Source organism: Pseudooceanicola endophyticus, from assembly GCF_018760365.1.
GTDB lineage: Bacteria > Pseudomonadota > Alphaproteobacteria > Rhodobacterales > Rhodobacteraceae > Pseudooceanicola > Pseudooceanicola endophyticus.
Map to the genome: position 1 here is coordinate 115344 of NZ_JAHIAB010000002.1, position 57252 is coordinate 172595.

A 57252-nucleotide genomic window follows, 5' to 3' on the forward strand; every position below is an offset into this window, starting at 1 on the left:
AATGGCATAGGCCACGTCCTCATCCCCGCCGCGAGTGACGGAGTTGCAGGCCAGCACGGCGGAGGCGCCGCAGACCGAGGTGCCGGCGGCGATCAGCTCGGCCAGCTTCGGTTCGACCCCAAGGGCGCGGGCAGCCAGTTTCGTGACGGTGAAGGTGCCCAGCAGGCAGGCGAGGATCACGACGGCGCCGCGTGGCCCCACGGCGACCAGCTGGCCCAGGGTCATCTGGAAACCCAGCAGCACGATGGCGCCGCGCAGCACCGGGCGCACGGCGAAGCCGGTGCCGGGCAGCAGCGCCGGGCGCGGCCCGATCACGCTGCGCAGCGCAATCCCCATCACCAGCGCCAGGATCAGCGGGCTGAGCGCGCCCCAGCCGACCAGATGGCGCAGCCCGAGCGCCAGCAGCGCGATCCCGGACGACAGCGCCAGCCCCGGCAGCAGGCGGGGCAGGTCGGCGGGGCGGGGCAAAACGGGGGCATGGGACATGGCGGGATCTCCGGGCTGGGAACCCGGCCAGCATCGCGCCCCTCCATTCATCAATCCAACGGATTCATTTGCTCATATCGTTCGGTTTTATTAATGAATGGGTCATGACCCTCGATCAGATCCGCATCTTCCTGGCCGTGGCCGAGCGCCAGCATGTCACCCGCGCCGCCGAGGCGCTGAACATGACGCAATCCGCCGTCTCCTCCGCGCTGCGCGCGCTTGAGACCCGCCACGGGCTGCGGCTGTTCGACCGGGTCGGTCGCAGGATCGAGCTGACGGAGGCCGGGCGGCGTTTCCTTGACACCGCCCGGGCGCTGGAGGCGCAGGCCGAAACCGCCGAGCTGGTGCTGCGCGACCTCGCCGGAGAGGCCGGCGGGCGGTTGCGGCTGATGGCCAGCCAGACGGCGGGCTCTTACTGGCTGCCCTCCAGACTGGTGGCGCTGCATGCCCGCCACCCGGGGGTGGAGATCACGCTGCGGCTGGGCAATTCGGCGCAGGTCGCCGAGGCGGTGCAGGAGGGGCGCGCCGATCTGGGCATCGTCGAGGGCGCCGTGGCGCAGGGCGATCTGACCACAAGGGTCGTCGCCCGGGACGAGCTGGTGCTGGTCACCGCCCCCGATCATCCGCTGGCGACGGGACCGGTCAGCGCGCGGGATTACCTGGCGCAGGACTGGCTGCTGCGCGAGCCGGGTTCGGGCACCCGCGCGGTGCAGGAGGCGCATCTGGCGCAGCTGGGGCTGTCGGTGGCGGATCTGCCGGTGGCGATGATCCTGGAATCGAACGAGGCGATCCTCTCGGCGGTGGCGGCGGGGGGCTATGCCAGCCTGCTGTCCTCTCGCGTGCCGGTGCCGGGGCTGAAGGCGCGGCCCGTCACCTGGGCAGAGCCGCCGCGGCGGGATTTCTCGGTGCTGGTGCATCCGCAGCGCTACCGTTCGCGGGCGGTGGTGGCGCTGCTGGAGCTGCTGTCGGCCTCCTGAAGGCCCGGCCCGATGACCGGGCCGGGGGGATCAGGCCGGGTAAAGTCAGACCGGCGGCTGGGCCGGCGGGCGGCGCACGAAGAAGCCCGCCACGATCATCAGAAGGGAAATCACCGCGCCATAGGTCAGCGCCAGGTGCAGGCCGTCGGCGGTGGCCTCGGTCAGCGGGGCGCCCTCGGCCATGCTCTGGCCGATACGGATCGACATCACCGACACGAAGAGCGCGATCCCGGCGGCGCCGGCGACCTGCTGGATGGTGCCCAGAGTCGCGGAGCCGTGGGAATAAAGATCCTTCGGCAGCGACCCCAGCCCCGAGGTGAAGAGGGGGGTGAACAGGAAGGCCAGGCCGAAGCTGAAGATCACATGCGCCGCCAGCACCATCCACATGGACGAGGACGTGCCCAGCAGGGTCATCAGCCACAGCCCGATGCTGACGGCGATGGCGCCGGGGATCACCAGCTTGCGGGCGCCGAAGCGGTCGAAGAGGCGACCGACCAGCGGCGACATCACCCCCATCAGCAGCCCGCCCGGCAGCAGCAGCAGGCCGGCGTGCAGGGTCGACAGGCCCATCACGGTCTGCATGTAGATCGGCAGCAGGATGATCATGCCGAACAGCGCCATCATGGCGAGGCCCATCATGATCACAGCGACGGTGAAGACCTTTACCCTGAAGGTCCGCAGGTCCAGCAGGGCCCGGTCCTGCCGCGCCAGGATCAGCTGACGCGCCACGAAAAGCGCCAGCACCACGGCGGCCCCCGCCAGCGGCAGCCAGAGCGGCAGCGGACCGCCCTTGCCATGCCCCTCGCCGATGGCGGAAAGACCGTAGACCAGCCCGCCGAACCCGAGCGCCGCCATCGGCACCGAGAGCAGGTCCAGCCGGACCTTGCGCGGCGTGGTGACATTGACCATCTTCGCGGCACCCAGGCTCAGCGCCGCCAGGCCCACCGGCAGCATGACGATGAACAGCCAGCGCCAGCTCAGCACCTCCAGCACCAGCCCCGAGATCGTCGGCCCGATCGCCGGTGCGACCGAGATCACGATCGAGATGTTGCCCATGGTCTTGCCCCGGCTTTCCGGCGGCACCAGGGTCATCACCGTGGTCATCAGCAGCGGCATCATGATCGCCGTCCCCGAGGCCTGAACGATGCGCCCCAGGATCAGCATCCCCAGTCCCGGCGCCAGGGCACAAAGCAGGGTGCCGGTGGAAAACAGGCTCATCGCCAGGATGAAGACGAAGCGCGTGCTCTGGCCCTGGATCAGGAAACCGGTGATCGGGATCACCACGGCCATGGTCAGCAGGAAGGCGGTGGTCAGCCACTGGCCCTGGCTGGCGGTGATCCCGAGGTCATGCATCAGCCGGGGCAGGGCCACGCCCATCACCGTCTCGTTCAGGATGACCGCGAAGGTCGAGATCATCAGCAACCCGATCACCAGACGGTTGCGGGCGGCATCATCACCCGGGGCGGCGGCCGCGGGGGGCATGTCGGTCGATTGCATCGAAGGAATCCTCGGACAGGTCGCCCCGGGGCACGCGCTCTGGCGCGCCGCAGGGAAAAGGTTTGGCCCGGTGGTCGCCCGGGGCTGGCGCTGTGTCAAGAAAGCAGAAATGCGCGACGCGGGATCACCCTTGTGTGATCTTGCGTCAGCATTCGGGGCGCCGGCAAGCCGCCCCGGGGCGCGCAAGGGCATCAGCTGCCTGCCGGATGCGCAATCCCGAGTGACCGGGGCATCGCGGCGGCAACAGGGCTTTCCCATAAGGCCCTGTCACAATATCAAAGGGTTAATATGCGATACAGGGGCGCCCGCCGTCCCGCCATCCCGGAGCTGCCATGACCGCCGACCTCATCCAGATCGAAAGCGACGCGCTTGTCGTCACCGTTTCCGCCCTTGGCGCAGAGCTTCAGAGCCTTGAAGCCGATGGCGCGCAATGGCTCTGGCACGGGGATGCCACCTTCTGGGGAGGACGCGCCCCGGTGCTTTTCCCCATCGTCGGGCGCGGCCCCGATGACACGATCTCGGTGGATGGTCACGTCGCCGCCATGCGCCAGCACGGTTTTGCCCGCCGGTCTCTCTTCCTCCTTGAGGAGGTCGGCGCCGACTTCTGTCGCCACGTGCTGACCGACAGTGCGGAAACCCGGGCGCTTTATCCCCGGCCCTTCCGCCTTGAGGTCCGTCACGACGTCTCAGGCCGAACCCTGCGCGAGACCGCCATCGTCACGAATACGGGCGACCGACCGATGCCCTTCGGCCTGGGGTTCCACCCGGCCTTCGCCTGGCCGCTGCCTGGGGCAGAAGGTCTGCCTCACGAGATCTGCCTGGACAACGGCGCGGCGCCGGCGCTGGCTCGGCTTCGGGACGGCTATCTGACCGAAACCCGCGACCCTTCGCCCTTCGAGGCCGGGCGCCTGCGCGTCACGCCGGACCTTTTCGAGGCCGATGCGATGATTTTCCCCGAGGGGGCGGGATCGGGCTTGCGTTATGGCCCGGCGGAGGGTCCCGGCCTGAAATTCAGTTTCGAGAACACCCCCAACCTCGGGATCTGGACCAAGCCCGGCGCGCCCTTCCTCTGCATCGAGCCCTGGCATGGCATGGCGGCCAGGGCCGGCGCCGGCCCCGAAGTGGCAGAGCGTCCCGACAGTGTTCTGCTGCCGCCCGGAGAAACCCTGAAATTCGGCTGGTCCATCACGTTGGAGTGAGATCCGTCGTGTGGCCCCGGTCGTGGGGCCGCCTCCGGCGGGGATATTTATGGCCAGATGATAAAGAGCCACTGCTCCCTGTCATCTGGCCGCAAATATCCCGGGGGAGGCTCCGAAGGAGACGGGGGCGGAGCCCCAAATCAATGGCCGCTGAGGACAGACAGCGATAGTTCTGTAATGCTGAAGAGAAAGCGCAGTGGCAGCCCGTAGGGGAGTCGAACCCCTCTTTCCAGGTTGAAAACCTGGCGTCCTAACCGATAGACGAACGGGCCGCAGCGCTGTGTGATTTCTTCTGCGATGGCAGCCCGTAGGGGAGTCGAACCCCTCTTTCCAGGTTGAAAACCTGGCGTCCTAACCGATAGACGAACGGGCCATTCGCAGTGCGAAATCGACGCCATGGCAGCCCGTAGGGGAGTCGAACCCCTCTTTCCAGGTTGAAAACCTGGCGTCCTAACCGATAGACGAACGGGCCGCGCTTGGCGTGAGGCGGGTTCTATGGAAACCCGCGAGACTTCGCAAGAGGATTTTTCACGCCCGGCACATTTTTTTGCAACTTTCCTATTTTCGGGGCAAGTCCCTGAAAAACAGTCACTTCTCGGTTGCCGGTGCGGCATCCTCCAGGCGCAGCTGAACGGACTTGCGCCCATTCCATTCATTGATCTCCAGACGGCCCGCCAGGTGGAAGGGCTGGCCGTTGTGATTGTCGAGCGCCGGGCCCAGCGGGCCGTCGAAGGCGCCGAAGCAGATCGCCTCGATCCGTCCGCCCATGCCGTCGGAGAAGGCGATCTTGAGGTGGCTGTCGCCGATCCGGCGGGTGAAGCTCAGCCTTTGCGAGGGGAAGGCGAAGCGCGGCGCGGGGGCGGAAGCGCCATAGGGTCCGGCCTGGTCGAGCTGGTCGATCAACTCGGGCGTCGCAGCGCCCGGCATCAGCAGCGCGTCGACCTTGAGGTCCGCCGGACCCGCCGTTCCTGCGCCCTGTTTCGCCAGCAGCTCCGACAGCCGCGCCATGGCGGCGTCCAGCTTGTCCCGCTCGACCGTCAGACCTGCGGCCATCTTGTGGCCGCCGCCCTTCACCAGCAGCCCCTCGGCGGCCAGCTTGTGGACCGAGGCCCCCAGATCCACGCCCGAGACCGAGCGCCCCGAGCCCTTGCCCTCGGCCCCGTCGAAGCCGATCACCACGGCGGGGCGGTTGGTGGCCTCCTTCAGGCGCGAGGCGACGATGCCGACGACGCCGGGGTGCCAGCCTTCACCTGCCGCCCAGACCAGCGGTGCGTCCAGTCCGCGCTCCTCCGCCTGGGCCAGGGCTGCGGCGCGCACGGCGGCCTCGATCTCGCGGCGTTCGGTGTTCAGTTCGTCCAGCCGGTCGGCGAGGGCCTGGGCCTCGGCGGGATCGCGGGTCGCCAGCAGGCGCGCGCCCAGGTCCGCCTGGCCGATCCGGCCCCCGGCATTGACGCGTGGCCCCAGCAGGAAGCCCAGGTGGTAGGCGGCGGGGGCCGAGGTCAGCCGCGCCACGTCCGACAGGGCGACCAGCCCGGGGCGTTCGCGCCGTGCCATGATCTTAAGTCCCTGGCGCACCAGCGCCCGGTTGACGCCGATCAGCGGGGCCACGTCGGCGACGGTCGCCAGGGCCACCAGGTCCAGCAGCGAAATCAGGTCCGGGCCCTGCGCACCGGCCTCGCGCATCTGGCGGTTCGCCTCGACCAGCATCAGGAAGACCACCCCGGCGGCGCAGAGATGGCCAAGCGCGCCATCCTCGTCCTGGCGGTTCGGGTTCACCACGGCCACGCAGTCGGGCAGGGTCTCGCCGCCCAGGTGGTGATCCAGGATCATCACGTCGCAGCCCGCCGCCGCGACAGGTTCATGAGAGAGCGTGCCGCAATCGACGCAGATGATCAGGTCATGCTTGCGGCCAAGGGCCTGCATGGCGGGCACGTTCGGCCCGTAGCCCTCGTCGATCCTGTCGGGAATGTAGAGCGTGGCCTCGCGGCCCATCCGGCCCAGCCAGTCGATCAGCAGCGCGGCGGAAGAGCCGCCATCGACATCGTAATCGGCGAAGATCGCGATCCGCTGGCGTTCCCGCAGGGCGGTCAGGAAGCGCGCGGCGGCGGTCTCCATGTCGCGCAGGCTGCGCGGATCGGGCATCAGGTGGCGCAGTTGCGGCGAGAGGAACTCCTCCACCGCGCCTTCGGCCACGCCGCGCCGCGCCAGCACACGCGCCAGGGGCAGCGGGATGTGGTCGCTCTGGACAAGGGCTTCGGAAAGACGCTCGACCTCGGGGGCGGGGCCAAGCCAGCGCCGCCCGGTGAGGGAGCTTTCGACATCAAGAAAGGCCATCGGCCTGCCTCCCTGGTCGTGAGAATGCAGTCAGGCGACGCGGGCCAGGGGCGCAAGGCCCGCTCCGCGCCGCCGGACGGAAGAGATGCGGGTGCGGGGCCTGCCGGTGCAACCGGCACGTTGCCCCCCGCACCCCGGCGGTCATTCAGACCGACTCGATGCGCAGCGCGACGGGTTCGCCCTCGACCACGCCGGTCTTCGCCATGCCCGCCAGCGCCAGGTCCAGATCGGCGCGCTGCACCTTGTGGGTGACGATCAGCACCGGGGCGGTGCCGTTGGCATGGTCGTACTGGCGCATCCGGTGGATCGAGACCCCGGCTTCGCCAAGAACGGCGGCGACCTTGGCCAGCGCGCCCGGCTTGTCCTGCAGCGCCATGCGCAGATAGAAGGGCGCCGGCGTCATCGAGATGGCCGCCTCGGCCGCGCTCAGCGTCTCGGCGGGCTGGCCGAAGACCGGCAGGCGGAAGCCGCGGGCAATGTCGCACAGATCGCTCAGCACCGCGGAGGCGGTCGGGCCTTCGCCCGCGCCGGGGCCACGCAGCACGATCTGGCCGACGCTGTCGCCTTCCAGCACCACCATGTTGGTGCCGCCCTCAAGCTGCCCGAGCGGCGAGGAAGAGGGCACCAGGCAGGGCGCCATGCGCTGTTCCAGCCCGCGTCCGGTCATCTGGCTGACACCCAGCAGCTTGATGCGATAGCCCATGTCCTCGGCGGCGCGGATGTCCTCGATGGTGATGCGGCCGATGCCTTCCAGCTCCATCCCGTCGAAGCAGACCTTGGTGCCGAAGGCGATCGCGGCCAGCAGCGCCAGCTTGTGACCGGCATCGATGCCGCCGACGTCGAGGTTCGGATCGGCCTCCAGATAGCCCAGGTCCGAGGCTTCCTGGAACACCACGTCATAGGGCAGGCCGGCGCTCTGCATCCGGGTCAGGATGTAGTTGCAGGTGCCGTTCATCACGCCCATGACGCGGGTGATGTTGTTGCCCGCCAGACCCTCGGTCAGGGCTTTCACCACGGGGATGCCCCCGGCGACGGCGGCTTCAAAGCGGATCACGCGGCCATGGGCCTCGGCCAGTTCGGCCAGCGCCTGACCATGGATCGCCAGCATCGCCTTGTTGGCGGTGACGACATCCTTGCCGGCCTTCAGCGCCGCTTCGGTCGCGGCCTTCGCCGGGCCGTCCGAGCCGCCCATCAGTTCGACGAAGACGTCGATGTCGTCGCGGGTGGCCAGGGCGACGGGATCGTCCTCCCAGGCGTAGCCCTCCAGCGGCACGCCGCGATCCTTGCCCCGGTTGCGGGCGGAGACGGCCGTGACGGTCACGGCCCGACCGGTCCGCATGGTAATCATCTCGGCCTCCCTGCGCAGGATCTTCAACACGCCGACACCGACGGTGCCGAGGCCGGCAATCCCCAGACGAAGGGGTGCAGGGCGCTGAGGCAGGCTCATCATGATCTCCAGATTGATTGCGGATCTTCGAGGCATGGGCCTAGCGTCTTACGCGAAGTCTTGCAACGCGGCTTTTGCCGGATCGGCAGGACGACCCCGCGCGCGGGAGCCTCAGCCCGCCACTTCGGTGGCGCGCAGCGCGGCGGCGCGGGCCTTCAGCCGGGCGGCGCGCGCCAGCAGCGCCTGGTCGTCCTGCTCCGCGATCCGTGTCGGGGCGTCGGCCCGGGCCAGGATCTGTCCCTCGGGGACAAGGTCGGGATAGGGGGTGGCCGCGTCCAGCGTCAGGTTCGGGTTGTCGAAGCTGGAGGGCGTGCCGCAGGCCGCCAGCCCCAGCAGCAGCAGGGCGGGCAGCAGGCACCGGCGGGCGCGAGGGGCGGAAACGGCTGTCATGCCCTTCATTTGGCGCGGAACCGCAGCCACGGCAAGCCCGCTTCGACCTAGTGGGCGGGCTTGATGAATGTGCCGTTGCGCAGTTCCTTCATCGCCTGGCGCAGTTCCGCCTGCGTGTTCATGACGATCGGGCCGTGCCAGGCCACCGGCTCCTGGATCGGCGCGCCCGAGATCAGCAGGAAACGCAGCCCGCGCGGCCCCGCCTGCACCTTCACCTCGTCGCCGGTGCCGAAGCGCACCAGCGTACGGTTGCCGGACATGTCGCGGATATTGACCTCTTCGCCCATCACCTCCTTCTCCAGCAGCACGCCGGAGGGGCGGGAGGCATCGGCGAAGGCGCCTTCCCCCTCGAAGATATAGGCAAAGGCGCGGCGGTAGGTGTCGACCTTGAAGGTCTTTGTCACCCCCGCCGGCACGGTGATGTCGAGGAACTGCGGATCGGCGGCGATGCCGTCGACCGGGCCGGTGCGGCCCCAGAAACTGCCGATCACGATGCGCACCCGGGTGCCGTCATCGTCGATCACTTCGGGAATTTCCTTGCCGGCGACATCCTGGTAGCGCGGCGCGGTCATCTTCAGCGCGCCCGGCAGGTTTGCCCAGAGCTGGAAACCGTGCATCTGCCCGTTGAGGTTCCCCTTCGGCATCTCCTGATGCAGGATGCCCGACCCGGCGGTCATCCACTGCACGTCGCCGGCGCCCAGCAGCCCGGTGTTGCCCAGCGAATCCGAATGTTCGACCGTCCCCGAAAGGACATAGGTGATCGTTTCGATGCCGCGATGGGGGTGCCAGGGAAAGCCCGCCTGGTACATCGCCGGATGATCGTTGCGGAAATCGTCCAGCATCAGGAAGGGATCCAGCTCTTCGGGATCGGAGAAGCCGAAGGCGCGGTGCAGATGCACGCCGGCACCTTCCATCGTGGGCTGGGCGCGGCGGGTCTCGAGGGTGGGGCGAAGGGACATGGCTACTCCTGTCGGGGCTGCCCTGAAGGTAGGCGGTCGCGGCGGTTTCGGGAAGGGTGTGCACGCCTGCGCCGGGTCGGGAAGGCCTGCGCGCAAATGCACATCTCGCCTTCCCGCTGCCGCTGCGCTATGCGCGGGGAAGCAGAGGAGGGGAGCCCATGGCAGAACAAGAGATCATCGCCCGGATCGGGGTCAGCGCCGGACGCCGCGTCTTCGGCATTGCCGTGCTGGCGGTGCTGGCGGTGGCGATGCTGTGGCTGGGGCTGCGCCCCGAGGCCACGGTCTTCACGCTGCGACTGCTGATGATCGTGCTGGGGGTCCTGGTGGGGCTGGCGGCCTGGGCGATGGCGCGGGCAACCGGTCGGGCGCTGGAGCTGACGCCGGAGGTGCTGCGCGACAGCAGCGGCCACGTGCTGGCCCATGTGGCCGAGATCGAATCCGTCGATCGCGGCGCCTTCGCCTTCAAGCCCTCGAACGGTTTCCTGCTGAAGCTGGCGCGTCCGGGCGGGCGGCGCTTCCTGCCAGGGCTTTACTGGCAGGTCGGGCGCCGGGTCGGGGTGGGCGGCGTGCTGCGCGCCTCCGAGACCAAGCTGGTGGCGGACCGCCTGTCGATCCTTCTGGCGGAACGCGGCGCGAAGTGATGCACGATTAAGTTGTTTTTTCCTCTTTTTGCGCCATCCTGAGAGGTGGAGGAAATCGAGGGAGGAACCCCATGCAACCCGTGGGAAAAGCTGGCTTTCGCCAGAACGTCGACCTGATGTTCAACCGGGCCGTGGCGCTGATGGATCTGCCCCCCGGCCTGGAGGAGAAGATCCGCGTCTGCAACGCCACCTACACCGTGCGCTTCGGCGTGCGGCTGCGCGGCCAGATGCACACCTTTACCGGCTACCGGTCGGTCCATTCCGAACATATGGAGCCGGTGAAGGGCGGCATCCGCTACGCGCTTTCGGTCAACCAGGACGAGGTCGAGGCGCTGGCGGCGCTGATGACCTACAAATGCGCGCTGGTGGAGGCGCCCTTCGGCGGCTCCAAGGGCGGGCTCTGCATCGATCCGCGCGACTGGGAGGAGGAGGAGCTGGAGCGCATCACCCGCCGCTTCGCCTACGAGCTGATCAAGCGCGACATGATCCATCCGGCGCAGAACGTGCCCGCCCCCGACATGGGCACCGGAGAGCGCGAGATGGCCTGGATCGCCGACCAGTATGCGCGGATGAACACCACCGACATCAATGCCCGCGCCTGCGTCACCGGCAAGCCGCCCAATGCCGGGGGTATCGCCGGTCGGGTCGAGGCGACCGGGCGCGGTGTGCAATACGCCCTGAGGGAATTCTTCCGCGGCCCCGAGGACGTGAAGAAGGCCGGTCTGGAGGGCGCTCTGGAGGGCAAGCGGGTGATCGTGCAGGGCCTCGGCAACGTCGGCTTCCACGCCGCCGCCTTCCTGTCGGAGGAGGACGGTGTGCGGATCACCGGCATCGCCGAGCGCGACGGCGGCCTCTATCATGCCGAGGGGCTGAATGTGCGCGCGGTGCGCGACTGGATCACCCATCACGGCGGGGTGACGGGCTATCCCGATGCGCAATATGTCGAGAACCCGGCGCTGCTGCTGGAAGAGCCCTGCGACATCCTGATCCCGGCGGCGATGGAAGGCGTGATCAGCCGCGACAATGCCGAGCGGGTGAAGGCGAAGCTGATCATCGAGGCCGCCAACGGCCCGATCACCGCCGGCGGTGACGAGATCCTGCGCCATCGCGGCGTGGTGGTCATTCCCGATCTCTACGCCAATGCCGGCGGGGTCACGGTGTCCTATTTCGAATGGGTGAAGAACCTCAGCCATATCCGCTTTGGCCGGATGCAGCGCCGCCAGGAGGAATACCGCCACCAGATCCTGATCGACGAGCTGGACCGGCTGTCGAAGGACACCGGCATCGGCTGGCAGCTGACGCCCGGCTTCAAGACGCGCTACCTGCGCGGTGCGGATGAGCTGGAGCTGGTGCGCTCGGGTCTGGATGACACCATGCGCACGGCGTTCCAGTCGATGCGCAGCCTCTGGCACGAACGCGCGGATGTCGAGGATCTGCGGACAGCCGGGTTCCTGGTGGCCATTGGCCGCGTTGCGGACAGCTACCGCGCCAAGGGGCTGTAGCCGGACGGTCGCAGATCAGGCGGTCTTGCGGTAGCGCACGACACAGGCTTCGAGGAAACGGGTCATCTCGTCGGACCAGTCATCCCGGGCCATCATGCTGTCGGTGACATGCAGGACCGCTACCGGTTCATGACCGGTCAGGCGGCTCATTTCACGCAGCGCGGCCTCGGGCAGGGCGCCGTCGGGGCTGGTGACGAAGAAGGCGACGCGGCCGGGCAGGGGCGGTCGCGTCTCCAGCCATTGCCGCAGCGGCCGGGCCAGGTGGCCATCGGCAACCGAACCGCCCAGAATCAGCAGGTCGGAATGTTCCCAGGGCTGGTCTGGCACGTCGATCTCGGCTGCGGATTTCGACAACAGGGAGCCCACCCCCTGGCGCAGCATCGACCACAGGCCGGGTTCCGGCGGTGCGGTTGCGATCTCGTGCAATTGCGCGCCCAGCTCCCAGGCCAGCGCTTCCCCTACTTTCAGCGTGTTGCCGTGCAGGGAGTAAATCAGGATGCGACAGGTCATAGTGTCCCCCCGGACTCTTGGATGTCCCGTTGCGCTGCAGCATGCCGAAGCTTCATTGTCTTGTCATGTTGCAGCGGGGAAAAACTTTCGCGATCCTGCGAATAATGCAGCATTCACGGAAAATTTGGTCAAAAAATATGCAAAAACGAGGAGGTTATTGCTTTTGACCTCCCGGAACGGGAACCCTTCCCGTCCGGATGGCTCCTTCGAACCTGCGGCAGACTCACTGACCGACCCGTCCGGATGCCGCTCTGCGGCGCGGCGCGAAAATAATCTTGATGCACGAAAGGCTCTTGCTGCCGGCGGCCCCCGGGGGCTATTCGCGCCATCTGGACTTCGACACGGCAGAGAGGGATATTCGCAGGATGAAGCTAGATCCCTCCTTCATGGACGAACTGCATAACCGCATCTCGCTGTCGCAGGTCGCGGGGCGCAAGCTGACGTGGGACAACCGCAAGTCCCAGCCCAGCAAGGGGGACTACTGGGCGCCTTGCCCGTTCCACCAGGAAAAGACCGCTTCGTTCCACATCGACGACCGGAAGGGCTTCTACTACTGCTTCGGTTGCCACGAGAAGGGCGACGCGATCTCTTTCGTGCGCAAGACCGAGAACGTGGAGTTCATGGAGGCGGTGGAGATCCTGGCGCGCGAGGCGGGGATGCAGATGCCGGCGCGCGATCCCCGCGCGCGGGAGAAGGCCGAGAAGCGCGCCTCGCTCACCGATCTGATGGCCGAGGCCGAGAAATTCTTCCGCATGTGCCTGCGCGGCGGGCAGGGGCGTGCGGCGCGCGAATATCTTGACCGGCGCGGCCTGGACGAGGGCGCGCGCGACCGCTGGGGCCTGGGCTATGCGCCCGATGCCTGGCAGGCGCTCTGGGATCATCTGACCGGCAAGGGCGCCCGCCCCGAAGAGCTGATGGCCTGCGGGCTGGCGAAACCCTCGACCCGGCAGGGCGGCAAGCCCTATGACGTGTTCCGCAACCGCATCATGTTCCCGATTCGCGATCCGCGCGGCCGGGTCATCGCCTTCGGTGGCCGGGCGATGGACCCGAACGACAATGCGAAATACCTGAACTCTCCGGAAACGCAGCTGTTCGACAAGAGCCGCACGCTGTTCAACTTCGGCCCGGCGCGCGAGGCGGTGGGCAAGGGCCAGCCGCTGATCGTGGCCGAGGGCTACATGGATGCGATCGCTCTGGCCGAGGCGGGGTTCACGGGCGCGGTGGCGAACCTCGGCACCGCCGTCACGGAGCATCACCTGGAGATGCTCTGGCGGATCACGCCCGAGCCCGTGCTGGCGCAGGATGGCGACAAGGCGGGGCTGCGCTCGGCCTACAAGGTGATCGATCTGGTGCTGCCGAAGCTGGCGGTGGGCCGGTCCATCCGCTTCGCGCTGCTGCCCGATGGCCAGGACCCGGACGAGCTGATCAAGGCCAAGGGTGCCCAGGCGATGCGCCAGGTGGTCGATCATGCCCTGCCGCTGGTCGATCTGCTTTGGCAGCGCGAGACCGAGGGACGCAGTTTCGACAGCCCCGACCGGCGCGCGGCGCTGGACCGGGCGCTGAAGCAGGCGACGGCGCAGATCCCCGACCAGGGGCTGCGCTACCACTATGATCAGGCGCTGCGGGACAAGACGCGCGAACTGTTCCGCCCCGCACGCGGTGGCCGGACGCCGCAGAAGCGCGGCTTCGGCGACAAGCGCGGCCCCTGGAAGGGCGCCCCGCCGGTGCCGATGCCCTCGACCCGCGCCTCGTTGCTGGTCTCGGAGGACGAGGCGGCAATGGAATACCTGCGCGAGGGGGTGATCCTGGCCTCGCTCTACGCCACGCCCGCCGTGGCCGAAACCTTCGAGGTGCAGCTGGAGCGGATGGACTGCCGCGACCCCCGCCATGCCCAGCTGCGCGACCTGCTTCTGCGCCATGCGGCGCGCGGCGCCGAGGCGTTGCATGCGGCGGTGATACGCGACATCGGGCCCGATGCCCTTGACGAATTGATGACACGGACCCATGTGGCCCTCTGTCCCCCGGTGCGCCACCCCGGGGACGTGGAGCGGGCGCAGATGACCGTGGCCGAGGAGCTTGCCAAGCTGCAGGCCGCCCGGGCCCTGAGGGCCGAGATCGCCGAGGCCGAGGAGGACATCCTTGCCGCCGAGGACGAGGCGATGACATGGCGGCTGGGGCAGGCGGCCCAGGCGCAGAGTGCGGCGACCCGCAGCCAGCAGGAGGACCGGGCGGAATATGACCTGGGAGAGAACGGTGCCCGAATCAACCGGGATGAACGGAGCGCATTGGATGCCCTGATGCAGTCGATTCGCTTTTCCAAGCCGCGCAAGTAGCCTGATATCCTCAGGGAAGCGCAAGAAATTCAGGGTAAACAGGTGTGCGAATCGCGCAAAGCCCGCTATTGATTCGCGTTACGAATCATACGCAGCCTGATCCATTGCCAAGGAGTATCGCCATGGCCGCCAAGGACAACGACGAAACCCAGATGGAAGAGCAGGAGGCGGAAGTCTCCCTCGACATGAGCCAGGCCCAGGTGAAGCGCATGATCGCCGAGGCCCGGGAAAAGGGTTTCATCACCTACGAACAGCTCAACCAGGTGCTGCCGCCGGACCAGGTGTCCTCCGAGCAGATCGAGGACGTGATGTCGATGCTCTCCGAGATGGGCATCAACATCATCGAGGACGAGGAAGCCGAGGAAGAAGAGCAGAAGACCACCGCCGTCGCCACGACCAACACCAGCAACCGCGAGGTTGCGCTTGGCGGTCAGGCGGCCGAGAAGCTTGACCGCACGGATGACCCGGTGCGCATGTACCTGCGCGAGATGGGCAGCGTCGAACTGCTGAGCCGCGAGGGCGAAATCGCCATCGCCAAGCGGATCGAGGCCGGTCGCAACACGATGATCCTCGGGCTTTGCGAAAGCCCGCTGACCTTCCAGGCCATCACCATCTGGCGCGACGAACTTCTCTCCGAAGACATCCTGCTGCGCGACGTGATCGATCTGGAGACCACCTTCGGCAACCAGATGGGCGAAGAGGACGATGACGAGGAGCCGGTGGTCGACACCGCCTCGGTCTCGTCCCAGCCCAAGCGCGAAAGCGGTCCCGAGCTGGACGCGGACGGCAATCCGCTGGCGCGCGACGACGACGAGGAGGACGACGACCAGTCCAACATGTCGCTGGCCGCGATGGAAGCGGCGCTGAAGCCGCGCGTGCTGGAAACCCTCGACCGGATCGCCGACGATTACGAGACCCTGTCGGAGATGCAGGACCTCCGCATCAGCGCCACGCTGAACGAGGACGGTTCCTTCTCCGCCGCGGACGAGCAGATGTACCAGACCCTGCGCTCCGAGATCGTCGAGCTGGTGAACGGCCTGCATCTGCACAACAACCGGATCGAGGCGCTGATCGACCAGCTCTACGGCATCAACCGCCGGATCATGCAGATCGACAGTGCCATGGTGAAACTGGCCGACCAGGCCCGGATCAACCGCAAGGAATTCGTCGACGAATACCGCGGCCACGAACTGGATCCGAACTGGATGGACCGGATGAGCCAGAAGCCCGGGCGCGGCTGGCAGATGTTCTTCGAACGCTCCGCCGACAAGGTGGAGGAGCTGCGCAACGACATGGCGCAGGTCGGCCAGTACGTCGGCCTCGACATCTCCGAGTTCCGCCGCATCGTCCAGCAGGTCCAGAAGGGCGAGAAGGAAGCCCGCCAGGCCAAGAAGGAAATGGTGGAAGCCAACCTGCGCCTGGTGATCTCGATTGCCAAGAAGTACACGAACCGCGGCCTGCAATTCCTCGACCTGATCCAGGAAGGCAACATCGGCCTGATGAAGGCGGTCGACAAGTTCGAATACCGCCGCGGCTACAAGTTCTCGACCTATGCGACCTGGTGGATCCGTCAGGCCATCACCCGGTCCATCGCCGACCAGGCCCGTACGATCCGGATCCCGGTCCACATGATCGAGACGATCAACAAGCTGGTCCGCACCGGGCGCCAGATGCTGCACGAGATCGGTCGCGAACCGACCCCGGAAGAGCTGGCCGAAAAGCTGCAGATGCCGCTGGAGAAGGTCCGCAAGGTGATGAAGATCGCCAAGGAGCCGATCTCCCTCGAAACCCCGATCGGGGACGAGGAAGACAGCCAGCTGGGCGATTTCATCGAGGACAAGAATGCGATCCTGCCGCTGGATTCCGCCATTCAGGAAAACCTGAAGGAAACCACGACCCGGGTCCTGGCCTCCCTCACCCCGCGCGAGGAACGCGTCCTGCGGATGCGTTTCGGCATCGGCATGAACACCGACCACACGCTGGAAGAGGTCGGCCAGCAGTTCTCCGTGACCCGCGAACGGATCCGCCAGATCGAGGCCAAGGCCCTGCGCAAGCTCAAGCACCCCTCGCGGAGCCGCAAGCTGCGCAGCTTCCTCGACCAGTAAGACGCGCATCCCCCTTTGCGAAAGGCGCCCCGGCCATCGGCCCGGGCGCCTTTTTCATGCCCGGCACGCATCCGGTGCCCCGCTGCATTTTCTTGTTCCAAATTCCTCGGGGGGATCGCCGCAGGCGATGGGGGCAGGGCCCCCGTGCCCGCTGCGTCGCCCGCGAAACGCGGAAAGGGCCGCGTTGCTTGCGCAACCGGCCCATCAACATGTCTAGAAATTTTGGAGCGGGCGAGGCGATTCGAACGCCCGACCCTTACCTTGGCAAGGTAATGCTCTACCCCTGAGCTACGCCCGCTTCCATGAGACCTGACGCGTCTCTATTTCGCTCCCGAAGGAGAATTTGGAGCGGGCGAGGCGATTCGAACGCCCGACCCTTACCTTGGCAAGGTAATGCTCTACCCCTGAGCTACGCCCGCTTCCGTGAGACCTGACGCGTCTCTATTTCGCTCCCGAAGGAGAATTTGGAGCGGGCGAGGCGATTCGAACGCCCGACCCTTACCTTGGCAAGGTAATGCTCTACCCCTGAGCTACGCCCGCTTCCCTAAGACCTGACGCGTCTTTATCTCGCCTCCCGGGGTGGGAGGAAACCTGGAGCGGGCGAGGCGATTCGAACGCCCGACCCTTACCTTGGCAAGGTAATGCTCTACCCCTGAGCTACGCCCGCTTCCTTGGTGTGGCACCATGTATAAAGATCCCATCCCCCCCGCAAGAGGAAATTTGTCCTTTCCCCCAGATTGTTCGCCCTGTCTTTGCGGCACCCTTTGGCGGGGCCGCAAAGACGCTGCGGAAGGGGGCGGGGCGGGTCAGGCGCGGCTCAGCGCGACCTCAACATTGCCTTTGATGGCGGCGCTGTAGGGGCAGGCGGCATGGGCCTTGGCCATCAGCGCATCGGCCTGATCCGCGTCCAGGCCCGGCAGGTGACCTTCCAGCGCAACGCTCAGGCCGAAGCCGCCGTCGGGGCGCGGGCCGATGCCGACCTGGGTGGTGATCCGGGTGCCCTCCGGCAGTTTCACCTTGTCCTGACCCGCGATCATCTTCAGCGCCGAGAGGAAGCAGGCGGCATAGCCGGCGGCAAAGAGCTGCTCGGGGTTGGTGCCCTCGGTGCCGCCCGGTCCGCCCAGCTCCTTGGGCATCACCAGGTTCACGGACAGGGCGCCATCCTCGGTGGCGGCGCGGCCGTTGCGGCCGCCCTCTGCGGTGGCGCGGGTGCTGTAGAGCGTCTTGGTGATCATGACCGATCCTTTCAGTATCTCACGATTAAGTCGTGCACGATACATATACCCGCCCCGGATTCTGTCAACCCTTGCGACTAGATCGTGCGCGACTTATTTTACCCCCATGTCCCAGCCCGATGCCCCCTCCGCCCGTGATCCGCTCAGCCCCGTGCCCACCGAGGCGCTGGTCTGCTTCAACCTCTATGCCGCCAGCCATGCCTTCATCCGGCTCTACGCGCCCTATCTCGAACGGCTCGGGCTGACCTATCCGCAGTTCCTGGTGCTGCTGCGCCTGCAGGAACGCGACGGCCAGGGGGTCGGAGAGCTGGGCGCGGCGCTTGGCATGGAGACCAGCACGCTCTCGCCGCTGCTCAAGCGGCTGACCACGGCGGGGCTGGTGCAGCGGACCCGTTCGCAACGCGATGAGCGACGCGTGCAGGTGCAGCTGACGGAGAAGGGGCAGGGGGTGGCCGCAGAGGCCGCCCGGGTGCCCGCCTGCATCGCCCGCGACGGCGCCATGCGTCCGGAAGATTACGAGGGCATCCTGGCGATGCTGAAGGATCTGCGCGGCCAGATCGCCCGCGCCGCCGGGGCGCAGGCAAAAACCCCGCCGCAAGACTAGCTTGCGACGGGGCGGTAGGGTGCGGCGGGCTGAGAAACCGAAAAACGGACCCGCCGACCTGCTGTCTATCTAGGTGAGGCGCGCAGGCGGAAAGTAAAGCCCGAGCGCCCCTCACGGGCCTTCGCAATTTCGAGAGCGCCCCGGTAGGGCCTCACTCGTATTCGATCAGCAGGTCCTTGGCGTCGATCTGGGCGGCGGGGGTCACATGCACCGCCTTCACCTTGCCGGCGCGGTCGGCATGGATGCCGGTCTCCATCTTCATGGCCTCGATGGTCAGCAGCAGGTCGCCCTCCTTGACCTCCTGGCCCGCCGCAACCCCGATCGAGGCAACGACGCCGGGCATCGGGGCGGCGACGTGGCTGGGGTTCGTCGGATCGGCCTTGGCGCGCGCCGCCGTCGCCCCGGTGGCCGAGCGGTCGGGGACGCGGATCACCCGCGGCTGGCCGTTCAGCTCGAAGAAGACCCGCACATCGCCATCCTCGCGGGAATCACCCACCGCCTGCAGCCGGATCTCCAGCGTGATGCCGCGATCCAGCTCGACCGAGATCTCGTCTCCGGGGGTCATCCCGTAGAAGAAGGTCGCGGTCGGCAGGGTGCGCACCGGGCCGTAGATTTCGTGCCGGGTCAGATAATCGGTGAAGACCTTCGGATACATCAGGTAGGAGTTCAGATCCTCGTCATCGAAGTCGCGACCGCCGAAGCTGTCGGACAGCTCCTTGCGGGTGGCTTCCAGATCGACGGGGGGCAGGCTGGCGCCGGGACGTTCGGTATTGGGGGCCTCGCCCTTGAGGATCTTCTTCACCAGCAGCGGCGGGAAGCCCCCCGGGGGCTGGCCCAGGTTGCCGCGCATCATGTCGATGACCGAATCCGGGAAGGAGATGTCGCGGGCGGGGTCTTCGACCTCGGCCCGGGTGATGCCCTGGCTGACCATCATCAGCGCCATGTCGCCCACCACCTTGGAGGAGGGGGTGACCTTCACGATGTCGCCGAACATCTGGTTCACCTGCGCATAGGTATGCGCGACCTCGTGCCAGCGTTCCTCCAGCCCCATGGAGCGCGCCTGCGCCTTGAGGTTGGTGAACTGGCCGCCCGGCATTTCGTGCAGGTAGACCTCGGACGCGGGGGCCTGCATGCCGCTTTCGAAGGCAACATACTGGCCGCGCACGGCTTCCCAGTAATCCGACATCCGGCGGATTTCCTCGATGTCGAGGCCGGTGTCGCGCTCGGTATGCATCAGCGCCTCGACGATCGAGCCCAGCGTCGGCTGCGAGGTATTGCCCGAGAGCGCATCCATCGCCGCATCCGCCGCATCGACGCCCGCCTCGGCGGCGGCGAGGATCGTGGCGCCGCCGATGCCGGAGGTGTCGTGGGTGTGGAAGTGGATCGGGATGGAAATCTCGTCCTTCAGGGCCTTGATCAGGACCCGCGCGGCGGAGGGTTTCAGCAGCCCGGCCATGTCCTTCAGGCCCAGCACATGGGCGCCGGCGGCCTCAAGCTCCTTCGCCATGGCGACGTAGTACTTCAGGTCGTATTTCGCGCGCGCGGGGTTCAGGATGTCGCCGGTGTAGCAGACGGTGCCTTCGCAGATCTTGCCGGTCTCGATCACGGCGTCCATGGCGACGCGCATGTTCTCGACCCAGTTCAGGCTGTCGAAGACGCGGAACACGTCCATGCCGGTATCGGCGGCCTGTTTCACGAAGGCCTGCACCACGTTGTCGGGATAGTTGGTATAGCCCACCCCGTTCGAGCCGCGCAGCAGCATCTGGGTCAGGATGTTGGGCACCCGGGCGCGGATGTCGCGCAGCCGCTGCCAGGGGTCCTCCTGAAGGAAGCGGAAGGCGACGTCGAAGGTCGCACCGCCCCAGCATTCCAGGCTGAACAGCTGCGGCAGGTTGGCGGCATAGCTGGGCGCGGCCTTGATCATGTCGATCGAGCGCATCCGGGTCGCCAGCAGCGACTGGTGCCCGTCGCGCATCGTGGTGTCGGTGATCAGCAGCTGTTTCTGCGCCAGCATCCAGTCGGCGACGGCCTTGGGGCCCTTTTCATCCAGCAGCGTCTTGGTGCCGGTCGGCACCTCGCCCAGCGGCAGCGGCGCCTTCGGCAGCTTGAAGCCCTCGGGCAGGGCGGCGCGGCCCTTGGTTTCCGGGTGGCCGTTGACGGTGATGTCGGCGATATAGGTCAGCACCTTCGAGCCACGGTCCTGCGGCGTCGAGAAGTCGAACAGGTCCGGCGTCGTGTCGATGAACTTGGTCGTATATTCGTTCGACAGGAAGACCGGATGCTTCAGCAGGTTCTGCACGAAGGCGATGTTGGTCGATACGCCCCGGATGCGGAATTCGCGCAGCGCACGGTCCATGCGGCGGATGGCGGCTTCGGGCGTCTGGGCGCGGGCCGTGACCTTCACCAGAAGCGAGTCGTAGTAGCGGGTGATCACGCCGCCCGCATAGGCCGTGCCGCCGTCGAGGCGGATGCCCGCGCCGGTGGCGGTGCGATAGGCGGTGATGCGGCCGTAATCGGGGATGAAGTTGTTCTGCGGATCTTCCGTGGTGATCCGGGTCTGAAGCGCATGACCCATCAGGTGGATGTCGGATTGCGAAGCCTTGCCGGTGGCCTCGGCCAGGGTTTTTCCTTCCGCGATCAGGATCTGCGCCTGCACGATGTCGATGCCGGTGACCTCTTCGGTCACGGTGTGTTCCACCTGCACGCGGGGGTTGACCTCGATGAAGTAGAAGGCGCCGCTGTCCATATCCATCAGGAATTCGACGGTGCCGGCACATTCATAGTTCACATGGGCGCAGATCTTGCGGCCCAGTTCGCAGATCTCGGCGCGCTGTTCCTCGGACAGGTAGGGGGCGGGGGCGCGTTCCACGACCTTCTGGTTGCGCCGCTGGACCGAGCAGTCCCGTTCGTAAAGGTGATAGATCTGGCCGTGCTTGTCGCCCAGGATCTGCACCTCGACATGGCGGGCGCGCAGGATCATCTTTTCCAGATAGCCCTCGCCATTGCCGAAGGCGGCCTCGGCCTCGCGACGGCCTTCCAGCACCTTCTCCTTCAGCTCCTTCGGGCCATTGATCGGGCGCATCCCACGCCCGCCGCCGCCCCAGCTGGCCTTCAGCATCAGCGGATAGCCGATCTCTTCGGCCTCGGTCGCGATGGCATCGAAATCATCGCCCAGCACTTCGGTTGCCGGGATGACCGGCACGCCGGCGGCGATGGCCACCTTGCGGGCGCTGGCCTTGTCGCCAAGGGCGCGCATCGTCTCGGCCCTGGGGCCGATGAAGGTGATGCCGGCGGCGTCGCAGGCATCGACGAAATCGGGGTTTTCCGACAGCAGGCCGTAGCCCGGGTGGATGGCGTCGGCGCCGCTCATCTTGGCGACGCGGATGATTTCGGGGATCGAGAGATAGGCGGCGACCGGCCCCAGCCCTTCGCCGATGCGATAGGCTTCGTCGGCCTTGAAGCGGTGCAGGCCCAGCTTGTCCTCTTCCGCATAGACCGCGACGGTCTTCTTGCCCATCTCGTTGGCCGCCCGCATGATGCGGATCGCGATCTCGCCGCGGTTCGCGATGAGGATCTTCTGAAACTCTGCCATGACATCTCCCTTGTGCACTGGCGCGGCGGCAGGCCACCGTCCGGATCTTAACGCCAAGGAAACGCGACGCCGCGATGCAGCGCAAGTTGGATTGTTGCAAAACGCGAATTGCCGGGTTTTCCACCTTGGCTTTGCTGAAATGCCAATCCGACCGCTCATGTGTGGGATGTTAGCGGTAAATGTCAGCGCTTTCATTTTGCAATTTTGCAGGACGGGCGTGGAATTCCGCGACCGGGGCAGGGGGATTTTCCGCCCGACCGGGGCTGCGGCGCGGATCGGCATTCCGCCGCGAAGTCTGGTGAACAAACAAAGAACCTGCCTTCCCCCGGCGCCCGCGACGCGCTATCATCGCGCCATGAGCAGTTTTTCCGAAGATGACGCCTTCGAGGCCGCGGCCTCGGTTCCCCTTTCGCAGCGTGCCATGGCGGCGCGGCCCGCGCCCTATCTGGACGATCTGAACCCGGCACAGCGCGCCGCGGTCGAGGCGCTGGATGGCCCGGTGCTGATGCTGGCGGGCGCGGGCACCGGCAAGACCAAGGCGCTGACGGCGCGGATCGTGCACCTGATGACGACGGGCCGTGCCCGCCCGAACGAGGTGCTGGCGGTGACCTTCACCAACAAGGCCGCGCGCGAGATGAAGCTGCGCATTGGCCGGATGCTGGGCGAGGCGGTGGAGGGGATGCCCTGGCTGGGCACCTTCCACGCGATCTGCGTGAAGCTGCTGCGCCGCCATGCCGAACTGGTGGGGCTGAAGTCGAACTTCACCATCCTCGACACCGACGACCAGCTGCGCCTGCTCAAGCAGTTGGTCCAGGCCGCGAATATCGACGACAAGCGCTGGCCGGCGCGCCAGCTGGCCGGGGTGATCGACCACTGGAAGAACCGCGCCTGGACGCCGGACAAGGTTCCGGTGGCCGAGGCCTCGGCCTACAACAACCGTGGCACGGAGCTGTATGACCAGTACCAGCGCCGCCTGCGGGAATTGAACGCGGTCGATTTCGGCGACCTGCTGCTGCACATGGTGACGATCTTCCAGACCCACCAGGACGTGCTGGAACAGTACCAGCGCTGGTTCAAATACATCCTCGTGGACGAATACCAAGATACCAACGTCGCCCAGTACCTCTGGCTGCGGCTGCTGGCGGGCGGGCACAAGAACATCTGCTGTGTCGGCGACGACGACCAGTCGATCTATGGCTGGCGCGGCGCCGAGGTGGGCAACATCCTGCGCTTCGAAAAGGATTTCCCCGGCGCCAAGGTGGTCCGGCTGGAACAGAACTACCGCTCCACCCCGCATATCCTGGCCGCGGCCTCGGGCGTCATTCGCGGCAATGAGGGACGCCTTGGCAAGGAGCTCTGGACCGAGGCCGAGGAGGGCGAGAAGGTCCGCCTGATCGGCCACTGGGACGGCGACGAGGAAGCCCGCTGGGTCGGCGAGGAGATCGAGGCCCTGCAGCGCGGCACCCGGGGGCTGGAGCGCTTCAGCCTTGACGACATGGCGATCCTCGTGCGCGCCTCGCACCAGATGCGCGCCTTCGAGGACCGCTTCCTGACCATCGGTCTGCCCTATCGCGTCATCGGTGGCCCGCGCTTCTACGAGCGGCTCGAGATCCGCGATGCCATGGCCTATTTCCGCCTGGCCTGCTCGCCCTCCGACGACCTCGCCTTCGAGCGGATCGTGAACACGCCCAAGCGGGGCCTGGGCGACAAGGCGCAGCAGAAGATCCAGATGGCGGCGCGGGCCCATGGTGTTTCGCTGCTGGAGGGCGCGCGCATCCTGCTGCAGGAGCAGGGGCTGGGCGGCAAGGGCGCGGCGCAGCTGCGCCGCTTCATCGAGCAGATGGATCGCTGGTCCGCGATCGCCGGGCTGCAGGCCTCCAATCCCCTCGTGCTGGACGAGGATGCGGTGCTGGTCGACGACAGCCGCCCCGAGGCGCCGATCTCCCATGTCGAACTGGCCGAGGTCATGCTGGACGAAAGCGGCTACACCGAGATGTGGCAGAACGACAAGACGCCCGAGGCGCCGGGGCGGCTGGAAAACCTCAAGGAACTGGTGAAGGCGCTGGAAAATTTCGAGAACCTTCAGGGCTTCCTCGAACATGTCAGCCTGATCATGGACAACGAGAGCGATGAGGTCGAGGCCAAGGTCTCGGTGATGACACTGCACGCCGCCAAGGGGCTGGAATTCCCGGTAGTCTTCCTGCCCGGCTGGGAAGACGGGCTGTTCCCCTCGCAGCGCTCGATGGATGAATCCGGCCTCAAGGGCCTGGAGGAAGAGCGCCGCCTGGCCTATGTCGGCATCACCCGGGCCGAGAAGCTCTGCACGATCTCCTTTGCCGGCAACCGGCGGGTCTTCGGCCAGTGGCAGAGCCAGCTGCCCTCGCGCTTCATCGATGAACTGCCCGAGGCCCATGTCGACGTGCTGACGCCGCCGGGTCTGTATGGCGGCGGCTACGGCGCGGCGGGTTCGGTGCAGAGCGGGCTGGAAAGCCGCGCGGCCGAGGCGAATGTCTACAACTCTCCCGGGTGGAAGCGGATGCAGACGCGGACGGCGCAGCGCCCGGTCTCCCAGCCGCGCGAGAGCCGCGCGATGACGATCGACGTGACCGCCACGGCATCCCATGTGATCGGGGAGCGGGTGTTCCACCAGAAGTTCGGCTATGGCGAGGTCATCGGCGTGGAGGGCGACAAGCTTGAGATCGCCTTCGAGAAGTCCGGTGTGAAGAAGGTCGTGGCGAAATTCGTCACCAGCCCGGACGACGTGCCCTTCTGAGCGGTGGAGGGGGCGCCGCCCCCGTCTCCTGCGGAGACTCCCCCGGGATATTTCCGGCCAGATGACGGGGAGCGCGGCCTTGCCGCTTTCATCTTTCCACAAATATGGCGGGGGTGAATGGAGCCGCAGGCTCCAGAGGGGGCAGAGCCCCCTTCCTGCTGCGCAAATGAAAACGGCGACGCCCGGGAGGAGGTGGGCGCCGCCGTCAATGCGCGACTGCCAGGGAGGAGGAGAGGCAGCCACTCAGGGGGCCGGTCGGGGTTGGCAGGGAGGAGGAGAGCCTTGCCCGGTCCGGTCATGCTCGCCCAGGGAGGAGGAGAGGGCGATCATTCTTTCGAAGCTTGCGCTTCCTTGTCAGGGGAGCGGCGACACCGGGAGGAGGAGAGGTGCCGCCGCAGGTTTCAGTGGCCCGGGGAGGAGGAGAGGGCCACTGGAACCGATTATGTCGTCAGGCTGCGGCGCCGTAGGCTTCCTGGCGGGCGATGCTGTGGATCATCGCGCGGCTCAGGCCCAGGTCGGCCAGTTCGCGGGCATCGAGGCTGCTCAGTTCTTCCAGGGCCCGGCGGTAGGCGGTGTAGCGGGCGTAGCGGGCGTGCAGGTTGTCCAGCACTGCGTCGAACAGGCTGATCTTTGCGGGGCGGGTTTCGGTTGCCATTGCCATCTTGCGGATCCTTCGTCTCGGGCGCGGCGGGCCGGTGTGGTGTTCCGGGGGTCGGTGTCCGTCGCTGTTGACACTCAACTTAGAGATTTGCTGCACCTGCACAACGGACGCTTCCTCATTGCCGCCATGCAGAATGTGCATAAGGATTATTGCCCCTGGGTCACCTTCCTTGCCGGGCGACCCGGGGGCAGGCGCGGCGGCATTTGCCCCGCGCCCCTTGCTGTCGTGGCGAAAATGCGCACCTATGCGGCAAGACCGGAAGGAGAACGACGTGGCCCTCACCCGTGAGCAAGTACTGAGTGAACTGAAACGCATTGCCCTGCCGACCGGAGGGGACCTGGTCTCGTCCGACATGGTCCGGGCGCTCACGGTCGAGGAGGGGGCCGTGCGCTTCGTCATCGAGGCCCCCGATGCCGGGACCGCCCGCAAGATGGAGAACATCCGCGCCGCCGCCGAGGGACTGGTGCGCGAGATCCCCGGCGTGACCCGGGTCAGCGCCATCCTGACGGCGCATGAGGGCGGTGCCCCGGCGCGGCCCGCGCCGAAGGCGCCCAGCCTGAAGATCGGCGGCCACCCCACCGGCGGCAACGCGCCGCTGAAGCCGGCCTCGGTCAAGCGGATCCTGGCGATCGGCTCGGGCAAGGGGGGCGTGGGCAAGTCCACCGTCTCCTCCAACCTTGCGGTGGCGCTGGCGAAGCAGGGCAAGAAGGTCGGCCTGCTCGATGCCGATGTCTACGGCCCCTCTCAGCCGCGGATGATGGGGGTGAACCGCCGCCCGGCCTCTCCGGATGGGCAGAGCATCGAGCCGTTGAAGGCCCATGGCGTGACGCTGATGTCCATCGGGCTGATGGTGGACGAGGACAAGGCCGTGGTCTGGCGCGGACCGATGCTGATGGGGGCGCTGCAGCAGCTGCTGACCCAGGTGCAGTGGGGCGAGCTGGACGTGCTGCTGGTCGATCTGCCGCCCGGCACCGGCGACGTGCAGCTGACGCTGTGCCAGCGCGCCGCGCCCTCGGGGGCGATCATCGTGTCCACTCCGCAGGACGTGGCGCTGCTGGATGCGCGCAAGGCCATCGACATGTTCAACACGCTGAAGACCCCGGTGCTGGGCCTGATCGAGAACATGGCGGCCTTTGTCTGCCCGCATTGCGGCGAGACCTCTCATCCCTTCGGTCATGGCGGTGTTGCCCGCGAGGCCGAGAGGCTGGGCGTGCCGCTGCTGGGCACCCTGCCGCTGGATCTGGAGACCCGGCTGGCCGGCGATGCCGGTGCGCCGGTGGCGCTTCAGGAGGGGCCGCAGGCCGAGGCCTATGCCCGGCTGGCCCGCGGCCTGATCGAAAGCGGCATGGTCTGATCGCCTTCGGCGTGAGCCGGGATGGCAGGGGCGCGCGGCGGTTGCTGCGCGCCTTTCGTGTTTTTCCGCCACAGGTTACGCGCGATGACCCGATTGACGTTGGGGGAGGTGCGGCGTCCGGCCCTCAAAAGCGAATCACTCTGCCGTGTGGGCGGGAACCGGCTGGCCGGACTTTCGGCGCTTTTGCCTGAAATCGGGCCCGCAGCGGGCCCTCGGCGGGGATTGGATGGGCTGCCGGTGGGATGGCATGGGAAACCCCATGGGATCCCATGGGCCGGGCGAGTTCACACAATATATTGGGAATTGTTCGATGGTGCGCGCAAATTGAGCCATTCAGCGCCCCGATTGGCCCGAGAATCGTGGGTCTCGGAATCGGCATATCTTGTACAGGAGGGGGGCTGTGTACAAGATATTCCCATCCTGTCCCTCAGAAACCATTTGCCAACCATGATTTCCCATGTCATTCATGATGTACGGATAAGGCGAGCAAGAGGATACGGGGCGCCAAAAGACCCCGGGCTCTATAAGCACAGGCAGTGATCATACAGGCACTCGCTTTCATCCGACGAAGAGATCCGGCGCGCGGGGCAAGCAGACATCCCCCCAGGTGGCCGCGCGAAGCTGGACACCCCGGAGACGGGACGAGGGCGGCGGATAGGGCAGTGGCAGCAGCACCTATCCGCCGTTTCCGTTTCTGAGGGTCACTTAAGTGGTATTTATCGTCAACTCGGGGGACGGGGAGCCGGCGGGACCTTGCGGGCAAAGCGGTTCAGAGGCGAAGAGGAGCTCAAGGTTGACTCCAAGGCGCGGGTGTCCATCCCGGCCAAGTTTCGCTCCGTTCTCGAACAGAATGACCCGGACTGGGAAAAAGGCGAAAGCGTCGTCATGGTGGCGGTCTTCGGCGATCACCTGAGCGACCACGTTGAATGCTACACCGTGGCCGCCATGACCGAGATCGAGGACATGATCGAGGACATGCCGCAGGGCGATGCCGAGACCGAGGCCCTGATCGACTGCTTCCTGACGCAATCCATGGAATTCTCCATCGACGACACGGGCCGGATCGTCCTGCCCGCCCGGCTGCGCGCCAAGATCGGCATCGAGCCGGGGGAGGCGATCAGCTTCGTCGGTCGGGGCAAGACCTTCGAGATCTGGAATCCCGACACCTTCTCTGCCGCCCGCGCCGCCAAGCGCGAGAGCTGGCAGGAGGAGAGGGGGCTCGACCTCAAGACTTTCAATCCGCAGGCGATCTTCGACAAGTATCGCAAGCCGCGCACGACCGCTTCGGCGGAAGAGGAGAACTGAGACATGGTCTCCGATCCCGTCCAGCAGCCGCATGTTCCCGTGCTGCTGCGCCCCATCCTTGCAAACGTGGCCCCGGTAACGGGCACCTGGATCGACGGCACCTTCGGGGCCGGCGGCTACACCCGTGGCCTGCTGGACGCCGGGGCGACCCGCGTCGTGGGCATCGACCAGGATCCGCTGGCCATCGAAATGGCGCAGCCCTGGGCCGGCCAGTACGGCGACCGGCTGACCATCGTGCAGGACAACTTCGCCAATCTGGACACGGTGGCCGGGGAAAACTGCCCCGAGGGCGTGGATGGCATCGTCCTCGACCTCGGCGTGTCCTCCATGCAGCTGGACCTGGCCGAACGCGGCTTCTCCTTCCTGCGCGACGGGCCGCTCGACATGCGGATGAGCCAGTCCGGCCCCTCTGCCGCCGATCTGGTGAACACGCTGGAGGAGGGCCCGCTGGCCGACATCCTCTATCTTTACGGCGAAGAGCGCGCCTCGCGCCGGATCGCACGGGCGATCGCGCGCGAACGCGCGGTGGAACCGATCACCACCACGCTGCGCCTGGCCAAGATCATCGAGGGCTGCCTGCCGCGCGCGAAGCCGGGGCAAAGCCACCCGGCGACCCGCAGCTTCCAGGCGCTGCGCATCGCGGTGAACGATGAATACGGCGCCCTGGCCGAGGGGCTGATGGCCGCCGAGCGGGCGCTGAAGCCCGGCGGCATCCTGGCCGTCGTCAGCTTCCATTCCATCGAGGACCGGATGGTCAAGCGCTTCTTCCAGCTGCGCGCCGGCGGCACTGGCAATGCCAACCGCTATGCGCCACAACTTGAGGAAGAGTCGCCGGCCTTCACCCAGAAGACCCGCAAGGGCATCGGTCCGGACGACGAGGAACTCGAGATCAACCCGCGGTCGCGTTCGGCGCGGCTGCGCATCGGATACCGCACGGATGCTCCGGCGGACGACATCGACCGCGCCGCGCTCGGAATGCCGGGGGCAGGGGACAGGAAGGGACGCAAGGGATGAGAACACTGCTCTATCTGCTCAGCGCCATGGCCGTCATCGGCCTTGCCTTCTGGGCCTATCAGGAAAACTACCAGACCAAGGCCGCCATCGAGACCTCGGACCATCTGCAACGCAAGATCGCAGATGCCCGCTCCAAGCTGGCGATGATGAAGGCGGAATGGGCCTACCAGAACCGTCCCGACCGTCTGCGCGCCCTGGCCGAGATGAACTACAAGGACCTGCAGTTGCAGCCGATCGACCCCTCGCAATTCGGCTCGGTGGACCAGGTGCCCTACCCAAAGCCTTCCGCGGACCCAAAGCCGCCCCAGGAGGTCGAGATGTCCTCCCTTCTGGACAGCGACCTGAAGCCGTGAAGGGGAGCGCCCCATGACCCGCACGCCGCTGCGCCCGCTGGCCGCGATCCTCAACGCCCGCGCCAAGGGCGAGAACCCCGACGTGATCGAGCGCGAGAACCTGCGCCAGAGACATGAGCAGATGCGCGACCGCTCCCGCCTGCGGGCCGAGGGGCGGTTGCTGATTCTGGGCCTGGCCTTCCTTTGCGCCTTCGGCACCATCGGCTTCCGCATGGGGGCCATGGCCAGTTCGACGCCGAGCGAACCGCGCACCTCCTCGGGCGGAGTCGGGCTGGTGGCCAGCCGCGCCGATATCGTTGATCGCAACGGCCGGGTGCTGGCGACCAACATGGAGACCTATTCGCTTTATGCGCATCCCCAGCAGATGGTGCATCCGCTGCAGACCGCGAAGGCGCTGGCGAAGATCTTTCCGGACCTGAACGAAGAGCGCCTGATCAAGGATTTCACCGGTTCGCGCAAGTTCGTCTGGCTGCGCCGCACCATGTCGCCCGAGCAGCGCCAGGCGACGCATGACATCGGCGAGCCGGGGCTGCTGTTCGGCCCGCGCGAGATGCGGCTTTACCCGAACGGCCCCGTTGCCTCTCACATCCTGGGCGGCACCAAGTTCGAGAAGGAAGATGTCGACTGGGCCGAGATGACCGGTTCGGCCGGGATCGAGCACCGTTTCGACAGCATGCTGAACGATCCCAACAACGGCGGGCGTCCGCTGCAGCTCTCCATCGACCTGACCGTGCAGGCGGCGCTGGAACAGGTGCTTTCGGGCGGCATGAAGCTGATGAACTCCAAGGGCGCCGCCGCCGTGCTGATGAAGGTCAAGACCGGCGAGATCGTCGCCATGGCCTCTCTGCCCGATTACGATCCGAACGATCCGCCGCCGCCGCCCACCAAGGGCACGCCCGACGACAGCCCGCTGTTCGACCGCGCGGTGCAGGGCCTGTACGAGCTGGGTTCGGTCTTCAAGGTCTTCGACATTTCGCAGGCCATCGACCTGGGGCTGGTGAAGCCGACCACGGTGATCGACATCACCGGGCCGATCCGCTGGGGGCGCTTCCGGATCAGCGATGACCACTACATCGGGCGTTCCGCCGACGTGAACACGATCCTCGAGGAAAGCTCCAACATCGGGGCGGCGCGGATTGCCCAGATGATCGGCGCGCAGCGTCAGGAGGCCTTCCTGCGCAAGCTGGGGCTGATGGATCCCTCGCCGATCGAGATGTCGGAGGCCGAGGTCACCAAGCCCGCCCACCAGACCAACTGGTCCGAGCTGACCACCATGACGGTTTCCTACGGGCATGGCATCACCGTGTCCCCGGTCATGCTGGCCGCAGCCTATGCGACCATCGCCAATGACGGGCGCAAGGTCACGCCGACGCTGCTGCGCCATCCCCAGCCCAGCGTCGGGCCGCAGATCATCAAGCCCGAAACCGCCGAGATCATGCACAAGATGCTGCGCAGCGTCGTCACTGACGGCACCGCCTCCCTCGGCGACGTGCCGGGCTACGAGATCGGCGGCAAGACCGGGACGGCGGACAAGGTGAAACCCACGGGCGGCTACTACAAGGACCGCACCATCGCCACCTTCGCCTCGATGTTCCCGACCTCGGATCCGCAATACGTGCTGATCACCATGCTCGACGAACCCGAGACCTCGATCGCCAGCATCAAGCACCCGCTGCGCACCGCCGGCTGGACCTCGGTTCCCGTCGCGAAGGAGATCATCCGGCGCATCGGTCCGCTGCTCGGGCTGCGGCCCCGCGTTGAACCCACCCCCGTGGCTGCTATAACCCAGTAGGGGCCGGACCGCTTGCGCGAGTCCCGGCGGACGTGACAGGGGCGGTGCCCCGGAAAGGCAGCAGCGACATGGTCAGCAGGAACGGCTCGGATGGCCACAAGGGCAGTGGCAGGCCGGAATTCCAGCCCGTTCGGACCCTGTCGGAACTGGGCCTGACCGCCCGCGGAGGCCGTGAGGCCGAGATCACCGGACTGGCCGTCGACAGCCGCGAGGTGCGCGCCGGCTACCTGTTCGCCGCGCTGCCGGGCACCAAGGTCCATGGCGCCGATTTCATCCAGTACGCGCTGCAGATGGGGGCGGGTGCGATCCTGACCGATCCCGCCGGTGCGCGCCTTGCCGCCGAGGCGCTGAAGGGATCCGACGCCGCCGTCATCATCGCCGAGGATCCCCGCCAGGTGCTGGCGGCCACTGCCGCGCTGTGGTTCGGGGGCCAGCCCCGGGTGATGTGCGCGGTGACGGGCACCAATGGCAAGACCTCGGTTGCGACCTTCCTGCGCCAGATCTGGCAGGGGCTGGGCTACCGGGCCTGCAACCTTGGCACCACCGGGGTCGAGGGCGACTATACCCATCCGCTGTCCCATACCACGCCCGAACCGATCACCCTGCATCGCCTGCTGGCCGAGGCCGCTTCCGAAGGCGTGACCCATTGCGCCATGGAGGCCTCTTCGCACGGGCTGGCGCAGCGGCGGCTGGACGGGGTGATGCTGCAGGCGGCGGGCTTTACCAACCTGACCCAGGACCACCTGGACTACCACGCCTCCTTCAAGGAATACTTCGAGGCCAAGGCCGGCCTTTTCACCCGCGTCCTGCCCCCCGAGGGCCACGCGGTGATCAACATCGACGGTGCCCGCGGCGCCGACATGGTGGCCGAAGCCGAGGCGCGCGGCCTCGACGTGCTGACCGTGGGCATGAACCCCGACGCCGAGATGCGCCTGGTCGCCCGCCGCTTTGAGCCCGAGGGCCAGGTGCTGCGCATTGCCTTTGCCGATACCGAACACCAGATCCGCCTGAACCTGATCGGCGGCTTCCAGGCCGAGAACGTGCTGGTCGCTGCTGGCCTTGCGATGATGTGCGGCGCCTCCCCGCAGGAGGTCTTCCCGGTGCTGCCGCGCCTTGTCGGGGTGCGGGGCCGGATGCAGCTGGCCGCGACGCGGGCCAACGGCGCCTCGGTCTTCGTGGATTACGCCCATACCCCCGACGCGGTGTCGACCGCGCTGAAGGCGCTGCGCCCGCATGTGATGGGCCGCATTGTCGCCATTATCGGCGCGGGCGGCGACCGGGACCGCACCAAGCGCCCGCTGATGGGCCAGGCGGCGGCGGAAAATGCCGACGCGGTCTTCGTGACCGATGACAACCCGCGTTCGGAAGATCCCGGCGCGATCCGCCAGGCGGTGCTGCTGGGCTGCCCCGAAGCCTTCGAGGTGCCCGACCGCGCCGAGGCGATCCTGCGCGCGGTGGACACGCTGGGACCGGGCGACGCGCTGCTGATCGCCGGCAAGGGCCATGAAACGGGCCAGATCGTCGGCGACACGATCTATCCCTTCGACGATGTGGAACAGGCCTCGGTCGCGGTCGCGGCCCTGGACGGGAGACTGGCATGAGCCTCTGGACGGCTGCGGAAGCGGCGGCGGCAACGGGCGGTGAGGTCCGGGGCGCATGGGAGGTGCAGGGCGTCTCCATCGACACCCGCACGATCGCGAAGGGCGACCTGTTCGTCGCCCTGAAGGCGGCGCGCGATGCCCATGACTTCGTGGCCCAGGCGCTTCAAAAGGGGGCAGGTGCCGCCCTTGTCACCCATGTTCCCGAGGGCGTGGCCGAGGATGCGCCGCTGCTGATCGTGCCCGACGTGCTGGACGCGCTTGAGGGGCTGGCCCGCGCCGCCCGGGCGCGCATGAGCGGCAAGGTGGTGGCGGTGACCGGCTCGGCCGGCAAGACCTCGACCAAGGAGATGCTGCGCGACGTGCTGGGCGACCAGCGCCGCACCCATTGCGCCGAGGCCTCCTACAACAATCACTGGGGCGTGCCGCTGACGCTGGCGCGGATGCCGCGCGATGCCCAGGCCGCGGTGATCGAGATCGGCATGAACCACCCCGGAGAGATCGCGCCGCTGGCGCGCCTTGCCCGGCCCGATGTCGCGATCATCACCACCATCGCCCCGGCGCATCTTGAGGCCTTCGAGTCGATCGAGGGCATCGCGCAGGAAAAGGCCAGCATCTTCGAGGGGCTGGAACCCGGCGGCGTGGCGATCATCAACGGCGACCTGCCGACGACGCCGCTGATGGTGGCCCGCGCCGAAGAGCTGGGCGCCCGGGTGTTGCGCTTCGGCGAAAGCGCCGGCTGCCACCACCGGCTGACCCGGGTGCAGTTCAGCGACGACTGCCTGGTCTGCCATGCCCGTGCCTGGCGCACGCCGGTCACCTACAAGGTGCGCGCGGCGGGGCGCCATTTCGCGCTGAACGCGCTGGCGGCGCTGGCGACGGCCCATGTGCTGGGGCTGGACCGGGCGCTGGCGCTGGCCTCCATCGGGCGCTGGACGCCGCCGGCGGGGCGCGGCCTGCGCCAGTGGCGCGTGCTGGATCCGCTGGAGCGCGCGCTCTCGTTCGAGCTGATCGACGATGCCTTCAATGCCAACCCGGCCTCGATGGCTGCCGCGCTCGATGTACTGGCGGCCTCGCATCCGCGCGACAACCTCGGGCGCCATGCCCAGGGCCGCCGTATCGCCATCCTGGGCGAGATGCTGGAACTGGGCACCGGAGAGCAGGCGCTGCACCGCGACATCGCCACCCTGCCGGCGATGAAGGATGTCGACCTGGTGCATTGCGTGGGCCCCCGGATGCGAGTCCTCTACGAGGCGCTGCCCGATCACAAGCGCGGACAATGCGTCGAGAAGGTCGAGAAACTGGCGGAAGATCCCCTGCGCCTGGTCGATGCCGGCGATGTCGTGCTGATCAAGGGCTCCAAGGGGTCGCGCGTGTCGGTGCTGGTTGACGCGCTTCGGAAATTGAGCCATCCCGCCGACGATTAAACAGTACACCCGGCAGCCTGACGGGTACGAGGAAGGATCCCCGAAATGTTGTATTGGCTGACCGCCCTCAGCGATGGCGGCGACGTCTTCAACCTTTTCAGATACATCACGTTTCGAGCGGGCGGGGCCTTCCTGACCGCGCTGATCTTCGGCTTCCTCTTCGGCCGGCCCCTGATCAACGTGCTGCGCAAGACGCAGGGCAAGGGCCAGCCGATCCGCACCGACGGCCCCGAGGGGCATTTCGTCAAGGCGGGCACGCCGACCATGGGCGGTCTGCTGATCGTTGGCGCGCTGACGGTGGCGACGCTGCTCTGGGCGCGGCTCGACAATGGCTTCGTCTGGCTGGTGATGTTCGTGACGCTGTCCTTCGGGGCCATCGGCTTTGCCGATGACTGGGCCAAGGTGTCGAAGCAGAACACCAAGGGCGTCTCGGCGCGGATGCGGCTTCTGCTGGGCTTTGGCGTGGCGCTGATCGCCAGCCTCTGGGCCACCTGGCTGCACCCGGCGGACCTGCGCTTTGACCTGGCGGTGCCGGTGTTCAAGAACCTGCTGATCCATCTCAGCGTCTTCTTCATCCCCTTCGCGATGTTCGTCATCGTGGGGTCCGCCAATGCGGTGAACCTGACCGACGGCCTGGATGGCCTGGCCATCGTGCCGGTCATGGTGGCCTCGGGCACGCTGGGGATCATCGCCTACATGGTCGGCAACCTGACCTTCACCGACTACCTCGGGCTGCATTACGTTCCCGGCACCGGAGAGATCATCATCTTCGTCGCGGGGCTGATCGGTGGCGGCCTGGGCTTTCTTTGGTACAACGCCCCGCCCGCGGCGGTGTTCATGGGCGACACCGGGTCGCTGGCGCTTGGCGGCGCCCTTGGCGCCATCGCGGTGGCCACCAAGCACGAGGTCGTGCTGGCCATCGTCGGCGGCCTCTTCGTGGTCGAGGCGCTCTCGGTGATCATCCAGGTCCTCTACTTCAAGCGCACCGGCAAGCGGGTCTTCCTGATGGCGCCGATCCACCACCATTACGAGAAGAAGGGCTGGGCGGAGCCGACCATCGTGATCCGCTTCTGGATCATCTCGCTGATCCTGGCGATGATCGGCCTGGCGACGCTGAAACTGCGCTGAGATCCCGCGCAGGGACCCTTCGAGGCGACTATTCGACGGGCGCGATCCTTGCCAGGATCGCGCCCGTATCGCATCCCGAGATCGCCCCGGCGATCCGCCCAGAACCACGCGCCAGGCGGGTGGCGACAAAGGCATCGGCCACCGCGTCGCTGGAATGGCGGATCAGCAGCGCGCCCTGCAGCAGCAGCGCCAGGCTTTCGGCAAACCAGCGGGCCTCTGCCTCGGGCGGCAGGCCCGGCCAGCGGGTGCGGTGCGCCTTCAGCGCCGCGTCAAAGCGCCGGTCGGTGCCGGTGACGGATTGCAGTTCCGCATTCAGCATCTCTCCGGCCAGGGGTTCCTTGGCGAGGGTGCGCAGGATGTCGAGGCAGATCACGTTGCCCGACCCCTCCCAGATGCCGTTCAGCGGCGCCTCGCGGTAGAGCATCGGCAGGGGCGTGTCCTCCACATAGCCCATGCCGCCAAGCGCCTCCATGGCCTCGTAGATCACCAGCGGGGCGCGCTTGTTGTTGTGGTACTTGGCCAACGCCACGGCGATGCGGGCGAAGGTGCGGTGTTCGTCCGCCGTGCCGTCGAAATTGCGCGCGACCTTCAGCCCCAGTTTCAGCGCCGCCTCCCAGTCGAGCGCGAGGTCGGCCAGAACGGCGCGCATCAGCGGCTGGTCGATCAGCTGCTTCTGGAAGGCGCTGCGGTGGCTGGCCCAGTGATGCGCCTCGCTCAGGGCGGCGCGCATCAGGCCGGCGGGGGCCAGCGCGGTGTCGAGCCGGGTGTGATGGACCATCGACAGGATGGTGCGCACCCCGGCGCCCTCGTCCCCGACCCGGTAGGCCAGGGTATTGTCATATTCGATCTCGGCCGAGGCATTGGAGCGGTTGCCGAGCTTGTCCTTCAGCCGCTGGATCAGGATCGGGTTGCGCCCGTGATCAAGCCAGCGCGGCACCAGGAAGCAGGTCAGCCCCTCGGGCGCCTGGGCCAGGGTCAGGAAACCGTCCGACATCGGCGCCGAGCAGAACCACTTGTGGCCCCTCAGGCGGTAGGCGTCGCCGTCGCGGGTGGCGGTGGTGGCATTGGCGCGCAGGTCCGATCCACCCTGCTTCTCGGTCATGGCCATTCCAAGGGTGATGGCGCGCTTGCCGGTCATTGGGGCGATGGCGGGATCCCAGGCGCGCACCTGCAGCTTTTCCAGCCAGGGGGCGAGGGCCGGGGTGGTGCGCAGGGCCGGGGTGGCGGCGTAGCTCATGGTCAGGGGGCAGCAATGGCCCGGCTCGACCTGGGAGGCGAGGTAGACCATGGCGGCATGGGTCACATGGCCGCCCGGGGCCTCTTCCCAGGGCAGGGCGGCGTAGCCGGCCTCGGCGCTGAGCTGCATGAAGCCGTGCCAGGCGGGGTGGAAGCGCACCTCGTCAAGACGCCGCCCGGCCCGGTCGAACAGGTGCAGTTCCGGCGGATGGCGGTTGGCGTCGCGGGCGGCTTCCTGCATCGCGGCGGTGCCGAGGGCGCGGGCATAGGGCTCGAGTGCCCCGGGCTGGCCACCATGGCGGGCGATGGCCTGTCGCAGCACGATGTCCCCGGCCCAGAGATCGCGGTCCCCGGGGGCGGGGGGCTGGTTCGTCACCTCATGGGTGGCAAGATGGCTGAGCGGGCTGGTCATGGCGGGTCCTCCCGTTACGTAAGCTACGCGCGGGAGGGCTGTCGGGGAAGGGGGCTCTGCCCCCTCCGGGGCCTCTGGCCCCGTCACCCCCGCCATATTTGGGGAAAGATGAACCTCAGGCCGGGCGGTGGATCGGGTTCGACCAGGCGCGCCGGCTCGCGGCGTCGATCACCGTGACCCGCAGCCAGGGCGAATTGGCAAAGCGGGTCAGGGGGATTTCGGCGCGCGTCAGGCTGTGGCCGTGATGGGCCACGGCGGCCGTGCCCCGGCCCTGGAGGATCACCGTGGCAACGGCCGAGCAGGCGACTTCGACATGGGTGTCGTGCAGGCGGACATCGCGCAGCTCGGGGCCCTGGCTGCTGTAGAAGGCGCCGTCCTTCAGCGCCGCCAGAAGCGCCTCGGGGGTGTTTTCGGGGGCCTTGACCATGACCCAGCCGCCGAAATGGTCGGGCTCGGAGAAATGCGCATCATCGGTGGCAATCAGGCTGAGGGCGCGCCCCTCGCCGAGCAGGAGGTCGGCAATCGCCGTGCCGTCGGGGCGGTCGCAGCCGGTGGCGCAGCCGTGGTTGTAGATCTCGACCGCATGGGCGGCCTCGATGCTGCGGGCGTCTTCCAGGGTCAGGCCGGACCATTGCGGATGGGCGATCGCCACGAAGGCCCCGGCGGCGCGGGCGCGCGCGGCGATCTGCGCGCCGCTTTCCTGGTCGGGAACGGGCGCGAAATCGGGGCTGTTGGAGGGGGCGAAACCGGGCGGCAGGCCGACGGCGAGGATGTGCCAGAGCTCTCCGTTCGCCATGGCGCCGGAATGCAGCTCGGCGCCGAGGAGGGTGGTGAAGCCGGGCGCGCGCAGTGCGGTGGTGTCGGTGATCGGGTATCCGAAGCGGCCGACGAAGTGATCGGTGAGGGCGAGGAAATCGTAGCCCTCGGCGCGGTAGCGGCGGCAGACCTCCTCCGGGGGCAGCACGCCGTCGGAGCGGGTCGAATGGGTGTGGAGATTGCCGCGCCAGAAGCGGCCGGGGCGGGAGAAGGCGGAAAGCTGCATCGGATCCTCGGGCTTTTGCGGGGCCTTGCTAGGCGCCCGGGGCGACAGTTTCATGACGGGCTTGCCTTTCGCAAGGGGGCGGCGGACAACGGGGCATGAGATCCGTGGACCCGCTTGCACAGGCGCTGGCCGAGGGGCGCTGGAAGGCTGCCGAACAGATCCTGATGCGCGCCGCGAAGGCCCGTCGGGGCGGGGTGGGCGTGCTTTACAACCTGGGCAAGGTGATGATGGAGCAGGGCAAGTGGGCGCCGGCGCGGCTGTGGCTGCGCCGGGCACTCGCGGCAGAGCCCGGCCATGCCCATGCCTGGTTCGAACTGGGCCGGGTGGAGTTGCAGCTGAGCGATGCGCCGGCGGCGCGGCAGGCCTTTGCCCGGGTTGTGGCGCTGGATCCCGGGGATGGCGATGCGCGGCTGAACCTGGCGCGGCTGGCGCTGCGGGCGGGCGATTACGCGCAGGTGAGCGACGTGCTGGCGCCGCTGGCCGGGTCTTCGTCGGAGGTCGATGCCATGCGGGTGCGCGCGGCGGCCGAGCGGCGTACGCCCGAGGCCGGGGCGCTGGCGCAGGCGCTGTGGAACGGGGCGCGGCCCGGGGACCGGGCGGTGGCGATGCAGGCGATCACCCGGGCCTCCAAGGGGCGGCTGCCGCTCGATCTCTAGTGGCGGTGGTGGCGCCGGTAGGTGCCGGGGGTTTCCGAAAGGGCCTCTTGCAGGGACGTGCTGGCCTGCACCTGCGCGCCGTTCATCGGCGCCAGGGTCAGGGCATCGGCGCCGCGCGGCACGGCGATGACCTGGGCCACCGGGGTGCCGGCGGGCAGCGTGCCGGCAAAGTCGCGGTCCTGCCAGAGCGCGGGGAAATGCACGTAGCCATCGCCGAAAAGATCGCAGTCGACCACGCCCGAGAGGGTGCGGAAGGGCAGGTCCTCGCGGTTCAGCGGATGGGTGAACAGCAGGGAGGTGCCGGGCGGCGTTTCCAGCGTCCAGAAGTTCATGAATTTCAGCACGCTGTTCACCGCCAGCTTCCAGGGCACGCCCTGCGCCTGTTCCGGCAGGTGCATCCCCACCGGCGCGCGCGAGATCCGGCTGTCGGGCAACACCGGCGGATCCCAGTCCCAGCTGACATGGCCGTCGGCAAAGTGCAGGTCGCAGGCCAGCGGCATCAGCACCCCCAGCGACAGCGCATCAAGGATCGGCGGGCAGTGTTTCAGCGTGCGCACGGCGGCGCCGCCAAGCGCCGGGGCGGCGACCTCTGAGGGCATCTCGCGCAGCCAGCCGGGCAGGGCGCGGGCGGCGGGCACGGGTTTGGGCAGCAGGGCTTCCAGGGCGGGGTGGCAGCGGGCGGTGATCATGGCGCGATCATGGCCGCCGTTTCTCCCGTTGCAAGAGGAAGGTATGGGCCAGCGCCGCCGCGATGGTGATCACGATGATGGCACTGCCGACGGCGTTGATCACCGGGGGGTGGCCGTTGGGGTTGCGCCCCATGGCGCCGATCTCCGTTGCCAGCGTGCAGGAGCCGCCCTTGGCGAACATCGTGGTGTTGTAATTCTCCAGCGAGGCCATCAGCGCGATCACCGCCGCCGAGATCAGCGCGGGCGCGAGATAGGGCAGGGTCAGGCGGCGGAACACCCGCGCGGGGCTGGCGCCCAGGTCCAGCGCGGCTTCCTCCAGTTCGATCGGCTGGCGTTGCAGGCGCGCCATCAGGATCAGCATCGGGTAGCCGGCGATGAAGGTGGTCTGCGCCATGATGATGGTGAAAAGCCCGGCGTTGATGCCCAGCCGCCCCCAGAACACCAGCGCCGAGAGGCCCAGCACCACCCCCGGCGCCAGCATCGGCGACAGCAGCACCCACCACAGCACGCCGTTGGCCCGCGACTTCCAGCGTGTCAGCAGCACCGCACCCGCCAGTCCCAGCAGCAGCGACAGCGGCACCACGGCGCCCGCCACCTTCAGCGAATTGCCGAAGCAGCCGACAAAGCGGTCCCGGTCGAGGCTGCGCAGCACGCTGTCGGCGCGCAGCTGGTCCTCGGGCATCCAGAAGAACTCGTACCACTTGAAGGTCAGCCCGTGCCATTCGGTGACCGAGGGCGGCGAGGTGTCGTTGAACGAACTGACGATCATCAGCAGCAGGGGGCCGAACATGAAGACCAGGAAGGCCCAGGTGTAAAGGCTCAGCAGCCGGTTCGCGCTCATCTGGCGGCTCCCTTGGGACGGGGGGCAGGGACGGCGCAGCCGTCCCCGGACGCGGCCGAGCGGCCCGCGGGGCCCGAGGGCGCGGCCCGCCCCCTCATTGCACCCTCGCGAAATCTTTCAGGCGGGTGCGCATCAGCCACATGAACAGCGCCACCAGCGCAAAGCACAGCGCCGTGTAGCCGAAACTGTAGGCCGCCCCGACATTGGAATTCTCGCTTTCGAAGAACTTGTTGTAGATCGTCTGGCTGAACCATTCCGCCTGCAGCCCCCGGCTGATGATCCGGGGCACCGAAAACGCCCCCGCGCTCAGCATGAAGGTGGCGATGCAGCCGACCGCGATGCCGGGCTTGGCATGGGGGATGATCACCCGCCAGTGCACCCGCCAGGGCCGCGCGCCCAGGTCGCGTGCCGCCTCGATCTGGTTGCGGTCCAGCGTCGCCATGACATTGTAGATCGGGAAGACCATGAACAGCACGTAGGTATAGACGATGACCACGAAGATCGTCGCCGGGAAACGCTTGAAGGGGATCGGATCGCGGATCAGCCCGGCCCATTCCAGGACCGAGTTGATCAGCCCCTGGGTGTCGATGATCGTGGTCCAGGCATAGACCCGCATCAGCTCGACGATGGCATAGGGGATGATCAGCCCGACGAACAGCCAGACCGCCTGGCGCGGCGGGCTCGCCAGGGCGACCTTGTAGGCAATGGGATAGCACAGCACCAGCGCCAGCGCCGTGGCACAGAGCGCGAAGAAGATCGTGCGCACCAGCGTCACCAGCCCCAGCCGCTCGTAGGTCTGCCCGTCCAGTTCAAAGCGCAGCCCGGCCAGGTCCAGCAGCCGGTTGCCGATGGCCCGGTCCTCGACGGCCTTCTGCGCGGCATTCATCGGGATCAGCCGGGGCGCGGCCAGGGTCTCGAAATTCGACAGCGTGTAGGGAAAGGCCTCGGCCTCCCGGCGGCGCAGCTCTGCCGTCAGGGCCTCGGCCGCCACCTGCACCGCCTGCGCAGAGGCGATCTGCGCCGGGACCGGGGCGGCGGGATCGACCGACAACGCCTCGATCCCATAGAGCGTATCAAGGAATTCCGGCGGCGCACCGCTGTCGCGCACCAGCTGGCGATGGGTGGTCGCGCGGGCGCATTGCAGTACCTGGGGGGCTGCATTGCGTGCCGCCGCAGGCCCGCCCATCGAGGGGATCGCCATGCCCCCCGCCGTCGGCCCCCCCAGGGAGGGCACGGCCATGCCGCCCGCCGACGGACTCGACATCGAGGGCACCGCCAGCCCCCCCGAGGGCGCCGGCGCGGGGGCCGCCTGCGCCTTCAGCACCGAGATGCAGGTCTGCGCGTCGCGCCCGACCTGCAGCGCGATGGAACTGTCCAGCTGCCGCTTCGGCGGCGTTACTGCGCGCTCCAGCATGGTCAGCTGCGGCAGCAGGATCAGCACCAGACCCCAGGCCAGGGCGGCGGCGAAGAACAGCGCGGTCAGCCCGGCGCCATAGCCCCTCAGCAGCCCCCTCATGGCGCGGCCATCTCGGGGCCGGTGCGCGCCATCGCCCCCTCGGGCAGGATGACCGCGGCCTCGGGGGCAAAGCCCACCTGGGCCTCGGTGATCGCGGCGGGCGGCCCGCCGGCATTGACCTGCTGCACCACCAGCGCCTGTCCGGTCTCGGTGCGGAAGCCGTAGCTGATGTAGGGCCCCTCCAGGTCGCGCCGCTCCAGCCGGGCGCGGAAGGCATTGGCCAGCGGGCCGAAGCCCATCTGCTCGGGGCGCACGAACAGGATCGCCGGCGCGCCCATCGGCAGGCCCCGGGGGTTGCGCCCCAGAAGTTGCCCGGCGGCGGTCTCGATCCGGGCAAAGGGCCCGTCCAGCCCGGCGATCCGGCCCGGCAGGGCGTTGACCTCGCCCACGAAGCTGGCCACGAAGGCCGAGGTGGGATCGGAATAGATCTCGTCCCCGGTGCCGACCTGCTCGACCACCCCGGCATTCATCACCGCGATCCGGTCCGACATGGTCAGCGCCTCGCCCTGATCATGGGTGATGTAGAGGAAGGTCACCCCGGTCTTCTGCTGGATCGCGCGCAGTTCCGCGCGCATGTGCTGGCGCAGCTTCAGATCCAGCGCCGAAAGCGGCTCGTCCAGCAGCAGCACCGCAGGTTCCACCGCCAGCGCCCGGGCGATCGCCACCCGCTGGCGCTGCCCGCCCGACAGTTCCGAAGGCAGCTTGCCGCCCTGATCCCCAAGCGCCACCAGCGCCAGCAGTTCCTCGGCCCGCGCCCGGCGCCTGCGCTTCGACCAGCCGCGCGCCTCCAGCCCGAAGGCGACGTTTTCCCAGACCGGCATCAGCGGGAACAGCGCGAGGTTCTGGAAGATCAGCGCCGTGGGTCGCCCGTTGGGCCCGATGCCGCGCTGGTCCGCCCCCCCGATCAGCACCCGCCCGGCGGTGGGCTCCACAAAGCCCGAAACGGTGCGCAGGATCGTCGTCTTGCCACAGCCCGAGGGCCCGAGGATCGAAAAGAACTCGCCCGCGCGGATCTCCAGGTCGGTGGGCTGCACGGCGGTGAACCCGTTGGGATAGGTCACCCCCATCCCCTCCAGCCGCACATCCTGCCCGCGCATTTCCAGCTTGCTCATGCTCCCCGCCCGCAGGGCTCCGCCTGCTTTCATCTTTCCAAAAATATGCAAACGCGACGCCGCCACCGGCGCCACGCCGGGGAAGGGGCCGGCCATCGCCGCCGGCCCCGCCCGTGATCCCGCGCAAGCTCAGGCGTTGGTGATGATCTCGACCATCTCGTTGACCACCGGCGCGTAGAAGGGCGTGTCGGACTGCCACCACCACATGTTGTTCAGCACATCGGGGCGGTAGACCTCGTTGAACTGCTTCTTGAACTCGTCGCTGGCGAAATCCGCCGCCCCCGTCACGGCCGAGTTGTAGCCGGTGTTGTTGGCGAACATGCCGCCGATCTCGGGTTTCAGCATGAAGTTGATGAAGGCGACGCCCTGTTCGACATTCTCGGCGCCGCGCAGCATCCCGAAACTGTCCATCCAGGTGATGATGCCCTCTTTCGGCGCGCGGTAGACGTAATCGGCACTCTCGCGGTTCAGCAGCAGCCCGGTGGTGTCCCAGGTCTGGCCGATCACGCAGCCCGCGTCCTTGAAGGCCGCCGTCGCCTCGGTCGCATTGTTCCAGAAGGCGCCGAAATGCTGCTTGCGGGCGACCATCCACTTGACCACCTCGCCGAAGATGCGCCGCGCGTCGGCCTCGGACTTGTAGACATCGTACATCCGGTTCGAGGGCACCTCGCCGGTGGCATCCAGATAGAGGCCGACGCCGATCAGCGCCGATTTCTGCCGGAAGGCGGCCTTGCCCGTGGTCGTCTCGCCGAACATGTCGCCATAGGACAGGTCCGCATCCGAGATCGGCAGCGCGGCCCGGTTCAGCGTGACCCCCTCGGTGCCCCAGTCGAAGGGCAGGGCGACCTGCTTGCCCGCCTGCATCCCGCCAAGCGCCGCGCTGTCGCGCAGGAAGGAGGGGATGATCGCATCGACATTCACCTCCTTCGGCACTTCCATGAAGAAATGCTCTCCGGCATCGTCGAAGTAGTTCGCCACGTTGGTGATCGAGGGGAAGACCACGTCGAAGCCCTTGCCGCCATTGGCGCGCACGGTGCTCTCGGCCTCGTCGTTGGAGCCGAAGGTGGTCAGGTCCAGGGTGATGCCGGTCTCGGCCTCGAACTTCTCGGCGATATTGGGCTGGACGTAGTCCTGCCAGGCAAAGACCTTGACCGTGCCGGACGAGGCCAGCGCGTCGGAGGCATGCAGGACGGCAGGTGCCGCAACGGCACCGGCAGTGAACTTCAGGGCAGTACGGCGGTTCATGGTCATGTTGGTGGTCTCCCCAATGGTCATGTGTCGGGCCCCGGAAGACACCCCCCGAAGCCGGGTGCCGTCCGCTTAGGCCCGCAATGACTCTGTATGTTGTCAAACGTGTAACGGGCCCATGAAACCCGGAAGCTGACGGACCAATCAATAAAAAATTGTGCGCCCGGGGCAAAACATCGCCTTCAGGCAGAAAATCGGCGCGGTTGCGGGCAAAGGAAAAAATCTGTTGCAAAACGGAGGCGGCGGGCCCGACACTGCGCGCAGAAGAGGCGCCCGTCTTTTGGGGTGTCCAGGATTCCTGCCTGTTTCAAGGGCATTAGGCGGGCCACCTGCCGGAAAATACCGGAAAAATCGCCGCGTCAGGCTTAATTGACTATTTTAGTCGGATTGACAATCCCGACAGCTTAAGTCAACTATTCGATATCCAGCCACTTCGCGCCTCGCGCGGGGAAGCCCGATTCCACGAGCAACGGAAGTGCCGACGAACCGTGCAGCCCCGACCCGAGCGTTTCCTTCCCGAAAGGCGCGTTGCGGATCTGCGGCCAGACGGGCGGCGGTGCCCCGGACGGGTGGGCCCCTGGCCCGATGCAGCATTCGGAACGGCTGGAATGGAAGGAAGAGACATGATGATGCCTGAGAAGATCGACCGGGAAAGCGCGATTCCCGCAGTGCCGCAGCACAGTGCCGTGAAACTGACCGAAGGGGGGCAGACCGCCCAGATCGTGCTGAACGACCAGGTCTACACACTGCGGATCACCCGCGCCGGCAAGCTCATCCTGACCAAGTAACGGATCGGTCCGGCCCGCGACCCCGGGAGGGTTGCCCGGGCCTTGCCGCGACCGGGACCCCGGCAGGGGCCCGGGCGAACGGGGCGGAGTCACCGTCCCCGCGACACGCACCAAGACGGGCCGGAGCCGGGCAATGCCCCGGGTCCGGCCCGTCTTGTTTCCGGCTTCAGCCGGATCCGGCCTGAACGGCCCCGGATCAAGCCCCGGATCAAGCTGTGGCCCCAGATGCGGCCCCGGATCCGGCCAGCGCGCTGGCGGCACGGGCGATCACCAGCTCCTCGTTGGTGGGGATGACCATGACATGCACGCGGCTCAGCGGCGTGCTGATCACCAGTTCTCCGGCGGCATTGGCAGCGGCGTCGATCTCGATCCCCAGCCAGTGCATTCCGGCGCAGACCTTCTCGCGGATCGGGGCGGCGTTCTCGCCGATGCCGCCGGTGAAGATCACCGCATCCAGCCCCTCCAGCGCGGCGGCCAGGCCGCCCATCTCGCGGCGGATGCGGAAGGTGAAATAGTCGATCGCCTCGCGCGCGCCGGGAGTGTCCGAGCCCAGCAGCGTGCGCATGTCCGCCGAAAGCCCCGACAGCCCAAGCAGCCCCGACTTGGTATAGAGCAGCTCGGCAATGGCGCCGGGGCTCATGCCTTCCTGGTCCATCAGATAGAGCAGCACGCCCGGGTCGATCTGCCCCGAGCGCGTGCCCATCGGCAGCCCGTCCAGCGCCGAGAACCCCATGGAGGAGGCAACCGAACGCCCGGCCACCATGCCGCACATCGAGGCGCCGTTGCCCAGATGCGCGACGATGCAGCGCCCGTCATGCAGGGTGGGGGCCAGCTGCTTCAGCCGGCCCGCGATGTAGTCGTAGCTCAGGCCGTGGAAGCCGTAGCGCCGCACGCCCTTCTCGTAATAGCCGCGCGGCAGGGCGAAGGTGTCGTTGACGAAGGGGTGGTGGCGGTGGAAGGCGGTGTCGAAACAGGCGACCTGGGTGGCCCGGGGAAAGGCCTCCAGCGCGGCCTTCACGCCGGCGATGTTGTGGGGCTGGTGCAGCGGCGCGAAGGGCACCAGCGTCTCCAGCTGCATCAGCGCGGCATCGTCCAGCACCAGGGGGGCGGCGAAATTGCGCCCGCCATGGACGACGCGGTGCCCGACGGCGTCGATCCGGGCATCGGGATAATGGTGGCGCAGCTGCGCCAGCGCCGCCTTCAGCGCCCCGGCATGGTCGCGCCCGCCGGGCAGCTCCAGCCGGGCCTGGGCCAGCACGCCGCCGGTCGCGGACTTCAGCTTCAGCTGCGGCGTGGTGCCGATGCGCTCCACCAGCCCGGTGGCCAGGGCGCGCGGCTCCGCCTCGGCGGTGAACAGCGCGAATTTCAACGAGGAAGAGCCCGCGTTCAGCGTCAGCACATGGCTCATGCCGCGCCCCCCGAGATCCGCGCGTGATGCAGCGCCGCCACCGCGCAGGAGGCAAGCCGCGCCATGTCGTTGTCGGCCCGGGAATTGAGGATGATCGGCACCTTCGCCCCCAGCACCAGCCCGGCGCCCTCGGCGTGCGAGATGAAGGTCAGCTGCTTGGCGATCATGTTGCCGGCATCAAGGTTGGGGGCCACCAGCACCTCGGCGCGGCCCGCCACCGCAGAGGTGATGCCCTTGGTCTTCGCGGCGCCCAGGTCGATGGCATTGTCCATCGCCAGCGGCCCGTCCACCAGCCCGCCGGTGATCTGCCCGCGATCGGCCATCTTCGAGAGCAGCGCCGCATCCAGCGAAGAGGGGATGTCGGGGTTCACCACCTCGACCGCCGACAGCACGCCGACCTTGGGCAGCTCGATCCCGAGCGAGCGCGCCAGGTCGATGCCGTTCTGCACGATGTCCATCTTGGTCTTAAGGTCGGGGGCGATGTTGATCGCCGCATCGGTGATCAGCAGCGGATGCGCCAGGCCGGGCACATCCATCACGAAGACATGGGTGAAGCGGCGCCCCATCCGCAGCCCCGTCGCCTTGTCGAGCGCCGGGCGCAGCAGGTCGTCGGTATGCAGATGCCCCTTCATCAGGGCGCGCGCGCGGCCCTCGGCCACCAGCGCCACCGCCCGCACCGCCGCCAGGCGGGCGACCGGCTCGTCCAGGATCTCGATGCCGTCCAGATCGGCGCCCAGGGCCTCGGCGGTGCTGCGGATCTTTGCGGCATCGCCCACCAGGATCGGCTCGATCAGCCGGTGGCGCCGCGCCAGCAGGGCGCCGCCCAGGGATTTCTCCTCTTCCGGGCAGACCACCGCCGTGGGCAGGGAAGGCAGCGCCTCGGCCTTCTCCAGCAGCTTCTCGAAATGGCGATGGCGCTGCACGATCAGCCCGGGCAGGTCATGGGTGTTCAGCCGGATCTTGTGGCGCGGCGCCTCGACCTCGGCCACCCCCGACAGGATCAGCACGTCGCCCTCGATCCGGCGCACCTCGGTGGCCAGCGTCACCCGGCTGGTTTCGGGGTGCAGGGCCGTCACCGTCACCCGGCTGATCAGCTCCTCTCCGGCATGGGCGCGGGCATGGAAGACAAAGTTCTGTTCCCGGTAGAGCGTGCCGGCCCCCGGCAGCAAGTTGCCCAGCACCGCCGAGATCAGCGAGCCGACGAACATCGAGGGCGCGATGGCCTCGGCGCGCCCGTCGCCGTCGCCGTCCAGATCGGCGATATGCATCGGGTTGTGGTTTCCCGACATGTTGGCAAAGACGATCAGGTCGTCCTGGGTGCACAGGCGTTTCAGCTCGGCGGTATCGCCGACGGACAGCTCGTCGAAGGTCCGGTTCTCGATCAGCATGGGGCGGCTCCGGTTGTTTGCAGGTGCAGCATCGTTTTCAACACAGTCTTTCCCTACGTCCGGCGCAAGGCGACCAAACGGCACGCCGGCGCAGTCACGCGGATTTGCGCGAAGCGGGACCGCCCTGCGCCCATTTTCTTGGTCCAAATACCTCGGGGGGATCGCCGCAGGCGATGGGGGCAGAGCCCCCCGGATCCGGCGCAGCTGCCGATCAGCCGTGCCGGTCATCCATCCTCATCCGCTTGGCGCTGCGGGTTTGGTGGAACATCCCTTGGTATGATAGACTTGTCACGGCATTTGACGGATTGCCGAAATGGATTTCACATCGATCCGGCAGCGCCGTCATGGCCGCAAGCGAGGGGGAGATCGCATGGAGGAGATCGCATGGAGGAGATCGCATGGAGCCGCAGCCAGCCCAGTCCGAGATTGCCGCGCTGATCGCGCGCCACCTGACGCGGGAGGGGCCGATGCTGCCGATCCTGCATGCCCTGCGGGAGGCCTACGGGCAGATCCCCGGGGCCGCTCCGGCGCTGATCGCCGAGGCGCTGAACCTGTCGCGCGCCGAGGTCCATGGCGTGATCTCGTTCTATCATGATTTCGCCCGCGCGCCGCAGGGGCGCCACTTGCTGCAGATCTGCCGCGCCGAGGCCTGCCAGGCCATGGGGGCGGCGGAGATGGCGGAGCGGCTGCTGACGGCGCTGGGGCTCGACTGGCACGGCACCACCCCGGACGGCGCGCTGACGGTGGCGCCGGTCTATTGCCTAGGGCTCTGCGCCTGCGGTCCGGCGGCGCTTTACGACGGCGCGCCGCTCGCCCGGCTGAACGCGGCCCGCCTGGCGCAGCTGGCGGGGGAGGCGCGGGCATGAGGATCCACGTCTCGATGGACAGTGCCGCGATCGCGCTGGGGGCCGAGGCGGTGCTGGCGGCGCTGCGCAGCGGCCTCGAAGAACGCGGCCTCGAGGCCGAGGTGATCCGGGTCGGCTCGCGCGGGATGGTCTGGCTGGAACCGCTGGTCGAGCTGGACCGAGGCGGCGGGCGCATCGCCTACGGGGGCGTCACCCCCGGGGATGTGCCGGCGCTGCTGGAGGGGCGGCTGGACAGCCTCGGGCCCACCGAGGCGATCCCCTTTTTCGCCCGCCAGACCCGGCTCACCTTCGCGCGCTGCGGCGTCATCGATCCGCTGAGCCTGTCCGACTACGCGGCCCAGGGCGGGCTTGCGGGGCTGCGCCGCGCCCTGGGGATGACGGCGGAGGCCATCGTCGACGAGGTGAAGCTTTCGGGGTTGCGCGGTCGTGGCGGCGCAGGCTTCCCGACCGGGATCAAGTGGGACACCGTGCGGCTGGCGCAGGGCGCGCGCAAGTACATCGTCTGCAACGCCGACGAGGGCGACAGCGGCACCTTCGCCGACCGGATGCTGATGGAGGGCGATCCCTTCACCCTGATCGAGGGCATGGTGATCGCGGGCCTCGGGACCGGGGCGGCACAGGGCTATGTCTACATCCGCTCGGAATATCCCCGCGCCATCGCGGTGATGGAGCAGGCGGTGGACCTGGCCCGCGCAGGGGGGCTGCTGGGGCCGGATGTGCTGGGATCGGGCCGGGGTTTCGAGCTGGAGATCCGGGTCGGGGCCGGCGCCTATGTCTGCGGCGAGGAGACCGCGCTGCTGAATTCGCTGGAAGGCAGGCGCGGGGTGGTGCGCGCCAAGCCGCCGCTGCCGGCGCTCGAGGGGTTCCTGGGCTGTCCGACGGTGGTCAACAACGTGCTGTCGCTGGCCACCGTGCCGGTGATCTTCGCGCGGGGTGCGGCGTTCTATGCCGATTTCGGGCTGGGCCGGTCGCGCGGCACGATCCCGCTGCAGATCTCTGGCAACGTGAAGCACGGCGGGCTGTTCGAGACCGCCTTCGGGATGCCGCTGGGCACGATCATCGAGGACATCGGCGGCGGCACCGCCTCGGGGCGCCCGGTCCGCGCGGTGCAGATCGGCGGGCCGCTGGGGGCCTATTTCGGGCCCGACAAGTTCGCCACGCCCTTTGGCTACGAGGAGTTCGACGGCGCGGGCGGGCTGATCGGCCATGCCGGTCTGGTGGTCTTCGACGACAGCGTCGACATGGCCGCGATGGCGCGCTTTGCCATGGCGTTCTGCGCGCTGGAAAGCTGCGGCAAGTGCACCCCCTGCCGGATCGGCGCGGTGCGGGGCGTCGAGACGCTGGACCGGATCCTTGCCGGGGAACGCGCGGCGGTCGCGCTGCTGGAGGATCTGTGCGAGACGATGCGGCTTGGATCGCTCTGCGCGCTGGGGGGCTTCACGCCCTATCCGGTGCTTTCGGCACTGGAGGGATTCCCGGAGGATTTCGGGATCCTGCCGGAGGTGGCGGAATGAGGGGCGGCGGCGTGGCAGGGGGCGCTGCCCCCATCGCGCATTCCGCGCGATTCCCCCGAGGTACTTGGAACAAGAAAATGGGATGGAGGGTGGAGCCATGACGGCATTCGTCATGCCGGGGGAGACGCGGGACCTGGGCACGCCGGCGCGGGAGGGACGCCCCGTGCATCTGACCATCGACGGGGTGGCGGTGACGGTGCCCGAGGGCACCTCGGTGATGCGGGCGGCGGCGGAGGCGGGGCTGGCGATCCCGAAGCTCTGTGCCTCCGACAGCCTGGAGGCCTTCGGCTCCTGCCGGCTCTGCGTGGTCGAGATCGAGGGGCGGCGGGGCCTGCCGGCCGCCTGCACCACGCCGGTGCATCCGGGCATGGTGGTGCACACCCAGTCCGAGAAGCTGCGCAGGGTGCGGCTGGGGGTGATGGAGCTTTACATCTCGGATCATCCGCTCGACTGCCTGACCTGCGCGGCGAACGGCGATTGCGAGCTTCAGGACATGGCCGGGGCCGTCGGGCTGCGGGAGGTGCGCTATGTAACGGGGGCAAACCATTTCGAGGTGCGCGACACCTCCGGGCAGCGGAACCCCGAGTGGCGACCGGTGGACGAGAGCAATCCCTATTTCGCCTTTGATCCGTCGAAATGCATCGTCTGCAATCGCTGCGTGCGGGCCTGCGAGGAGGTGCAGGGGACCTTTGCGCTGACCCTTGAGGGGCGGGGCTTCGAAAGCCGCGTCGCGACCGGGGGGGCGGATTTCATGGCCTCGGACTGCGTAAGCTGCGGCGCCTGCGTGCAGGCCTGTCCGACCGCCACCCTGCAGGAGAAGAGCGTGATCGCGCAGGGCCTGCCGACCCGCTCGGTGCTGACCACCTGCGCCTATTGCGGGGTGGGCTGTTCCTTCCGGGCCGAGCTGCAGGGCGACCGGCTGGTGCGCATGGTGCCTTCGAAGGAAGGCCGGGCGAACCATGGCCATTCCTGCGTGAAGGGGCGCTTTGCCTATGGTTATGCCAGCCATCCCGACCGCATCACCCGGCCGATGATCCGCGACAGCATCGAGGATCCCTGGCGCGAGGTCGGCTGGGCCGAGGCGCTGGCCTTTGCCGCCGGGCGGCTGCGCGCGATCCAGCAGGCGCACGGGCGGCGCAGCATCGGGGTGATCACCTCAAGCCGCTGCACCAACGAGGAAACCTTCCTGGTGCAGAAGCTGGCGCGGGCGGTCTTTCGCAACAACAACACCGACACCTGCGCGCGGGTCTGCCATTCGCCAACCGGCTACGGGCTGGGCCAGGCCTTCGGCACCTCGGCGGGGACGCAGGATTTCGACAGTGTCGAGGCCAGCGACGTGATCCTGGTGATCGGCGCCAACCCGACCGATGCCCATCCGGTCTTTGCCAGCCGGATGAAGAAGCGGCTGCGGGCGGGGGCGCGGCTGATCGTCATCGATCCGCGCCGCATCGACCTGGTGCGTTCGCCCCATGTGGCGGCTGCCCATCACCTGGCGCTGCGGCCCGGCACCAACGTGGCGGTGGTCAGCGCCATGGCCCATGTCATCGTCACCGAGGGGCTGATCGACGAGGCCTATATCCGGACGCGCTGCGACTGGGACGAATACCTGGCCTATGCGGCCTTCATTGCCGATCCGCGCCATGGCCCCGAGGCCACGGAGCTGCTGAGCGGCGTGCCTGCTGCGGAGCTGCGCGCCGCCGCGCGGCTTTACGCGACGGGGGGCAATGGCGCGATCTATTACGGGCTGGGGGTGACAGAGCATTCCCAGGGCTCCACCGCCGTGATGGGGATCGCCAACCTGGCCATGCTGACCGGCAACATGGGGCGCAAGGGGGTGGGGGTGAACCCGCTCAGGGGGCAGAACAACGTGCAGGGGGCCTGCGACATGGGTTCCTTCCCGCATGAGCTGCCGGGCTACCGCCATGTGAAGAACGCCGATGTGCGCGCGATCTACGAGGCCGCCTGGGGCGTGCCGATCGACCCGGAACCGGGGCTGCGCATTCCCAACATGCTGGATGCGGCGCTGGAGGGGCGCTTCCGAGGGCTTTATTGCCAGGGCGAGGACATCCTGCAATCGGACCCGGATACGATGCATGTGGCCGCCGGTCTGAAGGCGATGGACTGCGTCATCGTCCAGGACCTGTTCCTGAACGAGACGGCGCAATATGCCCATGTCTTCCTGCCCGGCTCCAGCTTCCTTGAGAAGGACGGCACCTTCACCAATGCCGAGCGCCGGATCAACCGGGTGCGCGCGGTGATGCGGCCCCGGAACGGCCATGCCGACTGGGAGGTGACGCAGATGCTGGCCAATGCCATGGGGGCGGATTGGCGCTATGGCCACCCCTCGCAGATCATGGAGGAGATCGCGCGCACCACCCCCTCCTTCGCCGCCGTGAGCTACGATCTGCTGGATCAGGAGGGCAGCGTGCAGTGGCCCTGCAATGCCGAACACCCCGAGGGCACGCCGCTGATGCATGTCGACGGCTTCGTGCGGGGGCGGGGGCGCTTCATCGTGACGGAATACCTGCCGACGGATGAGAAGACCGGGCCGCGCTTTCCGCTGCTGCTGACCACCGGGCGGATCCTGTCGCAGTACAATGTCGGCGCCCAGACCCGGCGGACCCCGAATGCGCAATGGCATGGTGAGGACCGGCTGGAGATCCACCCCCATGATGCCGAGCTGCGCGGCGTGCAGGAGGGCGACTGGGTGCGGCTTGCCTCGCGCTCCGGAGAGACCAGCCTGCGGGCGACGCTGACGGATCGGGTCAGTCCCGGGGTGGTCTATACAACCTTCCATCATCCCGATACGCAGGCCAACGTGATCACGACGGATGTCTCGGACTGGGCGACGAACTGCCCGGAATACAAGGTGACGGCGGTGCAGGTAAGCCTGTCGAACGGCCCCACGGACGGGCAGCGCGCCCGGGCCGCCCGGGCCGGGCGGTCGCGGCGCATCCTGCCGGCAGCGGAGTAGAAGATGGTGAAAGCGGTTCAGAGCCTTTCGGGATGGGCGGTGCGCGATGCGCTGCACGAGGTCACCCGGAGCCTTCCGGAGGAATGGCCGGTGGCGCTGGTCTATGACGGCGCGACCCAGGCGGTGATGATGTGCTCTCCGCAGGACCTGGAGGATTTCGCGCTGGGCTTCTCGCTCAGCGAGGGGATCATCGCGGGGCCGCAGGATGTGCGCGACCTCGAGATCGTCGAGCATGAGGCGGGTTCGGAAGCGCGGTTCTGGCTGGAGGCGGGGCGCGGCAATGCGCTGAAGACCCGGCGGCGGGCGATGGCGGGGCCGGTGGGCTGCGGCCTGTGTGGCATCGACAGCCTGACAGAGGCCAGCCGGGCGCTGCCGGTGCTGAGCGGCGGTCCGGTCTTTGACGCCGGGGAGATCGCGGCGGGGGCGGCGGCGCTGCGCGGCTGCCAGCCGCTGCATGACCAGACCCGGGCCGTCCATGCGGCGGGCTTCCTGGTGCCGGGCGACGGGCTGGTGATGGCGCGCGAGGACGTGGGGCGGCACAATGCGCTCGACAAGCTGATCGGGGCGCTGGCGCGGGCGGGGACAGACCCGGCCTCGGGGGCCTTCGTGATGACCAGCCGGCTTTCGGTCGAGCTGGTGCAGAAGGCGGCCTTCGCGGGCTGCCGGATGATCGTCGCGGTCTCGGCGCCGACGGCCCATGCGGTGCGCCAGGGCCAGGCGGCGGGGATCACCCTGGCGGGTTTCGCCCGCGATGGCGGCTTCGATCTCTACACCCATCCCGAACGGGTCCGCAGCGGAGGCGCCGATGTCGCCTGACACCCGGTCCAGCGAGAAGCTCGTGATCATGGCGAACCAGATCGCCGGCTTCTTTCGCGCCCAGCCCGGGACGGACCAGGCGGAGCGCGTCGCCGCGCATCTGAACGATTTCTGGGATCCCGGGATGCGGGCGCAGTTCCTGGCTCTGGCCGAGGCGGGGGCGGCCTTCGATCCGCTGGTACGCGCGGCCGTGCCCTTCGTGCGGCGCCCGCTGGACTGAGGGGGCGTGCCCCTGGACCGGGGGCGGTCCGGCTGCGGGCCGGGCAGGACCGTATTTGGGGAAAGATGAAAGGGGCGCCGTCGGGGCTGCCCCTTTGCCGTTCGCTCAGGCCAGGCGGGTGAGGCGCAGGGCGTCGTAGATCGCCGCGTGGATGTTGCGCGAAGCCACCGCATCGCCGATCCGGGCCAGGTCGAAGCCGGCTTCGGGGCGATGGGCGGGGAAGGGTGCGCGCCCGTCGATCAGGGCCTGCTGGTCGATCTCTCCGCCGTTGCGCGACATCGGCTTCAGCTCGAAGTAAAGCTCGTCGAGCGGGCGGGTGCCGTTGTTGACCACCACGTGGTCGAAGCGGCGCTCTTCGGTCAGGGCCGAGTAATCGGTGCCGATCCGGGCGGTCAGCCCGTTGCCGGCGCGCACCAGCGCCAGCAGGCGGCGCGCGATGGTGAAGGTCACCCGGTGGCCCTGAAGGCTGCGCATGTAGGGCGTCAGGTTCATGCCCATCACCTCGGGGACGACGGTGCGGTCGGGGCTCATCAGCTCCACCTCGGCGCCGCGGGTGGCGAGGATCTCGGCGGTCTGGATGCCGGCATGATCGCCCGCCTCGTCATAGACCAGGATGCGCCCCTCTGGGCGGGCCTCGCCCGAGAGCACGTCCCAGGGCGAGAGCGCCAGATGACCGCCGGGCCCGGCCAGATCGGTCGAGGGCAGCCCGCCGGTGGCGATGATCACCAGGTCGGGAGAGAGGGCGGTGATGTCCTCGGCCTCGGCCCAGGTGTTGAAGCGGAACTGCACGCCGGCCTCGGTGCAGCGCTCTGTGCGCCAGTCGATGATGCCCAGAAGTTCGCTCCGGCGCTTGTCCTGGGCGGCGAGGCGGACCTGGCCGCCGGGCTGGTCGGCGACCTCGAAGACGGTGACCGCATGGCCGCGGGCGGCGGCGACGCGGGCGGCTTCGAGGCCCGCCGGGCCGGCGCCGACCACCACCACCTGTTTCGCGGTTTCGGCGGCGGCGATGGCATGGGGCTGCGAAAGCTCCCGGCCCGTGGAGGGGTTGTGAATGCACAGCGCCGCGCCGCCGGCATAGATCCGGTCGAGGCAGTAGGTGGCGCCGACGCAGGGGCGGATGCTGTGTTCCTGACCGCTGGCGATCTTATTGACGATATGGGGATCGGCCATGTGGGCGCGGGTCATGCCCACCATGTCCAGCAACCCCTCAGAGACCGCGTGGCGGGCGGTGGCGACATCCTGGATCTTGGCGGCATGGAAGGTGGGCAGGCCGACCTCGGCGCGGATGCGGCCGGCGAAATCCAGATGCGGGGCCGAGCGCATGCCCTGCACCGGGATCACGTCGGTCAGCGCGGCATCGGTGTCGATGCGGCCGCGGATCACGTTCAGGAAATCCACGAGGCCCCGGTCGCGCAGGGTCTTCGCGATGGTCAGCCCGTCGTCTTCGCTGATGCCGCCGGGCTGTTGGTCATCGGCGGTGAAGCGGATGCCGACCAGAAAGTTGGGGCCGGTGCGATCGCGGATCGCCTGAAGCACCTCGGCGGGAAAGCGCATCCGGGCGGCCAGGTCACCGCCATAGGGGGCGTCAAGATGGTTCAGGTGCCCCGACCAGAAGGCGTCCAGCAGATGGCCGTAGGCCTCAAGCTCGATCCCGTCGAGGCCGGCCTGCTGCATCCGCTCTGCCGCATCGGCATAGTCGCGGATCACCCGGGCAAAGTCGAAATCCTCCATCACCTTGGGGAAGGCGCGGTGGGCGGGTTCGCGGGCCGGGCCCGGCGCCAGGGTGGGCAGCCAGTCACCGGTGTCCCAGCGGGTGCGCCAGCCCAGGTGCGTGAGCTGGATCATCACCGCGCAGCCATGGTCGTGGCATGCGTCGCTCAGCGCCTTCATCCAGGGCACCACCTCGTCCTTCCAGGCGGTGACGTTGTTGAACGCCGCCGGGCTGTCGCGCGACACGATGGCCGATCCGGCGGTCATCGTCAGCGCCAGCCCGCCCTTTGCCCGTTCGACATGATAGGCGCGGTAACGCTCTTTCGGCAGGCCGTCCTCGGGGTAGGCGGGTTCGTGGCTGGAGGTCATCAGCCGGTTCTTCAGCGTCAGGTGCTTCAGCTGGAAGGGTTGCAGGAGGGGATCGGCAGACATGGCGTCCTCTTCGCGGTCGGGTCCTGGCGCGCAGCAGATACCGAGGCGGGGCAGCCTGCCAAGAGGCTGCGGTGACCCCACGTCGCTTCCCGCGCGCAGGATGTCGCAAAGCGGAAACGGCCCGGTTTCGCGGCTGCGGCAATTTGCCTGTGATTTGGGCAATGCACGCCTGGGGTGATCTGCAATGGATGAGAGAAACACTCGGGATTGACGTAACCGAGTAATTCAGTCAGAAATGCGGACAACCAGACCGGCACGGGGCGGAACAGGAGGCTCCCGCCGGTGTGCCCAGTTTCTCCGGGAGGACCGACCGCATGATCCGACGACTGACAGCCGCTGCCACGCTTGGCGCCCTGGCTGCCGTGCCCGCCCAGGCGCAGGACAAGACAGAGGTGCTTGGCACCTATGCCGATATCGCGCTGGCGGCCTATGGCGACAGCCTGAGCACCGCGACGCGGTTGCAGGACGCCGTGTCGGCGCTGATCGCGCAGCCCTCGGCCGAGACGCTGGAGGCCGCGAAGGCCGCCTGGCTGGCCGCCCGCGTGCCCTACCAGCAGACCGAGGCCTTCCGCTTCGGCAATCCGATCGTCGATGACTGGGAAGGCAAGGTGAATGCCTGGCCGCTGGACGAGGGGCTGATCGACTACGTGGATCCCTCCTACGGCGGGCAGAGCGACGAGAACCGCTATGCGGTGCTGAATGTCATCGCCACCCCCAGCTTCACCCTGTCGGGGCAGCAGGTGGATGCGGCGCAGATCACCCCGGCGCTGCTGTCGGACACGCTTCAGGAGGCCGACAGCGTCGAGGCCAATGTGGCGACCGGCTATCATGCCATCGAATTCCTGCTTTGGGGGCAGGACCTGAACGGCACCGCGCCCGGCGCCGGCAACCGCCCCTGGACGGATTACGCCGCCGGGGAGGCCTGCACCCATGGCAATTGCGACCGGCGCGGCGCCTACCTGGCAGCGGCGAGCGCGCTTCTGGTCTCGGATCTGGAGTGGATGACGGCGCAGTGGCAGGGCGATGGTGCGGCGCGCACGGCGCTGCTGGACAATCCCGATGCCGGGATCATCGCCATGCTGACCGGCATGGGCAGCCTTTCCTACGGGGAACAGGCGGGCGAGCGGATGAAGCTGGGCGTGCTGCTGAACGATCCCGAGGAAGAGCA

The 57252-nt window shown here is 67.9% G+C and carries 44 protein-coding genes and 7 tRNA genes (2 of these 51 running past the window's edge); 24 read left to right on the forward strand and 27 right to left on the reverse strand.

The window, feature by feature from the left end; genetic code table 11:
* Nucleotides 1–486 carry the 5' end (the start) of a YeiH family protein gene (locus tag KM176_RS04135; RefSeq protein WP_160895355.1) on the reverse strand. Its footprint begins 528 nt before the window's first position, so the window shows 486 of its 1014 coding nt (coding positions 1–486); the start codon lies at nt 484–486; its stop codon lies off the left edge, out of view.
* Between the two features lie 104 nt (nt 487–590).
* Here KM176_RS04135 and KM176_RS04140 point away from each other — a divergent pair, with 104 nt between their 5' ends.
* Nucleotides 591–1463: a LysR family transcriptional regulator gene (locus tag KM176_RS04140; RefSeq protein ID WP_160895356.1), complete on the forward strand. Its 873-nt coding sequence runs from the start codon at nt 591–593 to the stop codon at nt 1461–1463.
* Nucleotides 1464–1508: 45 nt separating this feature from the next.
* Here KM176_RS04140 and KM176_RS04145 read toward each other — a convergent pair whose 3' ends face one another.
* Nucleotides 1509–2960, reverse strand: coding sequence for an MDR family MFS transporter (locus KM176_RS04145; protein ID WP_160895357.1), 1452 nt, complete (start codon nt 2958–2960; stop codon nt 1509–1511).
* 332 nt (nt 2961–3292) lie between these two features.
* Here KM176_RS04145 and KM176_RS04150 point away from each other — a divergent pair, with 332 nt between their 5' ends.
* The gene (locus KM176_RS04150; protein WP_160895358.1) at nt 3293–4159 is read left to right on the forward strand and encodes an aldose 1-epimerase family protein; all 867 of its coding nucleotides are present in this window, start codon (nt 3293–3295) and stop codon (nt 4157–4159) included.
* A gap of 197 nt (nt 4160–4356) precedes the next feature.
* On the opposite strand, the gene KM176_RS04155 is transcribed toward KM176_RS04150, so the two are convergent.
* The 7 genes from KM176_RS04155 to KM176_RS04185 form a co-directional block, all read right to left on the reverse strand.
* A tRNA-Glu gene (locus KM176_RS04155) sits at nt 4357–4431 on the reverse strand.
* 26 nt (nt 4432–4457) lie between these two features.
* Nucleotides 4458–4532 (reverse strand) — tRNA-Glu (locus tag KM176_RS04160).
* A gap of 24 nt (nt 4533–4556) precedes the next feature.
* Nucleotides 4557–4631: transfer RNA gene (locus tag KM176_RS04165), tRNA-Glu, on the reverse strand.
* 116 nt (nt 4632–4747) lie between these two features.
* Nucleotides 4748–6493, reverse strand: coding sequence for a single-stranded-DNA-specific exonuclease RecJ (recJ, locus tag KM176_RS04170; protein ID WP_160895359.1), 1746 nt, complete (start codon nt 6491–6493; stop codon nt 4748–4750).
* 145 nt (nt 6494–6638) lie between these two features.
* Nucleotides 6639–7940, reverse strand: coding sequence for a homoserine dehydrogenase (locus tag KM176_RS04175; RefSeq protein WP_160895360.1), 1302 nt, complete (start codon nt 7938–7940; stop codon nt 6639–6641).
* A gap of 111 nt (nt 7941–8051) precedes the next feature.
* The gene (locus tag KM176_RS04180) at nt 8052–8330 is read right to left on the reverse strand and encodes a hypothetical protein (protein WP_160895361.1); all 279 of its coding nucleotides are present in this window, start codon (nt 8328–8330) and stop codon (nt 8052–8054) included.
* 47 nt (nt 8331–8377) lie between these two features.
* On the reverse strand, nt 8378–9289 hold the full coding sequence (locus KM176_RS04185; protein ID WP_160895362.1) for a pirin family protein: 912 nt from the start codon (nt 9287–9289) through the stop codon (nt 8378–8380).
* A gap of 158 nt (nt 9290–9447) precedes the next feature.
* Between KM176_RS04185 and KM176_RS04190 the strand changes: the two genes are divergently transcribed.
* Nucleotides 9448–9930 carry a hypothetical protein gene (locus tag KM176_RS04190; protein ID WP_160895363.1) on the forward strand — a complete coding sequence of 161 codons (483 nt, stop codon included), beginning with the start codon at nt 9448–9450 and terminating at the stop codon, nt 9928–9930.
* Nucleotides 9931–10001: 71 nt separating this feature from the next.
* On the forward strand, nt 10002–11432 hold the full coding sequence (locus tag KM176_RS04195; RefSeq protein ID WP_160895364.1) for a Glu/Leu/Phe/Val family dehydrogenase: 1431 nt from the start codon (nt 10002–10004) through the stop codon (nt 11430–11432).
* Nucleotides 11433–11447: 15 nt separating this feature from the next.
* Here KM176_RS04195 and KM176_RS04200 read toward each other — a convergent pair whose 3' ends face one another.
* Nucleotides 11448–11942, reverse strand: coding sequence for a flavodoxin family protein (locus tag KM176_RS04200; RefSeq protein ID WP_160895365.1), 495 nt, complete (start codon nt 11940–11942; stop codon nt 11448–11450).
* A gap of 365 nt (nt 11943–12307) precedes the next feature.
* On the opposite strand from KM176_RS04200, the gene dnaG reads away from it, so the two are divergent.
* Together dnaG and rpoD are read left to right on the forward strand one after the other, a co-directional pair.
* Nucleotides 12308–14275, forward strand: a complete 1968-nt coding sequence (gene dnaG, locus KM176_RS04205; RefSeq protein WP_160895366.1) for a DNA primase — start codon at nt 12308–12310, stop codon at nt 14273–14275.
* 122 nt (nt 14276–14397) lie between these two features.
* Nucleotides 14398–16380 (forward strand): RNA polymerase sigma factor RpoD, encoded by a 1983-nt coding sequence (rpoD, locus tag KM176_RS04210; RefSeq protein WP_160895367.1) that lies wholly within the window; start codon nt 14398–14400, stop codon nt 16378–16380.
* 223 nt (nt 16381–16603) lie between these two features.
* On the opposite strand, the gene KM176_RS04215 is transcribed toward rpoD, so the two are convergent.
* The 5 genes from KM176_RS04215 to KM176_RS04235 form a co-directional block, all read right to left on the reverse strand.
* Nucleotides 16604–16678 (reverse strand) — tRNA-Gly (locus KM176_RS04215).
* Between the two features lie 46 nt (nt 16679–16724).
* Nucleotides 16725–16799 (reverse strand) — tRNA-Gly (locus KM176_RS04220).
* Nucleotides 16800–16845: 46 nt separating this feature from the next.
* Nucleotides 16846–16920: transfer RNA gene (locus KM176_RS04225), tRNA-Gly, on the reverse strand.
* 52 nt (nt 16921–16972) lie between these two features.
* Nucleotides 16973–17047: transfer RNA gene (locus KM176_RS04230), tRNA-Gly, on the reverse strand.
* Between the two features lie 139 nt (nt 17048–17186).
* Entirely contained in the window at nt 17187–17615 is a 429-nt protein-coding gene (locus KM176_RS04235) for an organic hydroperoxide resistance protein (protein WP_160895368.1), read from the reverse strand.
* A 106-nt stretch (nt 17616–17721) separates the two neighbouring features.
* Between KM176_RS04235 and KM176_RS04240 the strand changes: the two genes are divergently transcribed.
* Entirely contained in the window at nt 17722–18219 is a 498-nt protein-coding gene (locus KM176_RS04240) for a MarR family winged helix-turn-helix transcriptional regulator (protein WP_160895369.1), read from the forward strand.
* 151 nt (nt 18220–18370) lie between these two features.
* On the opposite strand, the gene KM176_RS04245 is transcribed toward KM176_RS04240, so the two are convergent.
* Complete coding sequence (locus KM176_RS04245) at nt 18371–21811, reverse strand: pyruvate carboxylase (RefSeq protein WP_160895370.1); 3441 nt, start codon at nt 21809–21811, stop codon at nt 18371–18373.
* Between the two features lie 355 nt (nt 21812–22166).
* Here KM176_RS04245 and KM176_RS04250 point away from each other — a divergent pair, with 355 nt between their 5' ends.
* A complete protein-coding gene (locus KM176_RS04250; RefSeq protein WP_160895371.1) occupies nt 22167–24584 on the forward strand; it encodes an ATP-dependent helicase in 2418 nt (805 codons plus the stop codon).
* Between the two features lie 448 nt (nt 24585–25032).
* Here KM176_RS04250 and KM176_RS04255 read toward each other — a convergent pair whose 3' ends face one another.
* Entirely contained in the window at nt 25033–25245 is a 213-nt protein-coding gene (locus KM176_RS04255; RefSeq protein ID WP_160895372.1) for a DUF1127 domain-containing protein, read from the reverse strand.
* Nucleotides 25246–25516: 271 nt separating this feature from the next.
* Between KM176_RS04255 and KM176_RS04260 the strand changes: the two genes are divergently transcribed.
* From KM176_RS04260 to mraY, 8 genes are all read left to right on the forward strand, one after another.
* Nucleotides 25517–26599 (forward strand): Mrp/NBP35 family ATP-binding protein, encoded by a 1083-nt coding sequence (locus KM176_RS04260; protein WP_160895373.1) that lies wholly within the window; start codon nt 25517–25519, stop codon nt 26597–26599.
* A gap of 810 nt (nt 26600–27409) precedes the next feature.
* The gene (locus tag KM176_RS04265; RefSeq protein ID WP_160895374.1) at nt 27410–27904 is read left to right on the forward strand and encodes a division/cell wall cluster transcriptional repressor MraZ; all 495 of its coding nucleotides are present in this window, start codon (nt 27410–27412) and stop codon (nt 27902–27904) included.
* Nucleotides 27905–27907: 3 nt separating this feature from the next.
* Nucleotides 27908–28918: a 16S rRNA (cytosine(1402)-N(4))-methyltransferase RsmH gene (rsmH, locus tag KM176_RS04270; RefSeq protein WP_160895375.1), complete on the forward strand. Its 1011-nt coding sequence runs from the start codon at nt 27908–27910 to the stop codon at nt 28916–28918.
* Nucleotides 28915–29271 (forward strand): cell division protein FtsL, encoded by a 357-nt coding sequence (gene ftsL, locus KM176_RS04275; protein ID WP_160895376.1) that lies wholly within the window; start codon nt 28915–28917, stop codon nt 29269–29271. Before rsmH ends, ftsL begins: the two co-directional genes overlap by 4 nt.
* Before the next feature lie 13 nt (nt 29272–29284).
* Nucleotides 29285–31063: a peptidoglycan D,D-transpeptidase FtsI family protein gene (locus KM176_RS04280; protein ID WP_160895377.1), complete on the forward strand. Its 1779-nt coding sequence runs from the start codon at nt 29285–29287 to the stop codon at nt 31061–31063.
* 68 nt (nt 31064–31131) lie between these two features.
* On the forward strand, nt 31132–32664 hold the full coding sequence (locus tag KM176_RS04285; protein WP_160895378.1) for a UDP-N-acetylmuramoyl-L-alanyl-D-glutamate--2,6-diaminopimelate ligase: 1533 nt from the start codon (nt 31132–31134) through the stop codon (nt 32662–32664).
* Complete coding sequence (locus KM176_RS04290) at nt 32661–34088, forward strand: UDP-N-acetylmuramoyl-tripeptide--D-alanyl-D-alanine ligase (protein WP_160895379.1); 1428 nt, start codon at nt 32661–32663, stop codon at nt 34086–34088. Before KM176_RS04285 ends, KM176_RS04290 begins: the two co-directional genes overlap by 4 nt.
* Nucleotides 34089–34133: 45 nt before the next feature.
* On the forward strand, nt 34134–35216 hold the full coding sequence (gene mraY / locus KM176_RS04295; RefSeq protein WP_160895380.1) for a phospho-N-acetylmuramoyl-pentapeptide-transferase: 1083 nt from the start codon (nt 34134–34136) through the stop codon (nt 35214–35216).
* A gap of 28 nt (nt 35217–35244) precedes the next feature.
* Here the strand turns inward: mraY and KM176_RS04300 are convergent, their stop codons facing one another.
* Nucleotides 35245–36864, reverse strand: a complete 1620-nt coding sequence (locus KM176_RS04300; RefSeq protein ID WP_160895381.1) for an acyl-CoA dehydrogenase family protein — start codon at nt 36862–36864, stop codon at nt 35245–35247.
* Nucleotides 36865–36979: 115 nt separating this feature from the next.
* Nucleotides 36980–37906: a PHP domain-containing protein gene (locus KM176_RS04305; protein WP_160895447.1), complete on the reverse strand. Its 927-nt coding sequence runs from the start codon at nt 37904–37906 to the stop codon at nt 36980–36982.
* Nucleotides 37907–38001: 95 nt separating this feature from the next.
* Here KM176_RS04305 and KM176_RS04310 point away from each other — a divergent pair, with 95 nt between their 5' ends.
* Nucleotides 38002–38562, forward strand: coding sequence for a tetratricopeptide repeat protein (locus KM176_RS04310; RefSeq protein WP_160895382.1), 561 nt, complete (start codon nt 38002–38004; stop codon nt 38560–38562).
* Here the strand turns inward: KM176_RS04310 and KM176_RS04315 are convergent.
* The 5 genes from KM176_RS04315 to KM176_RS04335 all read right to left on the reverse strand — a co-directional run bounded on the left by KM176_RS04315 (nt 38559) and on the right by KM176_RS04335 (nt 43995).
* Nucleotides 38559–39251: a hypothetical protein gene (locus KM176_RS04315; RefSeq protein ID WP_160895383.1), complete on the reverse strand. Its 693-nt coding sequence runs from the start codon at nt 39249–39251 to the stop codon at nt 38559–38561. The two genes, KM176_RS04310 and KM176_RS04315, sit on opposite strands and share 4 nt — an antisense overlap.
* Nucleotides 39252–39258: 7 nt before the next feature.
* Nucleotides 39259–40092, reverse strand: a complete 834-nt coding sequence (locus tag KM176_RS04320; RefSeq protein WP_160895384.1) for an ABC transporter permease — start codon at nt 40090–40092, stop codon at nt 39259–39261.
* Between the two features lie 94 nt (nt 40093–40186).
* On the reverse strand, nt 40187–41608 hold the full coding sequence (locus KM176_RS04325) for an ABC transporter permease (protein ID WP_160895385.1): 1422 nt from the start codon (nt 41606–41608) through the stop codon (nt 40187–40189).
* Nucleotides 41605–42720: an ABC transporter ATP-binding protein gene (locus KM176_RS04330; protein WP_375372126.1), complete on the reverse strand. Its 1116-nt coding sequence runs from the start codon at nt 42718–42720 to the stop codon at nt 41605–41607. Before KM176_RS04330 ends, KM176_RS04325 begins: the two co-directional genes overlap by 4 nt.
* A gap of 129 nt (nt 42721–42849) precedes the next feature.
* Complete coding sequence (locus KM176_RS04335) at nt 42850–43995, reverse strand: extracellular solute-binding protein (RefSeq protein ID WP_236045168.1); 1146 nt, start codon at nt 43993–43995, stop codon at nt 42850–42852.
* Between the two features lie 599 nt (nt 43996–44594).
* On the opposite strand from KM176_RS04335, the gene hemP reads away from it, so the two are divergent.
* On the forward strand, nt 44595–44756 hold the full coding sequence (hemP, locus tag KM176_RS04340) for a hemin uptake protein HemP (protein ID WP_160895450.1): 162 nt from the start codon (nt 44595–44597) through the stop codon (nt 44754–44756).
* A 208-nt stretch (nt 44757–44964) separates the two neighbouring features.
* On the opposite strand, the gene KM176_RS04345 is transcribed toward hemP, so the two are convergent.
* Both KM176_RS04345 and KM176_RS04350 read right to left on the reverse strand, forming a co-directional pair.
* The gene (locus KM176_RS04345) at nt 44965–46164 is read right to left on the reverse strand and encodes an acetate/propionate family kinase (protein WP_160895386.1); all 1200 of its coding nucleotides are present in this window, start codon (nt 46162–46164) and stop codon (nt 44965–44967) included.
* Complete coding sequence (locus tag KM176_RS04350; protein WP_160895387.1) at nt 46161–47552, reverse strand: bifunctional enoyl-CoA hydratase/phosphate acetyltransferase; 1392 nt, start codon at nt 47550–47552, stop codon at nt 46161–46163. Before KM176_RS04350 ends, KM176_RS04345 begins: the two co-directional genes overlap by 4 nt.
* 398 nt (nt 47553–47950) lie before the next feature.
* On the opposite strand from KM176_RS04350, the gene KM176_RS04355 reads away from it, so the two are divergent.
* From KM176_RS04355 to KM176_RS04375, 5 genes are all read left to right on the forward strand, one after another.
* Nucleotides 47951–48418 (forward strand): formate dehydrogenase subunit gamma, encoded by a 468-nt coding sequence (locus tag KM176_RS04355; protein WP_160895388.1) that lies wholly within the window; start codon nt 47951–47953, stop codon nt 48416–48418.
* Complete coding sequence (locus KM176_RS04360; RefSeq protein WP_160895389.1) at nt 48415–49932, forward strand: formate dehydrogenase beta subunit; 1518 nt, start codon at nt 48415–48417, stop codon at nt 49930–49932. The genes KM176_RS04355 and KM176_RS04360 overlap by 4 nt, the downstream gene beginning before the upstream one ends.
* A 97-nt stretch (nt 49933–50029) precedes the next feature.
* On the forward strand, nt 50030–52906 hold the full coding sequence (fdhF, locus tag KM176_RS04365; RefSeq protein ID WP_160895390.1) for a formate dehydrogenase subunit alpha: 2877 nt from the start codon (nt 50030–50032) through the stop codon (nt 52904–52906).
* A 3-nt stretch (nt 52907–52909) separates the two neighbouring features.
* Nucleotides 52910–53722 carry a formate dehydrogenase accessory sulfurtransferase FdhD gene (fdhD, locus tag KM176_RS04370; RefSeq protein ID WP_160895391.1) on the forward strand — a complete coding sequence of 271 codons (813 nt, stop codon included), beginning with the start codon at nt 52910–52912 and terminating at the stop codon, nt 53720–53722.
* Nucleotides 53712–53942, forward strand: a complete 231-nt coding sequence (locus KM176_RS04375) for a formate dehydrogenase subunit delta (RefSeq protein WP_160895392.1) — start codon at nt 53712–53714, stop codon at nt 53940–53942. The genes fdhD and KM176_RS04375 overlap by 11 nt, the downstream gene beginning before the upstream one ends.
* Nucleotides 53943–54047: 105 nt before the next feature.
* Here KM176_RS04375 and KM176_RS04380 read toward each other — a convergent pair whose 3' ends face one another.
* Nucleotides 54048–56084, reverse strand: a complete 2037-nt coding sequence (locus KM176_RS04380) for an NADH:flavin oxidoreductase (protein WP_160895393.1) — start codon at nt 56082–56084, stop codon at nt 54048–54050.
* Between the two features lie 314 nt (nt 56085–56398).
* Here KM176_RS04380 and KM176_RS04385 point away from each other — a divergent pair, with 314 nt between their 5' ends.
* Nucleotides 56399–57252, forward strand: partial view of an imelysin family protein gene (locus tag KM176_RS04385; protein ID WP_160895394.1) — the 5' portion only. Its footprint extends 409 nt past the window's final position; the window shows 854 of its 1263 coding nt (coding positions 1–854); the start codon lies at nt 56399–56401; its stop codon lies beyond the right edge, outside the window.

Bases quoted from the DNA above. Each gene is read 5' to 3' on its own strand.
- KM176_RS04140 (WP_160895356.1), top strand. From the start codon at position 591: ATGACCCTCGATCAGATCCGCATCTTCCTGGCCGTGGCCGAGCGCCAG.
- KM176_RS04145 (WP_160895357.1), bottom strand. From the start codon at position 2,960: ATGCAATCGACCGACATGCCCCCCGCGGCCGCCGCCCCGGGTGATGAT.
- KM176_RS04150 (WP_160895358.1), top strand. From the start codon at position 3,293: ATGACCGCCGACCTCATCCAGATCGAAAGCGACGCGCTTGTCGTCACC.
- recJ (WP_160895359.1), bottom strand. From the start codon at position 6,493: ATGGCCTTTCTTGATGTCGAAAGCTCCCTCACCGGGCGGCGCTGGCTT.
- KM176_RS04175 (WP_160895360.1), bottom strand. From the start codon at position 7,940: ATGAGCCTGCCTCAGCGCCCTGCACCCCTTCGTCTGGGGATTGCCGGC.
- KM176_RS04180 (WP_160895361.1), bottom strand. From the start codon at position 8,330: ATGACAGCCGTTTCCGCCCCTCGCGCCCGCCGGTGCCTGCTGCCCGCC.
- KM176_RS04185 (WP_160895362.1), bottom strand. From the start codon at position 9,289: ATGTCCCTTCGCCCCACCCTCGAGACCCGCCGCGCCCAGCCCACGATG.
- KM176_RS04190 (WP_160895363.1), top strand. From the start codon at position 9,448: ATGGCAGAACAAGAGATCATCGCCCGGATCGGGGTCAGCGCCGGACGC.
- KM176_RS04195 (WP_160895364.1), top strand. From the start codon at position 10,002: ATGCAACCCGTGGGAAAAGCTGGCTTTCGCCAGAACGTCGACCTGATG.
- KM176_RS04200 (WP_160895365.1), bottom strand. From the start codon at position 11,942: ATGACCTGTCGCATCCTGATTTACTCCCTGCACGGCAACACGCTGAAA.
- dnaG (WP_160895366.1), top strand. From the start codon at position 12,308: ATGAAGCTAGATCCCTCCTTCATGGACGAACTGCATAACCGCATCTCG.
- rpoD (WP_160895367.1), top strand. From the start codon at position 14,398: ATGGCCGCCAAGGACAACGACGAAACCCAGATGGAAGAGCAGGAGGCG.
- KM176_RS04235 (WP_160895368.1), bottom strand. From the start codon at position 17,615: ATGATCACCAAGACGCTCTACAGCACCCGCGCCACCGCAGAGGGCGGC.
- KM176_RS04240 (WP_160895369.1), top strand. From the start codon at position 17,722: ATGTCCCAGCCCGATGCCCCCTCCGCCCGTGATCCGCTCAGCCCCGTG.
- KM176_RS04245 (WP_160895370.1), bottom strand. From the start codon at position 21,811: ATGGCAGAGTTTCAGAAGATCCTCATCGCGAACCGCGGCGAGATCGCG.
- KM176_RS04250 (WP_160895371.1), top strand. From the start codon at position 22,167: ATGAGCAGTTTTTCCGAAGATGACGCCTTCGAGGCCGCGGCCTCGGTT.
- KM176_RS04255 (WP_160895372.1), bottom strand. From the start codon at position 25,245: ATGGCAATGGCAACCGAAACCCGCCCCGCAAAGATCAGCCTGTTCGAC.
- rsmH (WP_160895375.1), top strand. From the start codon at position 27,908: ATGGTCTCCGATCCCGTCCAGCAGCCGCATGTTCCCGTGCTGCTGCGC.
- ftsL (WP_160895376.1), top strand. From the start codon at position 28,915: ATGAGAACACTGCTCTATCTGCTCAGCGCCATGGCCGTCATCGGCCTT.
- KM176_RS04280 (WP_160895377.1), top strand. From the start codon at position 29,285: ATGACCCGCACGCCGCTGCGCCCGCTGGCCGCGATCCTCAACGCCCGC.
- KM176_RS04285 (WP_160895378.1), top strand. From the start codon at position 31,132: ATGGTCAGCAGGAACGGCTCGGATGGCCACAAGGGCAGTGGCAGGCCG.
- KM176_RS04290 (WP_160895379.1), top strand. From the start codon at position 32,661: ATGAGCCTCTGGACGGCTGCGGAAGCGGCGGCGGCAACGGGCGGTGAG.
- mraY (WP_160895380.1), top strand. From the start codon at position 34,134: ATGTTGTATTGGCTGACCGCCCTCAGCGATGGCGGCGACGTCTTCAAC.
- KM176_RS04300 (WP_160895381.1), bottom strand. From the start codon at position 36,864: ATGACCAGCCCGCTCAGCCATCTTGCCACCCATGAGGTGACGAACCAG.
- KM176_RS04305 (WP_160895447.1), bottom strand. From the start codon at position 37,906: ATGCAGCTTTCCGCCTTCTCCCGCCCCGGCCGCTTCTGGCGCGGCAAT.
- KM176_RS04310 (WP_160895382.1), top strand. From the start codon at position 38,002: ATGAGATCCGTGGACCCGCTTGCACAGGCGCTGGCCGAGGGGCGCTGG.
- KM176_RS04315 (WP_160895383.1), bottom strand. From the start codon at position 39,251: ATGATCACCGCCCGCTGCCACCCCGCCCTGGAAGCCCTGCTGCCCAAA.
- KM176_RS04320 (WP_160895384.1), bottom strand. From the start codon at position 40,092: ATGAGCGCGAACCGGCTGCTGAGCCTTTACACCTGGGCCTTCCTGGTC.
- KM176_RS04325 (WP_160895385.1), bottom strand. From the start codon at position 41,608: ATGAGGGGGCTGCTGAGGGGCTATGGCGCCGGGCTGACCGCGCTGTTC.
- KM176_RS04330 (WP_375372126.1), bottom strand. From the start codon at position 42,720: ATGAGCAAGCTGGAAATGCGCGGGCAGGATGTGCGGCTGGAGGGGATG.
- KM176_RS04335 (WP_236045168.1), bottom strand. From the start codon at position 43,995: ATGACCATTGGGGAGACCACCAACATGACCATGAACCGCCGTACTGCC.
- hemP (WP_160895450.1), top strand. From the start codon at position 44,595: ATGATGCCTGAGAAGATCGACCGGGAAAGCGCGATTCCCGCAGTGCCG.
- KM176_RS04345 (WP_160895386.1), bottom strand. From the start codon at position 46,164: ATGAGCCATGTGCTGACGCTGAACGCGGGCTCTTCCTCGTTGAAATTC.
- KM176_RS04350 (WP_160895387.1), bottom strand. From the start codon at position 47,552: ATGCTGATCGAGAACCGGACCTTCGACGAGCTGTCCGTCGGCGATACC.
- KM176_RS04355 (WP_160895388.1), top strand. From the start codon at position 47,951: ATGGAGCCGCAGCCAGCCCAGTCCGAGATTGCCGCGCTGATCGCGCGC.
- KM176_RS04360 (WP_160895389.1), top strand. From the start codon at position 48,415: ATGAGGATCCACGTCTCGATGGACAGTGCCGCGATCGCGCTGGGGGCC.
- fdhF (WP_160895390.1), top strand. From the start codon at position 50,030: ATGACGGCATTCGTCATGCCGGGGGAGACGCGGGACCTGGGCACGCCG.
- fdhD (WP_160895391.1), top strand. From the start codon at position 52,910: ATGGTGAAAGCGGTTCAGAGCCTTTCGGGATGGGCGGTGCGCGATGCG.
- KM176_RS04375 (WP_160895392.1), top strand. From the start codon at position 53,712: ATGTCGCCTGACACCCGGTCCAGCGAGAAGCTCGTGATCATGGCGAAC.
- KM176_RS04380 (WP_160895393.1), bottom strand. From the start codon at position 56,084: ATGTCTGCCGATCCCCTCCTGCAACCCTTCCAGCTGAAGCACCTGACG.